This is a genomic window from Rhodococcus sp. ABRD24, from assembly GCF_004328705.1.
In the GTDB taxonomy this organism is placed as follows: domain Bacteria; phylum Actinomycetota; class Actinomycetes; order Mycobacteriales; family Mycobacteriaceae; genus Prescottella.
Genome location: NZ_CP035319.1, coordinates 2,014,864 through 2,070,999, shown reverse-complemented (window position 1 = coordinate 2,070,999; position 56,136 = coordinate 2,014,864). Strand labels below are relative to the sequence as shown.

56 protein-coding genes (2 of these 56 cut by a window edge) are annotated in these 56,136 nt (G+C 67.4%); 30 read left to right on the top strand and 26 right to left on the bottom strand.

The genetic code is table 11. The annotated features are described in order from the left end of the window. The 7 genes from ERC79_RS09205 to hutU all read right to left on the bottom strand — a co-directional run. On the bottom strand, positions 1–797 hold the 5' portion of the coding sequence (locus tag ERC79_RS09205) for a histidinol-phosphate transaminase (protein WP_131577583.1). It extends 292 nt beyond the left edge of the window; only the first 797 of its 1,089 coding nucleotides appear in the window; the start codon lies at positions 795–797; its stop codon lies off the left edge, out of view. Then, on the bottom strand, positions 794–2,359 hold the full coding sequence (gene hutH / locus ERC79_RS09200; protein ID WP_131577581.1) for a histidine ammonia-lyase: 1,566 nt from the start codon (positions 2,357–2,359) through the stop codon (positions 794–796). The genes ERC79_RS09205 and hutH overlap by 4 nt, the downstream gene beginning before the upstream one ends. Before the next feature lie 157 nt (positions 2,360–2,516). Continuing rightward, the gene (locus ERC79_RS09195) at positions 2,517–3,305 is read right to left on the bottom strand and encodes an IclR family transcriptional regulator (RefSeq protein WP_131577579.1); all 789 of its coding nucleotides are present in this window, start codon (positions 3,303–3,305) and stop codon (positions 2,517–2,519) included. A 102-nt stretch (positions 3,306–3,407) separates the two neighbouring features. Continuing rightward, a complete protein-coding gene (locus ERC79_RS09190) occupies positions 3,408–4,073 on the bottom strand; it encodes an IclR family transcriptional regulator (protein WP_131577577.1) in 666 nt (221 codons plus the stop codon). A gap of 52 nt (positions 4,074–4,125) precedes the next feature. Next, a complete protein-coding gene (locus ERC79_RS09185) occupies positions 4,126–5,280 on the bottom strand; it encodes a CoA transferase (protein ID WP_131577575.1) in 1,155 nt (384 codons plus the stop codon). A 14-nt stretch (positions 5,281–5,294) separates the two neighbouring features. Beyond that, complete coding sequence (locus ERC79_RS09180; protein ID WP_131577573.1) at positions 5,295–6,458, bottom strand: acyl-CoA dehydrogenase family protein; 1,164 nt, start codon at positions 6,456–6,458, stop codon at positions 5,295–5,297. Positions 6,459–6,770: 312 nt separating this feature from the next. After that, entirely contained in the window at positions 6,771–8,471 is a 1,701-nt protein-coding gene (gene hutU / locus ERC79_RS09175) for a urocanate hydratase (protein ID WP_131577571.1), read from the bottom strand. A gap of 259 nt (positions 8,472–8,730) precedes the next feature. Here hutU and ERC79_RS09170 point away from each other — a divergent pair, with 259 nt between their 5' ends. The 3 genes from ERC79_RS09170 (at position 8,731) to hutC (ending at position 13,972) form a co-directional block, all read left to right on the top strand. Beyond that, positions 8,731–12,138 carry an NAD-glutamate dehydrogenase domain-containing protein gene (locus ERC79_RS09170; RefSeq protein ID WP_131577569.1) on the top strand — a complete coding sequence of 1,136 codons (3,408 nt, stop codon included), beginning with the start codon at positions 8,731–8,733 and terminating at the stop codon, positions 12,136–12,138. Positions 12,139–12,232: 94 nt separating this feature from the next. Then, positions 12,233–13,117 (top strand): aldolase/citrate lyase family protein, encoded by an 885-nt coding sequence (locus ERC79_RS09165; RefSeq protein WP_242676788.1) that lies wholly within the window; start codon positions 12,233–12,235, stop codon positions 13,115–13,117. Positions 13,118–13,216: 99 nt separating this feature from the next. Beyond that, positions 13,217–13,972 (top strand): histidine utilization repressor, encoded by a 756-nt coding sequence (gene hutC / locus ERC79_RS09160; protein WP_131577565.1) that lies wholly within the window; start codon positions 13,217–13,219, stop codon positions 13,970–13,972. Positions 13,973–14,045: 73 nt separating this feature from the next. Here hutC and ERC79_RS09155 read toward each other — a convergent pair whose 3' ends face one another. Beyond that, a complete protein-coding gene (locus ERC79_RS09155) occupies positions 14,046–14,834 on the bottom strand; it encodes an alpha/beta fold hydrolase (protein ID WP_165497208.1) in 789 nt (262 codons plus the stop codon). Positions 14,835–14,922: 88 nt separating this feature from the next. On the opposite strand from ERC79_RS09155, the gene ERC79_RS09150 reads away from it, so the two are divergent. The 18 genes from ERC79_RS09150 (at position 14,923) to ERC79_RS09065 (ending at position 31,498) form a co-directional block, all read left to right on the top strand. Beyond that, positions 14,923–15,294, top strand: coding sequence for a metalloregulator ArsR/SmtB family transcription factor (locus ERC79_RS09150; RefSeq protein ID WP_131577561.1), 372 nt, complete (start codon positions 14,923–14,925; stop codon positions 15,292–15,294). An 84-nt stretch (positions 15,295–15,378) separates the two neighbouring features. Further along, a complete protein-coding gene (locus ERC79_RS09145; protein WP_131577559.1) occupies positions 15,379–15,708 on the top strand; it encodes a hydrogenase maturation nickel metallochaperone HypA in 330 nt (109 codons plus the stop codon). A gap of 3 nt (positions 15,709–15,711) precedes the next feature. Beyond that, positions 15,712–16,566 (top strand): hydrogenase nickel incorporation protein HypB, encoded by an 855-nt coding sequence (gene hypB, locus ERC79_RS09140; protein WP_131577557.1) that lies wholly within the window; start codon positions 15,712–15,714, stop codon positions 16,564–16,566. A 118-nt stretch (positions 16,567–16,684) separates the two neighbouring features. Then, the gene (locus ERC79_RS09135) at positions 16,685–17,770 is read left to right on the top strand and encodes a hydrogenase expression protein HypE (protein ID WP_242676787.1); all 1,086 of its coding nucleotides are present in this window, start codon (positions 16,685–16,687) and stop codon (positions 17,768–17,770) included. Between the two features lie 40 nt (positions 17,771–17,810). After that, the gene (locus ERC79_RS09130) at positions 17,811–19,604 is read left to right on the top strand and encodes a nickel-dependent hydrogenase large subunit (RefSeq protein ID WP_131577556.1); all 1,794 of its coding nucleotides are present in this window, start codon (positions 17,811–17,813) and stop codon (positions 19,602–19,604) included. Positions 19,605–19,612: 8 nt separating this feature from the next. Next, positions 19,613–20,566, top strand: coding sequence for a NifU family protein (locus ERC79_RS09125; RefSeq protein ID WP_131577554.1), 954 nt, complete (start codon positions 19,613–19,615; stop codon positions 20,564–20,566). Further along, complete coding sequence (locus tag ERC79_RS09120) at positions 20,563–21,249, top strand: DUF5947 family protein (protein WP_131577553.1); 687 nt, start codon at positions 20,563–20,565, stop codon at positions 21,247–21,249. The genes ERC79_RS09125 and ERC79_RS09120 overlap by 4 nt, the downstream gene beginning before the upstream one ends. Beyond that, positions 21,246–21,914 (top strand): DUF6084 family protein, encoded by a 669-nt coding sequence (locus tag ERC79_RS09115; protein WP_131577551.1) that lies wholly within the window; start codon positions 21,246–21,248, stop codon positions 21,912–21,914. Before ERC79_RS09120 ends, ERC79_RS09115 begins: the two co-directional genes overlap by 4 nt. Then, the gene (locus tag ERC79_RS09110) at positions 21,911–23,419 is read left to right on the top strand and encodes a hypothetical protein (protein ID WP_131577550.1); all 1,509 of its coding nucleotides are present in this window, start codon (positions 21,911–21,913) and stop codon (positions 23,417–23,419) included. Before ERC79_RS09115 ends, ERC79_RS09110 begins: the two co-directional genes overlap by 4 nt. 120 nt (positions 23,420–23,539) lie before the next feature. Beyond that, positions 23,540–24,058 carry a hydrogenase maturation protease gene (locus tag ERC79_RS09105; protein ID WP_131577549.1) on the top strand — a complete coding sequence of 173 codons (519 nt, stop codon included), beginning with the start codon at positions 23,540–23,542 and terminating at the stop codon, positions 24,056–24,058. Positions 24,059–24,061: 3 nt separating this feature from the next. Next, a complete protein-coding gene (locus ERC79_RS09100) occupies positions 24,062–24,364 on the top strand; it encodes a HypC/HybG/HupF family hydrogenase formation chaperone (RefSeq protein ID WP_131577547.1) in 303 nt (100 codons plus the stop codon). Between the two features lie 32 nt (positions 24,365–24,396). After that, positions 24,397–26,742, top strand: a complete 2,346-nt coding sequence (gene hypF / locus ERC79_RS09095; protein WP_131580919.1) for a carbamoyltransferase HypF — start codon at positions 24,397–24,399, stop codon at positions 26,740–26,742. Then, positions 26,739–27,479 (top strand): hydrogenase assembly protein HupF, encoded by a 741-nt coding sequence (locus ERC79_RS09090; RefSeq protein WP_131577546.1) that lies wholly within the window; start codon positions 26,739–26,741, stop codon positions 27,477–27,479. The genes hypF and ERC79_RS09090 overlap by 4 nt, the downstream gene beginning before the upstream one ends. After that, a complete protein-coding gene (locus ERC79_RS09085; RefSeq protein WP_131577545.1) occupies positions 27,479–28,180 on the top strand; it encodes an SIS domain-containing protein in 702 nt (233 codons plus the stop codon). Before ERC79_RS09090 ends, ERC79_RS09085 begins: the two co-directional genes overlap by 1 nt. 3 nt (positions 28,181–28,183) lie before the next feature. Continuing rightward, positions 28,184–29,281 carry a hydrogenase expression/formation protein HypE gene (hypE, locus tag ERC79_RS09080; protein WP_131577543.1) on the top strand — a complete coding sequence of 366 codons (1,098 nt, stop codon included), beginning with the start codon at positions 28,184–28,186 and terminating at the stop codon, positions 29,279–29,281. A gap of 32 nt (positions 29,282–29,313) precedes the next feature. Then, a complete protein-coding gene (locus tag ERC79_RS09075) occupies positions 29,314–29,586 on the top strand; it encodes a HypC/HybG/HupF family hydrogenase formation chaperone (RefSeq protein ID WP_131577542.1) in 273 nt (90 codons plus the stop codon). Positions 29,587–29,612: 26 nt separating this feature from the next. Further along, entirely contained in the window at positions 29,613–30,743 is a 1,131-nt protein-coding gene (gene hypD / locus ERC79_RS09070; RefSeq protein WP_131577540.1) for a hydrogenase formation protein HypD, read from the top strand. Further along, entirely contained in the window at positions 30,740–31,498 is a 759-nt protein-coding gene (locus tag ERC79_RS09065; RefSeq protein ID WP_131577539.1) for a DUF6390 family protein, read from the top strand. Before hypD ends, ERC79_RS09065 begins: the two co-directional genes overlap by 4 nt. Before the next feature lie 185 nt (positions 31,499–31,683). Here ERC79_RS09065 and ERC79_RS09060 read toward each other — a convergent pair whose 3' ends face one another. The 7 genes from ERC79_RS09060 to ERC79_RS09030 form a co-directional block, all read right to left on the bottom strand. After that, complete coding sequence (locus ERC79_RS09060; protein ID WP_242676786.1) at positions 31,684–32,064, bottom strand: hypothetical protein; 381 nt, start codon at positions 32,062–32,064, stop codon at positions 31,684–31,686. Positions 32,065–32,166: 102 nt separating this feature from the next. Then, positions 32,167–32,922: an ABC transporter ATP-binding protein gene (locus ERC79_RS09055; RefSeq protein WP_131577538.1), complete on the bottom strand. Its 756-nt coding sequence runs from the start codon at positions 32,920–32,922 to the stop codon at positions 32,167–32,169. Position 32,923: 1 nt separating this feature from the next. After that, positions 32,924–33,682 (bottom strand): cobalt ECF transporter T component CbiQ, encoded by a 759-nt coding sequence (cbiQ, locus tag ERC79_RS09050; protein ID WP_131577536.1) that lies wholly within the window; start codon positions 33,680–33,682, stop codon positions 32,924–32,926. 1 nt (position 33,683) lies between these two features. Further along, positions 33,684–34,034 (bottom strand): PDGLE domain-containing protein, encoded by a 351-nt coding sequence (locus tag ERC79_RS09045; RefSeq protein WP_131577535.1) that lies wholly within the window; start codon positions 34,032–34,034, stop codon positions 33,684–33,686. Next, a complete protein-coding gene (locus ERC79_RS09040) occupies positions 34,031–34,705 on the bottom strand; it encodes an energy-coupling factor ABC transporter permease (RefSeq protein WP_131580912.1) in 675 nt (224 codons plus the stop codon). The genes ERC79_RS09045 and ERC79_RS09040 overlap by 4 nt, the downstream gene beginning before the upstream one ends. A 206-nt stretch (positions 34,706–34,911) precedes the next feature. Continuing rightward, positions 34,912–36,507, bottom strand: a complete 1,596-nt coding sequence (locus ERC79_RS09035) for an ATP-binding cassette domain-containing protein (protein ID WP_131577533.1) — start codon at positions 36,505–36,507, stop codon at positions 34,912–34,914. 286 nt (positions 36,508–36,793) lie between these two features. Continuing rightward, positions 36,794–37,372 (bottom strand): hypothetical protein, encoded by a 579-nt coding sequence (locus ERC79_RS09030; RefSeq protein WP_131577532.1) that lies wholly within the window; start codon positions 37,370–37,372, stop codon positions 36,794–36,796. Positions 37,373–37,495: 123 nt separating this feature from the next. Between ERC79_RS09030 and ERC79_RS09025 the strand changes: the two genes are divergently transcribed. The 7 genes from ERC79_RS09025 (at position 37,496) to ERC79_RS08995 (ending at position 45,665) form a co-directional block, all read left to right on the top strand. Further along, positions 37,496–39,250, top strand: coding sequence for a penicillin-binding transpeptidase domain-containing protein (locus tag ERC79_RS09025; protein ID WP_131577530.1), 1,755 nt, complete (start codon positions 37,496–37,498; stop codon positions 39,248–39,250). 132 nt (positions 39,251–39,382) lie between these two features. Further along, a complete protein-coding gene (locus tag ERC79_RS09020) occupies positions 39,383–41,065 on the top strand; it encodes an NTF2-like N-terminal transpeptidase domain-containing protein (RefSeq protein WP_131577528.1) in 1,683 nt (560 codons plus the stop codon). A 136-nt stretch (positions 41,066–41,201) separates the two neighbouring features. Then, positions 41,202–41,813 carry a TetR/AcrR family transcriptional regulator gene (locus ERC79_RS09015; RefSeq protein WP_131577526.1) on the top strand — a complete coding sequence of 204 codons (612 nt, stop codon included), beginning with the start codon at positions 41,202–41,204 and terminating at the stop codon, positions 41,811–41,813. Between the two features lie 276 nt (positions 41,814–42,089). Further along, complete coding sequence (locus ERC79_RS09010; RefSeq protein WP_131577524.1) at positions 42,090–43,304, top strand: acyl-CoA dehydrogenase family protein; 1,215 nt, start codon at positions 42,090–42,092, stop codon at positions 43,302–43,304. Next, positions 43,301–44,329, top strand: coding sequence for a phosphotransferase family protein (locus tag ERC79_RS09005; protein ID WP_131577522.1), 1,029 nt, complete (start codon positions 43,301–43,303; stop codon positions 44,327–44,329). The genes ERC79_RS09010 and ERC79_RS09005 overlap by 4 nt, the downstream gene beginning before the upstream one ends. After that, positions 44,326–45,063, top strand: coding sequence for an SDR family oxidoreductase (locus tag ERC79_RS09000; RefSeq protein ID WP_131577520.1), 738 nt, complete (start codon positions 44,326–44,328; stop codon positions 45,061–45,063). The genes ERC79_RS09005 and ERC79_RS09000 overlap by 4 nt, the downstream gene beginning before the upstream one ends. Positions 45,064–45,065: 2 nt before the next feature. Continuing rightward, on the top strand, positions 45,066–45,665 hold the full coding sequence (locus ERC79_RS08995; protein WP_131577518.1) for a histidine phosphatase family protein: 600 nt from the start codon (positions 45,066–45,068) through the stop codon (positions 45,663–45,665). Between the two features lie 91 nt (positions 45,666–45,756). On the opposite strand, the gene ERC79_RS08990 is transcribed toward ERC79_RS08995, so the two are convergent. The 3 genes from ERC79_RS08990 to ERC79_RS08980 all read right to left on the bottom strand — a co-directional run bounded on the left by ERC79_RS08990 (position 45,757) and on the right by ERC79_RS08980 (position 48,597). Continuing rightward, entirely contained in the window at positions 45,757–47,223 is a 1,467-nt protein-coding gene (locus ERC79_RS08990) for a peptide MFS transporter (protein ID WP_131577516.1), read from the bottom strand. Between the two features lie 47 nt (positions 47,224–47,270). Beyond that, positions 47,271–47,648, bottom strand: coding sequence for a DUF3054 domain-containing protein (locus ERC79_RS08985; protein WP_131577514.1), 378 nt, complete (start codon positions 47,646–47,648; stop codon positions 47,271–47,273). Positions 47,649–47,730: 82 nt separating this feature from the next. Further along, a complete protein-coding gene (locus tag ERC79_RS08980) occupies positions 47,731–48,597 on the bottom strand; it encodes an NmrA family NAD(P)-binding protein (RefSeq protein ID WP_131577512.1) in 867 nt (288 codons plus the stop codon). Positions 48,598–48,653: 56 nt separating this feature from the next. Here ERC79_RS08980 and ERC79_RS08975 point away from each other — a divergent pair, with 56 nt between their 5' ends. Next, a complete protein-coding gene (locus ERC79_RS08975) occupies positions 48,654–49,004 on the top strand; it encodes a helix-turn-helix domain-containing protein (RefSeq protein WP_131577510.1) in 351 nt (116 codons plus the stop codon). 159 nt (positions 49,005–49,163) lie between these two features. Further along, positions 49,164–49,772, top strand: coding sequence for a TetR/AcrR family transcriptional regulator (locus ERC79_RS08970; protein WP_131577508.1), 609 nt, complete (start codon positions 49,164–49,166; stop codon positions 49,770–49,772). Positions 49,773–49,854: 82 nt separating this feature from the next. On the opposite strand, the gene paaK is transcribed toward ERC79_RS08970, so the two are convergent. From paaK to ERC79_RS08930, 8 genes are all read right to left on the bottom strand, one after another. Further along, on the bottom strand, positions 49,855–51,150 hold the full coding sequence (gene paaK, locus ERC79_RS08965; RefSeq protein ID WP_131577505.1) for a phenylacetate--CoA ligase PaaK: 1,296 nt from the start codon (positions 51,148–51,150) through the stop codon (positions 49,855–49,857). 60 nt (positions 51,151–51,210) lie between these two features. Beyond that, on the bottom strand, positions 51,211–52,317 hold the full coding sequence (gene paaE, locus ERC79_RS08960) for a 1,2-phenylacetyl-CoA epoxidase subunit PaaE (protein ID WP_131577503.1): 1,107 nt from the start codon (positions 52,315–52,317) through the stop codon (positions 51,211–51,213). 2 nt (positions 52,318–52,319) lie between these two features. Further along, complete coding sequence (paaD, locus tag ERC79_RS08955; protein WP_131577501.1) at positions 52,320–52,844, bottom strand: 1,2-phenylacetyl-CoA epoxidase subunit PaaD; 525 nt, start codon at positions 52,842–52,844, stop codon at positions 52,320–52,322. A gap of 1 nt (position 52,845) precedes the next feature. Further along, complete coding sequence (gene paaC, locus ERC79_RS08950) at positions 52,846–53,763, bottom strand: 1,2-phenylacetyl-CoA epoxidase subunit PaaC (protein WP_131577498.1); 918 nt, start codon at positions 53,761–53,763, stop codon at positions 52,846–52,848. Between the two features lie 48 nt (positions 53,764–53,811). Continuing rightward, complete coding sequence (gene paaB, locus ERC79_RS08945) at positions 53,812–54,117, bottom strand: 1,2-phenylacetyl-CoA epoxidase subunit PaaB (RefSeq protein ID WP_131577496.1); 306 nt, start codon at positions 54,115–54,117, stop codon at positions 53,812–53,814. Continuing rightward, positions 54,114–55,067: a 1,2-phenylacetyl-CoA epoxidase subunit PaaA gene (gene paaA, locus ERC79_RS08940; RefSeq protein ID WP_131577494.1), complete on the bottom strand. Its 954-nt coding sequence runs from the start codon at positions 55,065–55,067 to the stop codon at positions 54,114–54,116. The genes paaB and paaA overlap by 4 nt, the downstream gene beginning before the upstream one ends. 83 nt (positions 55,068–55,150) lie before the next feature. After that, positions 55,151–55,942, bottom strand: coding sequence for an enoyl-CoA hydratase-related protein (locus tag ERC79_RS08935; protein WP_131577492.1), 792 nt, complete (start codon positions 55,940–55,942; stop codon positions 55,151–55,153). A 43-nt stretch (positions 55,943–55,985) separates the two neighbouring features. After that, positions 55,986–56,136, bottom strand: partial view of a 3-hydroxyacyl-CoA dehydrogenase family protein gene (locus ERC79_RS08930; protein ID WP_131577490.1) — the end only. Its footprint extends 704 nt past the window's final position; the window shows 151 of its 855 coding nt (coding positions 705–855); the start codon falls outside the window, past its right edge; it ends in the stop codon at positions 55,986–55,988.

The following is a 56,136-nucleotide window of genomic DNA, read 5'->3' as shown; positions in this document are numbered from 1 at the left end:
GTCTCGGTGAGAGCGGCGCATGCGGCCGCCTCGGCAACCGAGCTCAGACCGAAGGGCGGCGCCGCGGCGCGCAGGTGTCCGGCCGTCTCGGAATGGGTGATGGCGTACCCGGCTCGGAGGCCGGCCAACCCGAACGCCTTGGAGAAGGTGCGTAGGACAACCAGGTTGGGATATGCCCGGAGCAGTTCGACGCCGTCGACATCCCCGGCGGCGAACTCGCGATAGGCCTCGTCGAGGACGACCAGGACATGTGCGGGGATGGAGTCGAGGAGATGCCGAAGCTCGGCGGTCGACAGTTCGGTTCCCGTGGGATTGTTCGGACTGCAGACCAGCACAACCCGGGTTCTCGATGTCACGGCGGCGATCATCGCATCGATGTCGTGGCGGTGTTGCGCGTCCAGTGGAACCGGAACCGCTGTGGCGCCGGCGATCCCGATGAGGATGGGGTACGCCTCGTAGCTGCGCCACGCGTGCACCACCTCGGTGCCGGGGCCGGTGAATGCCGTGAGGACCTGCTGTAGCAGTGCCAGCGAACCGGCGCCCGTGAGCACCTCGGCGGCGGGTACGGACAGTCGCTCGGCCAGGGCGGCGACCAGATCGTCCGAGAACGGCGTCGGATACAGATGTCCGTGAGTGCCGGTGCGGGCGATGGCCTCGGCGACGGCCGGGGAGGGCGCGATAGCCGACTCGTTGCTCGATGCCCGCCAGCGCACTGTCGCCACCCCCGAGGCGGTCGAGTACCTGGGCAGTGCCTCGATCTCGGGTCGTGGCCGGGGTAGGACGACGGCGCGGGTCACTGCAGTGCTCCGATCGCGGTCTCGGCGGCCGCGACGAGCGCGCCCGAGGCCGCGAGTGCGGCGGCCTGCTCGATCTCGGGGGCGAGGAACCGGTCGGTGCCCGGGCCGGGCACCATCTCACGCAGTGCGCGGACCACCGCACCTGTTCCGGCGGCGGGGAGCAGCGGCGAACGGAGGTCGATACCCCTTGCTGCGGTCAGGATTTCGATCGACAGTACCCTTGTGAGCCCGTCCACGGCGCGGCGGAGCTTGCGGGCGCCGGACCAGCCCATCGAGACGTGGTCCTCCTGCATCGCGGACGACGGGATCGAGTCGACGCTCGCCGGTGCCGCCAACCGCTTGAGTTCGGAGACGATCGCGGCCTGGGTGTACTGCGCGATCATCAGTCCGCTGTCCACGCCGGGATCGTCGGCCAGGAACGGCGGCAGGCCGTGGTTGCGGGCGACGTCGAGGAACCGGTCGGTGCGGCGTTCGCTGATGCTCGCGACGTCTGCCGCGACGATCGCGAGGAAGTCGAGGACGTAGGCCACGGGAGCGCCGTGGAAGTTGCCGTTGGACTCCACCCGTCCATCGAGCGTGACGACGGGATTGTCGACGGCCGAGGCGAGTTCGCGGTGCGCGACCGTGCGGGCGTGCTCGACGGTGTCCCGCGCGCCGCCGGCCACCTGCGGCGCGCAGCGCAGCGAGTAGGCGTCCTGCACGCGAGTGTCCTCGGGACCGGCGTGGCTCGCGACGATCGGCGAATCGGCCAGTAGGCGAGCCATGTTGGCGGCAGCCGCTGCCTGACCGGGGTGCGGCCGCAGCGCCTGGAGGTCCGCCGCGAACACCCGGTCCGTGCCGAGCAGGCCCTCGACGCTCATCGCGGCCGCGATGTCGGCGAGCTTGAGCAGATGATCGAGATCGGTGACGGCGAGCGCGAGCTGGCCCAGCATCCCGTCGGTGCCGTTGATGAGTGCCAGGCCCTCCTTCTCGGCGAGGACGACGGGGGTCAGGCCGTGCTCGGCGAGCGCGTCGGCGGAGTCGAGCAACCGTCCGTCGGCGGTGCGGACCGTGCCCTCGCCGGTCACCGCGAGGGCGATGTGGGCGAGCGGCGCGAGGTCGCCGGAGCAGCCGAGGCTGCCGTACTCGTGGACCACCGGCGTGATGCCCGCGGTCAGCAGATCGGCGTATGCCTGTGCCACCTCGACCCGCACACCCGTGCGGCCGGTCGCGAGTGTCGACAGCCGCAGCAGCATCAGCGCGCGCACCACCTCACGCTCCACCTCGGGACCCGATCCCGCCGCGTGCGAGCGAATCAGGCTGCGCTGCAGCTGGGTCCGCAGGTGCGGCGGGATGTGCCGGGTGGCGAGGGCGCCGAAGCCGGTCGAGACGCCGTACACCGGGCGGGGGTCGGCGGCGAGGTCCTCGATGCGTCGGCGGGTGCGGGCCATCTCGGCGCGGGCCTCTGCGGTGAGGTTCACGCCGTGCCCGTGGCGCGCGACGTCGACGACGTCCTGGATGGAGACGGGTCCGAGGCCCACGTCGATTACCTGGGTGACGGCGGGCGGGGCGGTGAGGGTCATTGGTGCCTCCGGTGGACGGGAACGGCCCGGTGGTCGCCTTCGGGCGAGTGGCCACACGAGAACTTGTCTCGTATACGAGACCATAGTCTGGAATGTAAGACAATACCGAGGCGGGTTGGATGCGCGACCGAACTCTTCAGCCAGGGGGAGCGGTGGATCAGGATTCGATCGGCTGCTCGACCATTCGGTCACTCAGGCTCGCCGAGAAGCGAGCCGTGGTGCCGACCACCAGAGCGGCTAGCTCGGCCGACGCCTCGTCCGCTCGTGAGCCGGTCAGGAAAGCGATACCCAGCGCGGCGACGGGTCGCCCGTCACGGGTCACCACGGGGCTGGCGATACAGGTGACGCCGTTGGTCGTGGAGTCACGCTCCACCGCGTATCCCTGTTCGCGGTCGGCACGCAGCAACTCGCGTAGTGCGTCGAGTGCGGGCGGGCCCTCGCCCGTGCGCGTCGGCCAGCTGTACCCGGCATACAGCGCGCTGAGCTGTTCGGGATCGAGACGCGCCAGGATCGAGCGTCCGACGGCCGTCAGGTGCGCGGGCAGCCGGGTGCCCACCTCGGTCACCAGCCGCACACCAGGTTTGAGCGGTTCGCGCTTGTCGAGGTAGATCACGTCCGTGCCCTGCAGTACTGCCAGATGCGAGGTCTCGTCGGCGGCCTTGGTCAGCTCCACCATGTACCGCTGCCCCTCGCGGTGCAGCGGTCCGGAACGCATGTACGACGCCCCCACCTCGAAGGCTGAGACGCCGAGCGTCCACGCCCGCTGATCGGGCCAGTAGGAGACGAATCGCCGGTCCCGCATCACGTTGAGCAGGTGATGCGTCGTGCTCTTGGGCAGATCCAGCGCACTGGAGATTTCAATCGCGGCCATGGGGACACCCCGCCGGGCGAGCAGATCGAGCACGTCGAGTACCCGTTCCGCGGACTTGACCCGGCTCGTCGACATCGATTGTCCCCTTCCGATCCCGGCCGATCGGCCGGACTGCCGCGTCATTGTCTCGAATACGAGACCGTGGCACCAAACCGTTCCATCCCGGCGGTCCTCGGACTAGGACGGGACGGTGCGGCCCAGTTCCGCCGACAGTTGCGTGCAACGCTCGACGAGGACCCGCCCGTGCTGGGCGCAGACGTCGTCGTCGAGCCGGAAGGTGGGGCCGACGACGCTCAGCGCTCCGACGATCCGGCCGATCGCGTCGTAGATCGGGGCGGCCACCCCGGTGGAGTGCTCCTCGATGGTGTCGTGGGCGATGGCGTAGCCGTCCGCGCCCACCTCGCCGAGCAGGGCCGCACCCACCGCGGTCCCGATGAGGGGGACGGTCTGGCCGACCCACCCCATGTGCCGGATGGCGTGGGTGCCCTCGATCTGCCCCAGGTACAGCGCCGTACCCCGGGGCCCGGGAGCCGACAGGTACGTCGACTCCCGGGTGATCTCGGCGATCTCGGCCATGGCCGGCTGCGCCCGCAGGAGCAGTTGGTTGTCGGCGATGGCCTTCGCGCCGATCTGTAGCAGACGCGGACCGACGCGGTAGACGTTGTCCTCGCCGCGCAGCACGAACTCGGTCTGCTCGAGGCTGCGGATCAGCCGCAGCGCCGTGCTGGTCGCGAGGTCGGTCGTCTTCGCGGCGTCGGCGAGGGTCAGTCCACCGTGCTCGATGATCGCGCTGAGCAGTTCGAAGGTCCGACTGACGCTGCGCGTCACGTCACCGGGGGCCATGCGTGTCTCCCATGCCGAGAACGTCGACCGTTCGGCCGACTGTTCGACGAATCTATCGTGCGGGTGATCCGCCGAGGACCTCGTCGTGGTGCTCGTCGAGAAGCGGGCTGCGCCGCACCGCTGGACGCGCGCTGTCGCCGAAGACGACCGGCTGCCGGACGTACGACACCGTGCCCGCCTTGGGGTGCTCGAATGTCTCCACGACACCGCGGAATCGGGCCTGCTCGGATCCGAGCGCCTGCTGGACGTCCCACACCTCGGAGCCGGCCAGGCCGGCCGCGTCCAGCAGGTCGAGAACCTCGGCGACCGTCCTGCCCGCGGACCACCCCTCGATCTCCTTGCGCAGCGCGGGCTCGTTCTCGGTGCGCAGGGCGTCGTCGGTGAACCGGGGGTCGGTGCTCAGTTCCTCGCGGCCCATTGTGCGGGCCAGCGTCTGGAAGCCCTTCTCGCTGGCGATCGCGAGAACGAACAGGCCGTCGTCGGCGCGGTAGGTGTCGAACGGCGTCGACACGGGGTGCCGGTTGCCGACCCGCTTGGGGGTCTCGCCGGATGCCTGCAGCTGGCTGTGCGCGGTGGGCAGCATCGCGAGCATGCTGTCGAACATCGCGACGTCGAGGTGCTGGCCCTGGCCGGTGGCACGGGCGGCCAGCAGTGCGGTGCTGATGCCCCATGCGGCGAAGACGCCGGTGATGGTGTCGCCGAACGATTCACCCAGACGGGTGGGACCGGAGTCCTCGGTGCCGGTGATGCTCATGACGCCGGACAGTGCCTGGACCACGAGATCGTAGGCCGCGGCGCCCGCCATCGGACCATTCTGTCCGAAACCGGAGATCGACGCGTAGACGATCTTCGGGTTGCGGGCGCGGGCGGCCTCGTAGTCGATGCCGAGCCGGCCGGTGACGCCGGGGCGGAAGTTCTCGACGACTACGTCGGCGTCGGCGATCAACTGCAGCAACGCTTCCCGGTCCTCGGGGTCCTTGAGGTCGAGCGCGATCGAGCGCTTGCCGCGGTTGAGGACGTTGAAGTAGATGCTCTCGCCGTCGCGGAACGGGCCGAGGTGGCGGGAATCCTCGCCGGCCTTCGACTCGATCTTGACGACGTCGGCGCCGGCGTCGGCGAGTAGCGCGGTGCAGAACGGGCCCGCGAGGACTCGGGAGAGGTCGACGACGCGCACGCCGTCGAGCGGGGGGAGTGCGGGGGTGGTCATGTTCGCCTCGCCTCTCAGTACTCGGTGGACCGGATCGACGGGGCGTTGCCCGCGATGGTGAGCAGCTGGATCTGCGACGTGCCCTCGAAGATGCGCAGGATCCGGCAGTCGCGGTACAGGCGCTCGATCTCGGACTCGCGCATGAATCCGGCGCCGCCGTGGATCTGGACGACCTGGTCGACGATCGAGAAGCAGGCCTCGGTCGCCACGAACTTGGAGATCGACGCGGCGCGACGCAGGTCCTGGCCGGCGTCCTTGACGTCGGACGCCCAGTCGGCGGTCACGCGCGAGGCGACCAGCTTGGCGTCGCACTCGCCGAGCAGCAGCTGGATGGCCTGGAACTCGAAGATGGGGTGCCCGAACTGCTTACGCTCGGACGCGTACTCGCGGCCGAGTTCCCAAGCGCGCAGGGCGATTCCGTTGGCCATCGCGGCGACATCGATGCGGGCGCGGTTGAGGGCCGTGAGTGCGATGTTGCCGCCGCGGCCCTCGGTGCCGATCACGGCGTCGTGCGGGAGGACCACGTCGTCGAGGTAGACGGTGTAGGTGGGCGCCGAGCGGATACCCATCTTGTCCTGCGGCTCCGAGTAGCTGATGCCGGGCGTGCCCTTCGGGACAGCGAAGGCGGTGATGCCGCGGAAGCCTGCGGAGGGGTCGGTCTTGGCGAACAGCACGACGAGGTCGGCCTCGCGGGCGTTGGATATGAAGGTCTTGGAGCCGGACAGGTGCCAGCCGTCGTCCTCACGGCGCGCCACGGTGCGCATGGAGGCGATGTCCGAGCCCGCGTCGGGCTCGGTGAGCGCGAAACCGGCGAGAACCTCACCGGAGGCGAGCCCGGGCAGCCAGCGCTTCTTCTGCTCCTCGGTGCCGCCGACGAGGATCGGCTCGAGGCCCAGGTAGTGGGCGGTGTAGATCGACGCCAACGCGGCGTCGGCGCGGGCGACCTCCTCGACGGCGACGAGCTGGGCGCGGGTCGACAGGCCGAGGCCACCGAACTCCTCCGGAACGGAGATGCCCATGAGGTCCTGCTCGGCCAGGCGGCGCATCAGGCGGGCGGGGAACTCCTTGGACTCGTCGCGCTCGGCCGCGCCGGGCAGGATCTCCGCGTTCGCGAAGGCGCGCACGGTGGCGCGGAATTCGGACAGGTCGAGGGCGTCGTCGAGCGACTGAGCGGTCACGGGTAACTCCTGGATGAACGAGAGGTGGGGATCGTAGATTTCATCTAGTGGCATTCAATTGCCATCAGATGGCATGAAATGACTATGGCTCAGCTCACGGATTTTGTCCAGAGGCAGCGGTCCGCCCTTTGTGCCCGGAAAGTTGTGCCCGGAAAGCGACCTCATGCACCGCAAACGCGACGAGCGGCAACACGCAGGAGGGATCGTCCTGTGCGTTGCCGCTCGTCGCGGAACCGGCGTGAAGTGTCGCCGGCTCGGACTCACGCTGGTCGTCGTGAGCCGTGTTCAGGTGTGAGGATCAGTTGTTCTCGGTCAGCTGTTCTCGGACATCGGAATCCGGACGCCGCGCTCCCGCGCGGTGTCGATGGCGTGCTCGTAGCCGGCGTCGGCGTGGCGGATGACGCCCATGCCCGGGTCGTTGGTGAGCACGGCCTCGATCTTCTTCGCGGCCAGCTCGGTGCCGTCGGCGATGCACACCTGGCCGGCGTGGATCGAGCGGCCCATGCCGACTCCGCCGCCGTGGTGGATCGACACCCAGGAGGCGCCGGACGCGGTGTTGACGAGGGCGTTGAGCAGCGGCCAGTCGGCGATCGCGTCCGAGCCGTCCTTCATGGATTCGGTCTCGCGGTACGGGGAGGCGACGGAGCCGGAGTCGAGGTGGTCGCGGCCGATCGCGATCGGCGCGGACAGCTCGCCGCTGGCCACCATCTCGTTGAACTTCAGGCCGGCCTTGTGGCGCTCGCCGTAGCCGAGCCAGCAGATGCGGGCGGGCAGGCCCTCGAAGGCGACCTTCTCGCCGGCCATCTCGATCCAGCGCTTGAGGTGCTCGTTCTCGGGGAACAGCTCGAGGATCGCCTTGTCGGTCGCGGCGATGTCCTTGGGGTCGCCCGACAGTGCGGCCCAGCGGAACGGGCCGAGGCCCTCCTCGAACAGCGGGCGGATGTAGGCCGGGACGAAGCCGGGGAACTCGAACGCGCGGTCGTAACCGGCCTTGCGGGCCTCGTCGCGGATGGAGTTGCCGTAGTCGAAGACCTCGGCACCCTTGTCCATGAAGCCGACCATCGCCTCGACGTGCGCGGCCATCGACTTGCGGGAGTCCTCGGTGAACTTCTCCGGATCCTTCGCGGCCAGTTCCTTCATGTCGGCGATGTCGACGCCGATCGGCAGGTAGGACAGTGGGTCGTGCGCCGAGGTCTGATCGGTGACGATGTCGATCGGCGCGTCCATGGCGAGCAGTGCCGGGAAGATCTCGGCGGCATTGCCGATCAGGCCGATCGACAGCGGCTTGCGGGCATCCCGGGCCTCGGTGGCCAGCTGCAGCGCGTGCTCGATGCTGTCGGCCTTGGTGTCGAGGTACTTGTGGGCGATGCGGCGGTCGATGCGGGTGACGTCGCAGTCGACGCAGATCGCGACACCCTCGTTCATGGTGACGGCCAGCGGCTGCGCGCCACCCATACCGCCCATTCCTGCGGTGAGGGTGATGGTGCCGGCGAGCGTTCCGCCGCTGTGCTCATACCGGCCGGAGGCCGCGAGCTTGCGGGCGATCGCGCCGAAGGTCTCGTAGGTGCCCTGGAGGATGCCCTGGGTGCCGATGTAGATCCAGGATCCGGCGGTCATCTGGCCGTACATCATCAGGCCCTCGGCCTCGAGCTTGCGGAACTGCTCCCAGTTGGCCCAGTCGCCGACGAGGTTGGAGTTCGCGAGGAGCACGCGCGGCGCCCACTCGTTGGTGCGGAAGACGCCGACCGGCTTGCCGGACTGCACCAGCATGGTCTCGTCGTTCTTCAGGGTCTTGAGCGTCGCGACCATGGCGTCGAACGCGGCCCAGCTGCGGGCGGCGCGGCCGGTGCCGCCGTAGACCACCAGGTTGTCGGGGTGCTCGGCAACCTCGGGATCGAGGTTGTTCATGAGCATGCGCAGCGCGCCCTCCTGCTGCCACCCGAGGGTGTTCAGCTCGGAGCCGCGGGGTGCGCTGACCGGGCGGGCCTCGTGGCCGGGTGAGGTGATGTCCATCGGGTGCTCCTAGTGATCGGGCGGTGAGCGTCGCTGCTGCTTCCCGTGGGGCTGCGGTCGACTCCGTTGTCGTCCGCGCCCGGTCCGTAGCTGTTGTGCGCTGGCTCACGTTCTGCAACTATGACTTGTATATTCCTGTCTATACAAGCTCATGTCAAGGGGCATCCCCGGCGCCGCCCCGAATCTCGAGATGTTCGACCAGCCGAACGGACACGACGACCAGCCGGGTGCAGCGTGGCACCCGGCGGAAGGTTCCCAGATGAACACCGTCCCTACCCAGACCGATCCGATGCACACTCCCCACGAGATCAACGATGCTCTCGCCGAAGCCTTCCGGGGGTGGGATCAGCACTTGCTCGCCGGCATGGACGCGGGCATGCGCTCGCAACTCGCCCAACTCGTGCCCGGTCTGCCGGCCGGGTACAAGCAGGACATCGCCCCCAGCCGCGCGCGGATCGACCTCGGCATCCTCGCCGGAATCGCCGACGGAGCCATTGCCGCGCGCATCGTTCCCGACACGGGTGGTCCGGGAACCCACAGGCTGACCTTGTACGTCGGCGGCCGCCCGGCCTCGTTGGGTGATCTCATGCCGCTCCTGCAGAGCCTCGGCGTCGAGGTGCTCGACGAGCGCCCGTATCCGCTGCGGTCCCCGGCCGGGATGCCCTGCTGGATCTACGAGTTCACCGTCCGGTATCCGATCGCGCCGGTCGACGGCTTCGGGGAGTTCGCGGGCCGGTTCGCTGCCGCGGTCGAGGCGTTGTGGCGGGGTGCCACCGAACCGGACCGGTTGGGGGAGTTGGTCGCCCGCGCTGGCCTGCACTGGCGCGAGATCACGGTTCTGCGTGCGTACTCCGAGTTTCTGCGCCAGGCACGGTTCCCGTACAGCAGTGCGTATGTCGCCGACACGTTGTGCCGTTACCCGGCGATCGCGGCGGCGCTGACGGACTGCTTCGCCGACCGGTTCGATCCGTCCACCGCCGGTTCCGACGGCGGTGAGGCGGCCGCGGAGCGGGTGACCGAGCTGATCGACTCCGTACTCGGACTCGACGAGGACCGCATCTTCCGTGCGCTGTTGGGATCCATCCTCAACACTGTGCGTACCAACCACTTCGTCAGTCCGGACCGGGAGTGCCTGGCGCTCAAGCTCGACTCCCGCAACATCGCGGAGCTTCCCGAGCCTCGGCCTCGGCACGAGATTTTCGTGTACTCCCCGATGGTCGCCGGGGTGCACATGCGGTTCGGCTCGGTGGCCCGCGGTGGGCTGCGCTGGTCGGACCGCAAGGAGGACTTCCGCACCGAGGTGCTCGGACTCGTCAAGGCCCAGGCGGTAAAGAACGCTGTCATCGTGCCCGTCGGAGCCAAGGGCGGCTTCGTGCTGCGCCGGCCACCGGTACCGAGCGGTGATGTCGACCTTGACCGAGAAGCGCTGCGGGCCGCGGGAATTGCCGGGTACCGCGTGTTCATCCGCGGTCTGCTCGACCTGACGGACAACATCGATCGGCGCACCGGTGCCGTCCTGCCGGCGTCCGGCGTGGTCCGCCACGATGCCGACGATACGTACCTCGTGGTGGCGGCTGACAAGGGGACGGCGTCGTTCTCCGACATCGCCAACGAGGTCGCGGCCGAGTACCGCTTCTGGCTCGGTGACGCTTTCGCGTCCGGCGGGTCGGTCGGCTACGACCACAAGGCCATGGGCATCACCGCGCGCGGGGCATGGGAGAGCGTGAAACGGCGCTTCCGCGAGCTTGGCGTCGACTGCCAGAGCGAGGACATCACCGTCGCCGGCATCGGCGACATGAGCGGCGACGTCTTCGGCAACGGGATGCTGTGCAGCCGGCACATCCGGCTGGTCGCGGCCTTCGACCACCGGCACGTCTTCCTCGATCCGGAACCCGATCCCGCGCGCTCGTACGAAGAACGCGCCCGACTCTTCGCGTTGCCGCGATCCTCGTGGGCGGACTACGACCGCACGATCATCAGTGCAGGCGGCGGAGTCTGGGATCGGGCCGCGAAGTCGGTGCCGATCAGTGCTCCCGTACGGCAAGCGCTCGGGCTGGCCCCGGAGGTCGCGGAGATGACTCCGCCGGAGCTGATCCGGGCGATCCTGTGTGCCCCGACCGACCTGTTGTGGAACGGCGGGATCGGCACCTATGTCAAGGCATCGCACGAATCCCACGCCGACGCGGGCGACAAGGCCAACGATGTCGTGCGCGTGGACGGATGCGACCTGCGGGCCCGCGTTGTCGGTGAGGGCGGTAATCTCGGGCTGACTCAGGCGGGACGTATCGAATTCGCTTCTGCTGGTGGACGAGTGGGTACCGATGCCCTGGACAACTCGGCGGGAGTGGACTGCTCCGACCACGAGGTCAACATCAAGATCCTGCTCGACGACCTCGTCGGCGCCGGCCGGTTGGACGCCGCCGAGCGGCCCGCCCTGCTCGCGGCGATGACGGACGACGTCGCGGCACTGGTTCTGGCGGACAACGTGTCCCAGAACGAGCTGATGGGTACGGCCCGCTCGGATGCGCCCGAGATGCTCGGCGTCCACGCTCGCCAGATCGCGGCGCTCGAGGCATCCGGCGCACTGGATCGAGTTCTGGAAGTGCTGCCCGATGCGAAGGAGATCGCTGCGCGGCACCGGGCAGGGGAGGGGCTGTGGTCTCCGGAGCTGTCCACCCTCATGGCGCATGTCAAACTCGAGCTCAAGAGCGCCCTGTTGGCCGGTGAACTGGTTGACCACGATGTGTTCCTGCCGACCCTGCGTGAGTACTTCCCGCGCGAACTCCAGCAGGGCTACGCGGACGCCCTCGACCGCCATCCGCTGCGGCGCGAGATCGTGGCGACGGCGCTCACCAACCGCGTCGTCGACCGCGGCGGAATCACCTACGCTTTCCGGCTCGCCGAAGAGGTGGGTGCGAGCGAGGAGGATGCGGTCCGGGCGTTCAGTGTCGTCACCGAAGTGTTCGGGCTGCCGGAGCTGTGGTCGCGGATCGCGGCGGCGCCGGTCCCGACGAGCGTGGCGGACGAACTCGTTCTGGTCACCCGCCGACTCCTCGATCGGGCCTCCCGCTGGATGCTCAATCGGCGCCCCCAACCGCTCGCCGTGGGTGCGGAGATCGCCCGATTCGGAGACCGGATCGATCAGGCGTCGGGAATGCTCGAGGACTGGCTCGTCGGTACGGATCGGGACAACCTCCGCAACCGCACGCGGGCGATCTCGGAGCGGGGTGCGCCCGAGGACCTGGTACGGGCAGTGGAACTGCTTCTCGATCGGTTCGGCCTGCTCGACGTCGTGGAGATCTCGGAACTGGCCGAGTACGACCTGGCTGCGACGGGCGAGCTGTACTTCCGGCTCTGCGAACGGGTCGGTCTGGTCCCAGTTCTGAACGGGGTCTCCGCTCTGGGCAAGGAGGACCGGTGGGACGCGCTGGCCCGGTTGTCGTTGCGGGACGAGCTGTACGACAGCGTCCGAGCCTTGACACTCGATGTGCTCGCCCATGCGGTGCCGGGCGATACCCCCGAGATGATGCTCGCGGACTGGGAGGAACGCAACGAGCCGAGGCTTCGACGCGCGCGCACGGCACTGACGGAGATCGAGGAATCCGGTCGTCGGGATCTGGCCGCGTTGTCCGTTGCGTCCCGTCAGCTGCGGCGGATGGCGGGTTGAGCCGGCCGTCCACTGCCACCCGGCGCCTGTCTTCGTCCACCGGTGCAAATCACCGCCCGGAGGATCTGACATGCTCCCTGTTCACGATGGAAAGGTGATCACTACCGTGAATTCCCGCAATACCAGTGAGTCCGTGGGAACGGTCTCTCCACGAGACGCCCGTTCGTGGCTGCTGGAGCCTGGAACACGCACGCACGAACTCGAAGGCCGCATCCGACGCTATGACCCCGACGCCGTCATCCTCGATCTCGAAGACGGTGTCGCTCCGGAGGACCGGCCCCGTGCCCGCGACGAAATCCATGACTGGGCAACGGGAGGTGGGCAGGCCTGGATCCGGGTGAACGCGGCCACCACATCGGATTGGGGCGTCGACCTCGAGTTCGCGGCTCGATGCCCGGGTATCCTCGGCGTCGTGCTGGCAAAGGCCGAGTCGGCGGCACAGATCGACGCGACCGCGGCCGAACTGGGCGATTTCGGCGGAGGTCTGATCGCGCTGATCGAGTCGGCGACCGGGGTGCTGGACGCGGTTGCGATCGCACGCTCGAAATCGTTGACCCGCTTGGCATTCGGAAGCGGCGACTTTCGTCACGACACGGCCACGACGGACGATTCGGCAACGGCCATGGGTGCTCGGGCGCATCTCGTCCTGGCCAGTCGATCGGCCGGTCTCCCCGCTCCGATCGACGGACCCTCCCTCGCATCCGATGTCGGCGGACTTCGCAACTACTGCCGCCGGTCCCTTGCTACCGGGATGGGCGGCATGCTCTGTGTGAAGCCGGACCACATTGGCATGATCAACACCGAGTTCGCGCCCAGCCCGGAAGACGTTCGAGGAGCCAGGGAACTACTCGCCGCCCGCACCGACAGTATCGACGGAAGCTATCTTCCCCGTCTGCGCGCGGCCGAGGCGATCCTCGACCGCGCCCGCACGTACCGGATCGACACCATCGAGGAAGCTCAGGTGTCGGCGAGTCGATGACCAGGCGCACCGTTTCGGCAACGCGCTGGTCGGTAGACTTCGTGGGCCGAGTCGGCGAACGGGGCGGTGGGACTTCTTCTCGAGGAGCGGGTGCAGGGTATGGCGATAGTTGATGTCGACGCAGAACTCGCCGTGCTGTTCGAGGAGGCCGGTGGCGAGTCGGTGCCGGCATACGAGCGGGTGAAGAAGCTCGTCGTGGAGCAGATCCGTTCGGGCCGTTGGTCCGAGGGCGATCAGTTGCCGTCCGAGAATCAGTTCGTGAGTGCGCTCGGGCTGTCCCGCATGACGATCAACCGGGCGCTGCGTGAGCTGACGAGCGACGGGCTGATCGTTCGGATGATGGGGATCGGCACGTTCGTCGCCAGCACCAAGACGCCCTCACCGCTGTTCGAGGTGAAGAACATCGCGGACGAGATTCAGGAGCGTGGACATCGGCACCGTACCGAGGTGGTCTTCGTCCGTGAGGAGGAGACCGATCATTCGCAGGCTTTCCTGCGAGATGCGGTCGGTACCAGGGTGTTTCACTCAGTTCTCGTGCACTACGAGGACGACAAGCCGATCCAGGTGGAGGACCGTCTGGTGAACCCGGCCGAGGCGCCCGACTACCTCGACCAGGACTTCACCGCGATCACGCCGAACGACTATCTCAGCCGCGTCGCACCGCTGGTCCGCGGAGAACACGTCGTCGAGGCGGTCCTGGCCAGCCCGGAGGAGTGCCGTCTGCTGCAGATCGATCGCACCGAGCCGTGTCTGCTGATCCGCCGTCGTACGTGGTCCGAACGCGGGCTCGTCAGTGCTGCTCGGTTGATCCATCCCGGATCGCGGAATCGTCTCGAGGGCGCGTTCACTCGCTGAGAGCTCACACGCGTGGAGCTCGAGAATCGATGCGCTTCGTCAGTGTTCGGAGTTCGTCAGTGCTCGGAGTTCGTCAGTGTTCGGCGAGGAACGGTTTCACCACCGCCAGCACCTCGGCCGACGCCGCGACCGTGGTGGCGTGGTCGAAGCCGTCGATCACGGCGAGCCGCGACCCCGGGATCAGCGTTGCCAGCCTCCTCGTGTCGGACAGCCGGGGCCGGTCCTCCGACCCGGCGAACAACAGCGTCGGCAGATCGAGCGCCTCGAGTGCCGCGTCGGGGACGCCCGGCTCGGTCTCGGACCGCCGCAGGTACGCGACCAGCGCGCGGGTGTCGTTGGCGTCGAATGCGGCCCGGGTGGCGGCGTCCAGCGGCCACGTCCGGTGCGCGTTCCACTGATCGAGGAACGCCGTCATGCCTTCGTTATCGAGGACGTCGATGCAGCCGGGGAAGAACAGTTTGTCGAACGAGCCGGCCTGGGGGCGGGAACTGCCGCCGCCGACCGTGAGGGTACGCAGCCGCTCGGGGGCCGAGACCGCGAGTGAGAGGCCGACGCGCCCGCCGAACGAGTAGCCGAGGTAGTGGACGCGGTCGATCTCCAGCGCGTCGAGCACCGCCAGCAGGTCGCCGACGACGAGATCCATCGCGTACGACTCCGGATCGTGCGGGGTATCGCTGCGCCCGTGCCCACGCATGTCGGGCAGGATCAGCCGATACTCGCTGCGCAGTGCCTTCACATAGCCGAACGCGCGCCAGATGGCGCTCGACAACGCTGTGCCGTGCGCGAGCAGCAGCGGAGGCCCCTCGCCGATCACTCGGTACGCGATCCCGACCCCGTCGACCGAGTTGATTGCCTGTTGCATCACCACCCCTACACGGTAGGTGCCGGCCCTACACTGAGCCTGACGGTGCAGCCCGCCAGGGCACCTCCACGTGGAAGGGCGTCTCGCATTGCCTTCGACCCCGGCTCTAGACCCGGATCACGCTCGCCGCGCCGCACAGGCGCTCGAGACGCCCGGCATCGTCGGGTGGGCCAACCGCTTCGAACTGCTCTCGGACCCCAATCGTCTGCGCCTGCTGCTGTGCCTGCATTACGCCCCCGATATCTGCGTCACCGATCTCGCGGCGGCACTCGGCATGACCGGCACGGCGGTCTCGCACGCGCTGCGGCTGCTGCGTCAGCAGGGTTGGGTGGCGGCGGAGCGATCCGGTCGCACCGTCCGCTACCGACTGGTCGATGACACGGTGCACGAACTACTGCACACCATCGGAGCCACCCACTTTCAAGAACACAGCCACCAGCGCGAGCACGACGCCGACTGACGGCGCTTCGCCGAATCCTCTGTTCCTGGTCGCGGGCGCGGCCTATCGTGGCTTCGGAGAGCCTCCGTCCGGAGGGGACCAGTGATGCACGAAATGGCGATCACCCAGAGTGTCGTCGACGCGGTGTGCGAACGCGCCGACGGTCGCACTGTGCACAGCATTCGATTGCAGGTCGGGTGTCTGTGCGCTGTGGTGCCGGATGCAATGCAATTCTGCTTCGAACTGGTCACCGAGGGCACCGTCGCAGAAGGGGCCCGTCTCGATATCGAGGAACCGCCGGGCCTGGCGCACTGTCGAGGCTGCGACACGAACTTTCCCTTGCAGGATCTGGTGCTGCTGTGCCCGTGCGGCAGCGCCGATGTCGAGGTCCTCGAGGGCCGGGAACTGCGAATCATGTCGATGGAGGTGGGTTGAACCATGTGTGCAACGTGTGGATGCGGCAAGGTCGACGAGGCCGATGCGGCGGCCGGAACCCGGATCAGTAAGCCGGGCGCGATGCCGCACGAGCACCTGCACGAGCCCGGTCACGGTCACGGTCATCAGCACGAACACGAACACGAACACGAGGCGCACGGTCACGCTCACGCTCATGACGATGCCCATGCGCACCAACCGGCGGGGACCGAGACGATCACACTCGAGCAGAAGATCCTGGCCAAGAACGACCTGCTGGCGGCGAGCAACCGTGCGTGGCTCGACGAGCGCGGGGTGATGGCGTTCAACCTGATGAGTTCGCCCGGTTCCGGAAAGACGACGCTGCTCGAACGCACGATACGAGATCTGTCGGATACCGGTCCGATCTCGGTGATCGAGGGCGACCAGGAGACGCTGCTCGACGCCGAGCGGATCAAGGCCACGGGATCTGCTGTGGTGCAGGTCAATACGGGATCTGGGTGCCATCTCGACGCGGAGATGATGCGCGGTGCACTCGATGCCCTGAGCCCCGCGAACGAGTCGCTCGTGTTCGTGGAGAATGTCGGTAATCTCGTGTGCCCGGCATTGTTCGACCTCGGCGAGCAAGGCAAGGTTGTGCTTATCTCCGTGACGGAGGGTGACGACAAGCCCCTCAAGTACCCGCACATCTTCGCGGTCGCGGATCTCGTCATCGTCAACAAGATCGATCTGCTCCCGTATGTCGCATTCGATCCAGCGGTGTGCGAGCGCAACGCGAGAGCGGTGAATCCTGGTGTGCACGTGGTGAATCTCTCCGCTACCAGCGGTGAGGGGTTGGACCGCTGGTACCGGTGGATCGCGGAGCGCCGGCTGGGGTGATCATGCGCCGTTGACATATCTTCGGGTGCGCGCCTTAATTGTGGGTGGGCGTCACGCAAGTGGGCCGAGGGTCGACTCCGGTGACGCAGGGGCGGGTGAGCCCCGGGGAGTGGCCGACATGTCGACACCCACGAAAGCTGCGAAGAAGCCGGAAAACGCGAAGTCCGGCGATACCGACGAGGGCGTCATTCACGTCCTGTGGATCAATGCGGGGCTCAGCTGTGACGGCGATTCGGTCTCGCTCACGGCGGCGACGCAGCCCAGCGTCGAGGAGATCGTGTTCGGTGCTTTGCCTGGATTGCCGAAGATCGCGGTCCACTGGCCGCTGATCGACTTCGAGTGCGGTCCCGCGGGTGGCGCCGACGACTTCCTCGAATGGTTCTGGAAGGCGGACCGCGGTGAACTCGAGCCCTTCGTCCTGGTAGTCGAGGGTTCGATCCCGAACGAGAAGCTCCACGACGAGGGCTACTGGTGCGGATTCGGGAACAACCCGGCGACCGGCCAGCCCGTCACGACCAGCGAGTGGCTCGACCGGCTCGCGCCGAAGGCCACCGCGATCGTCGCGGCCGGTACCTGCGCCTGCTACGGAGGTATCCACGCGATGGCGGGCAATCCGACCGGCGCGATGGGCGTACCGGACTATCTGGGCTGGGACTGGAAGTCGAAAGCCGGTCTGCCGATCGTGTGCGTGCCGGGCTGCCCGGTTCAACCGGACAACTTGTCCGAGACTCTGACCTATCTGCTGTACCAGGTGACCGAGCAGGCGCCGATGATTCCGCTGGACGAACAGTTGCGGCCGCAGTGGCTGTTCGGGCAGACGGTGCACGAGGGCTGCGACCGCGCCGGCTACTACGAGCAGGGTGATTTCGCCACCGAGTACGGCTCGCCCAAGTGCATCGTGAAGATCGGCTGCTGGGGACCTGTCGTGAAATGCAATGTGCCCAAACGAGGTTGGATGGCCGGGATCGGCGGCTGTCCCAACGTGGGCGGGATCTGCATCGGATGCACGATGCCCGGCTTCCCGGACAAGTTCATGCCGTTCATGGACGAGCCGCCGGGCGGCAAGCTGTCGAGCACGGCATCGGAGTTGTACGGGTCGGTGATCCGAACGCTCCGCAATGTCACCGGCCGGACGCTCGAGAAGGAACCGCATTGGCGCGCGCCAGGGCGTCTGCTCAGGACGGGGGCCGTCCGTACCTGGTAGCGCGACCACACGCGATCACCGAGGGAAGAGAGGCTTCTCGATGACTTCCACCGTGCCCGAGCCGACCAAAGGGTCGACCGATGACAAGGGTCTGGTCGAGATGGCCTGGGACCCCATCACCCGCATTGTCGGCAGTCTGGGGATCTACACGAAGGTCGACTTCAAGAACAAGACTGTGGCCGAGTGTCACAGCACATCGTCGATCTTCCGTGGCTACTCGCTGTTCATGAAGGGCAAGGACCCGCGCGACGCGCACTTCATCACCAGCCGCATCTGCGGGATCTGCGGCGACAACCACGCCACGTGTTCGTGTTATGCGCAGAACATGGCATACGGTGTCCAGCCGCCGCACCTGGGCGAGTGGATCGCCAACCTCGGTGAGGCCGCCGAGTACATGTTCGACCACAACATCTTCCAGGAGAATCTGGTCGCGGTGGACTACTGCGAGAAGATGGTCAAGGAGACCAATCCGGGGGTGCTGGCACAGGCCGAGAAGACCCGGTCCCCGCATGCGGACCAGCACGGCTACCGGACGATCGCCGACATCATGCGGTCGCTCAATCCGTTCACCGGCGAATTCTATCGGGAGGCACTGCAGATCAGCCGTCTGACCCGAGAGATGTTCTGCCTCATGGAGGGTCGGCACGTGCACCCGTCCACGCTGTACCCCGGCGGTGTCGGCACCGTCGCGACCGTGCAGTTGATGACCGACTACACGACCCGGCTGATGCGGTACATCGAGTTCATGAAGAAGGTCGTGCCGATGCACGACGATCTCTTCGACTTCTTCTACGAGGCGCTGCCCGGCTACGAGCACGTCGGCGAGCGGCGCGTGCTGCTGGGCTGCTGGGGTGCATTCCAGGACCCGGAGGTGTGTAACTTCCAGTACAAGGACATGACGGACTGGGGCCGGAAGATGTTCGTCACCCCGGGAGTCGTCGTCGACAACAAGCTGGTGACGACGGACCTGGTGGACATCAATCTCGGCATCCGGATCATGCTGGGCTCGTCGTACTACGACGACTGGTCCGACCAGGAGATGTTCGTCAGCACCGACCCGCTGGGCAACCCTGTCGACCGCCGGCACCCGTGGAACCAGCACACCAACCCGAAGCCGCAGAAGAGGGACCTCGGGGACAAGTACAGCTGGGTGATGTCGCCGCGCTGGTTCGACGGCAAGGACAACCTCGCTCTCGACACCGGAGGCGGCGCGCTGGCCCGCATGTGGTCCACCGCGCTTGCCGGGCTGGTCGAGACCGATGAGGTGAAGGCCACCGGGCACAGCGTCAAGATCGATTTCCCGAAGACCGCGCTCGAAGGTCCGGTGAGTTTCGAGTGGAACATTCCACGGTGGAGCAACACCATCGAACGCAACCGCGCACGCACGTACTTCCAGGCGTATGCGGCGGCGATGGCGCTGCACTTCGCACGGAAGGCCCTCACCGAGATCCGCGCCGGCCGAACCAAGACGTGGGAGACCTTCGAGGTGCCGGATGAGGGGATCGGCTGCGGTTTCACCGAGGCCGTGCGCGGGGTGCTCTCGCACCACATGGTGATCCGGGACGGGAAGATCGCGAACTACCACCCGTATCCACCGACCCCGTGGAACGCCAGTCCCCGTGACGCGGAGGGAATTCCGGGCCCATACGAGGACGCGGTGACGAATCTGCCGATCTACGAGGAGAACGACCGCGACAACTTCAAGGGCATCGACATCATGCGGACCGTCCGGAGCTTCGATCCGTGCCTGCCGTGCGGGGTGCACATGTACCTAGGTGACGGGAAGACGCTCGAGAAGCTGCACTCGCCGACCCAGTCCATGACCGGGGAGTGAGGTGACGGATGGCGACGACGAATGACGAACTGGTCCGCGGGATCCCGGGCGAATCCGATCGTTGGCGCAGCGCTGGCGATCGGATCGAAGCCCTGCTGGACGCCGCCTCCGCTGGAGGGCCGGTCGCGCGCGAGCGCGCCGAGCAGTTGGTGCGAGAGGTCGTCGACCTGTACGGCGAGGCGCTGGGGCGAGTCCTGACGGTCGCCGCGCCCAGCCTCGTCGAAGAACTGACTCGGGACGAACTGGTCTCGGGCCTGCTACTTGTCCACGGCCTGCACCCGCACGACGTCGCGACCCGGGTGCGGACCGCACTCGACAGTGTCCGGCCGTACCTCGGTTCGCACGGGGGCGATGTGGAACTCGTCGAGGTCTCGGATGGTGTCGTCCGGCTGCGCCTGCTGGGCAGCTGCCACGGCTGCCCGTCATCGGCGGTGACCCTGCAGCTCGCGGTGGAGGGCGCGGTCCAGGCGGCCGCACCGGAGACCACCGCGATCGAGGTCCAGCCCGGTGACCTGGGCGCGTCCACTACCCCCACGCCGGGAGTGATCCCGGTCGAGTCGTTGCTGGCGCATGTGCGGGATGCCGCATCTGCCGGTGGGTCCGCCGCGTCGAACGGGACGTGGCAGGCGGCAACCGAGTTCGCCGACCTCGCGTCGGGGGAGGTCGGCGGATTTGTCGTGGGCGGCATACCGCTGCTGGTCTGCCGGCTCGGTGACGAACTGTTCGCATACCGCGACCGGTGCTCGGTGTGTGGCAACTCGATGGCCGGGGCTTCGATGCAGCGTCGCGCGGGCGGTCCGGTGAACGACGCCGTCCTGCGCTGCCCGACTTGTCGCGCACACTTCGATGTCCGCCGTGCCGGGGCCCGGATCGAGGCGCCCGAGGATCACTTGGATCCGCTGCCCGTCCTGGTGCGGGACGGCGTGCTTTCGGTGGCGGTACCCACCGTGGTGACCGGGTGAGCACCCCGCCCGGACGTGGCACCCCCTCCGGCGCGCCGTTGGGGGTGTTGCGTCGGATCGCCTCCGACCGCCCCGAGGCGCCGGCCGGGGAGCGGTGCGAGATGTGTGCGGCGCCCATCGCCGACGAGCACTCCCACGTGGTGAACATGGAAGGGCGGCAACTGATATGCGTGTGCCGGCCCTGCTACCTGCTGTTCACCGAGCCGGGCGCGCGGCTGCGCTACCGCGCGGTGCCGCAACGGTTCCTCTCGTTCCCCGAGTTCGCGCTCTCACCTGGGCAATGGGACCAGCTCGAGATCCCGGTGGGGCTGGCGTTCTTCTTCCGGAACTCCGACCAGGACCGCACGGTCGCGTTCTATCCCGGTCCGGCCGGTGCGACCGAGTCGGAGCTGCCGATCGAGGCGTGGGAGTCGGTGCTGATCGACAATCCTGCGCTGCGCAATGCCGTCCCGGACGTGGAGGCCTTGCTCATTCGGGTGCCGTCGAACGGAGTCGGCTCCGCCGAGTGCCACCTGCTGCCGATCGACGCGTGCTACGAACTGGTCGGGCGCTTGCGCCGGTGCTGGCGCGGATTCGACGGCGGGCAGGACGCCCGTCGCGAACTCGACGCCTTCTTCGACCGGATCGACCGGCGCAGCATCGCGGTGTCGGCCACGGGCGGCCGAACGGGGGGCGCGCCATGACATCACTACAGTTCTCGGTACTGACCGTCGCGCCCGAATCTTTTTCGGTGGCACCGAATCTGATCGCCCGAGTGCGGATCGGGGAGACCACCGGCGCCACCGTCCACGCTCTCGCGCTGCGCTGTCAGGTCCGGATCGAGCCCCGTCGCCGCCGCTACTCCGACGCCGAGGAGGCCGGCCTGCTGGACATGTTCGGTCCGCGGGAGCGATGGGGGTCCACGCTCGCGACCTTCCCGTGGCTGCACACCACTGCGACGGTACCCGGCTTCACCGGCGAGTGTGTCACCGAACTGCCGATGGCGTGCACGTACGACTTCGAGGTGGCCGCCTCCAAGTACCTGCACGCGCTCGAGACCGACGCCGACGGCACGGTTCCCCTGAGCTTCCTTTTCAGCGGCACCGTCTTCACGAAGGGCAACAACAACTTCGGCGGAGGAAGGGGGTTCGGCGTCGAACAGGTGCCGTGGGATCGGGAGGCGCAGTTCGACATGCCGGTCGCCGTGTGGCGGGATCTGGTGCGTCAGAACTTCCCCTCCAGCGGCTGGGTGCGGCTCGAACACGACACCCTGGCTGCACTCACGCGGTTCAAGGCGGCGCGCGGGCTGACCGGCATCGACCAGGCCGTGACGGAACTGCTCGCGGGAGCTGGGGAGGTGGCGACATGACCGCCGTCGGCGATCTGGCGCGGTTGCGCGTGGTCGCCGACGCAGTGCTGTACGAGGGCTACCTGCTGTACCCGTACCGTTCCACATCGGGAAAGAACCAGTCTCGGTGGCAGTTCGGTGTGCTCGGGCCGTCGGGAGCGGCCCACGCCGGGGTGGGCGAGGATCCGGCAATGAGCGTCGAGTGTGTGCTCGATGCAGCCGATATCGCTGGCGACGACGCTGCCGTCACCCCGATCCTGCGGTTCCTGCAGCTGCAGGCGCGTGCGGTCGAACAGGCCGGGCCGAACGGGTTCGAGCCCGTCTCGGAGCTGACGGTCGACGGCCGCAGCTGGATCAGCTGGGACGAGGCTTCCCCGGTGGAGATCGCGTTCGACGCCTGTACGCTCGCTGAACTGTGCGAAGGCATGACTCGGGAGATACGCGTGCCGGGTGGCGTCGAGACCGAATCGCTGGGGGCGGCGGGGCGTTTGGTTCGTACCCGAGAACCATTGTGCGGCAAGGTCAGCCTTGCCGCGGTGCGAGAGCACGGCGCGGTGCGGCTGAGCATCGAGGTCCGCAACGACGCTCGGATCGCCGAGCCCGGTGAGCGCGTTGTCGCATCCGAGCACGTGGTTGCTGCGAACGCTGGTGTTGCTGTGAAAGACACGGCGATCCGGCACTCGTTCATCGGTGCGCACCTGATCCTCGGGGCTACGGGCACACGGTTCGTCTCGCTGCTCGACCCGCCCGATGCGTTCGCTGACGCGGTCGCCGCCTGCCGGCAGTTCCGGTGCTACCCGGTTCTTGCGGGAGCGAAGGGTGTGCACGGCACCAGCGACGTCGTGCTGGCGGCGCCGATCATCCTCTACGACCATCCCGAGGTGGCCGAGGAGAGCGGTGGAAACCTGTTCGACTCCACCGAGATCGACGAGATCCTCACACTCCGGGTGATGACGCTCACCGACGAGGAGAAGGCCCAGGCGCGTGCCACCGACCCGTTGGCCGCGCAGATCATCGACCGCTGCGACGGCATGACCGCCTCGCAGATGCAGCAGCTGCATGGGGCACTCCGCGATCCGCGTGCCTTCGAGAACAGTGCATTCGAGAACCGTGCCTTGCAACCCGGCGACTTCGCGCCTCCCACCTTCGTCACGCCGAGCGGTCTGGTTCCCGACGTGCCGGACGATGTCCCGTGGTGGGATCCCGCTGCCGACAACAGTGTTCGACCCGATGCGGATGGCGTCCTGGTGTCGGGAGTGCGGATTGCCAAGGGCGGTCTGGTGCGGTTGCGGCCGTCCCGGCGGGCCGACGCGCAGGATCTGTTCTTTGCCGGGCAGGTGGCGCGGGTCGCGACGGTACACGCCGATGTGGACGGCGGCACCCACATCGGTGTCGTGCTGGTGGACGATCCGGCCGCCGAACTGCACGACTGGTACGGCCGATACCTGTACTTCGCGCCTGACGAGGTGGAACCACTGCGGACGCCGGGCAGTGAAGCGCTCGATCGAGAGGAGAGGCAGTCATGAGGGCAATGGGTATGGTCTCCACCGTATTCCTCGCCGCGGTCGCCGCCGCGGGCGTGTGGATCACGGTGCGCTCGATCCCGGACATACAGCGCTACCTGCGTATGCGTCGGATGTGATGGCATGTCGCCCGAGACGACGCACCGGATTCTCCTGGCCGGTATCGGCAACATCTTCCTCGGCGACGACGGCTTCGGGCCGGCGGTGCTGGGGAGAGTGGCGGCCGGTCCGCTGCCGACCGGTGTCCGGGCGGTGGACTACGGCATCGGAGGCATGCACCTGGCGTACGACCTGCTCGGTGACTGGGACGCGCTGATCCTGGTGGATGCCGTCCCCGGTCGGGGCAACCCGGGCGCGGTACGGGTGTTCGAGGTCGATCCCGGGAAGACCGGGATCGCAACTCAACTCGATGCGCACGCGATGGATCCCGGATCGGTGTTCGCAAGTGTCGAAGCTCTCGGCGGCACGCTGCCGCGGACGATCGTCGTCGGTTGCCAGGCGGCCTGCGTCGCCGAGGGTATCGGGCTGTCCGCGCCGGTGGCTGCGGCGGTCGACGGTGCGATCGAGGCGATCGGTCGGCTCCTGAGCGAACTCGGTGCGGATGCGCCCGAGCGCTGTCGCACCGTCGGATCGGAGGGCTGAGTGATGTGCCTTGGTATTCCCGGACGGGTGATCGGCATGCTCGACGGATACAACGGTCAGCTCGCTCTCGTCGACGTCGAGGGCAGCGAGCGCAAGGTCAACATCGGCATGCTCGAGGACACCGCTCTGGCGCCCGGCGACTGGGTGGTGATCCACATGGGGTTCGCCGTCGAACGCGTGGACCGGGCCGGTGCGGAACGGGCGATGTCGGGTCTAGAACTGATGGGTCGTCCGCGCTCGTCTTCGTCTGACGACGGCGACGCTGTCACAGGCGGAGACCCAGTCGTAGGCGGTGGGAGGTCGTGAGGACGGCCGAAGCTCGCGTCGCGGCGGCCCCGGTGCCGGTGGAGCGGCACCGGCTGACGGTCCGCGGCGTCGTGCAGGGCGTCGGCTTCCGTCCCTTCGTCGCACGGCTGGCCGGAGAACTGGGGCTGGCCGGATATTGCGGAAACGACGAGGTGAGTGTGCTCATCGAAGTGGAGGGCACTGCCGCGGCGCTAGCCGAGTTCGCAGTGGCGCTCCGCCGAGATGCGCCGCCGCTCGCGATGGTTGTCGACGTTTCGGTGGAGCCGACCGTGACACGCGGCGAGCGCGGGTTCCGGATCGTCCCGAGCCGGCACACCCGGGGTGCACGGACGCTGCTTCCCCCGGACGTCGGGATCTGCGCGGACTGCATCCGTGAGATGGCAGATCCGTCCGACCGCCGGTATCGGCACCCCTTCGTCAACTGCACCAACTGCGGACCGCGGTTCACGGTCGTCACAGATCTGCCCTACGATCGTCCGGCCACGACGATGGCGGCGTTCCCGATGTGCCCGCGGTGTGCCCGCGAGTACGCCGATCCCACCGACCGCCGGTATCACGCGCAGCCCATCTGTTGCCCGGACTGCGGCCCGCGGATCTTCGCAGAATGCGACGGCGGGCGCCTCGACGGCGTCGACGCGGTGCTGGGGCGCGTGCAGCGCGAAATCGCCTCGGGCGGTGTCGTCGCGGTGAAGGGGATAGGTGGCTTCCACCTGGTGTGCGATGCCACCGATCCCGTTGCGGTGCAGCGACTACGTGAGCGCAAGCACCGTCCGGCCAAGCCGTTCGCCGTGATGGCGGCGGATCTCGACGCCGCCCACGAGGTGTGCACGATCTCCGATGCCGAGGCCGAGGTTCTGGCGAGCGCCGCGCGGCCGATCGTATTGCTGCGGCGTCGATCCAGCGATATCCCAGCCCCGAACCTCGCGCCCGATCTCGACGAGATCGGAATCATGTTGCCCTACGCGCCACTGCACCACCTGCTGTTCGCGCCGGTGCCCGGCTCCGCGGTGGGCCCACCGCGCCTGCTGGTGATGACGTCGGGCAATCTCGGTGGCGAGCCGCTGTGCTTCACCAACGAAGCTGCGCGGCAACGCCTGAGCGCGATCGCCGACGTGTTCCTGATGCATGACCGGGACATCGTCACGCCATGCGAGGACTCGGTGGTCACAGTGGTCGACGATGCGGTTCTTCCCGTTCGCCGCTCGCGCGGATACGTGCCGCTGCCGATCGTCCTGGACCATCCCGGCCCGACAGTGCTGGCCGTCGGCGCTGAGCTGAAGAACACCTTCTGTCTCACGCGGCAGGACTTTGCCTTCTGCTCCGGCCATCTCGGCGACATGGGCAGCCTCGAGAGCCGCCGCGCATTCGAGTCGTCCGTCGAGCGGATGATGTCACTGCACGACGTCCGCCCGGAGCTGGTGGTGGCGGACGAGCATCCTGGTTACTCGACGCGGAACTGGGCCGAGGATCTCAGCGATCGTACGGGCGTCGGGATCGCGACCGTGCAGCACCATCACGCCCACATCGCCGCACTCGCCGCCGAGCACGGCCTACTCGGCGGGCACCTGGCCGGAGCGCCGTTGCTGGGCATAGCATTCGACGGGACCGGGTACGGCTGCGACCGCACTGTCTGGGGTGGGGAGCTGTTGCTCGTCGGACCGAGCATTCTCGACGCCCGCCGCGCCGGGCACCTGCAGTCGTTCAGCCTGCCGGGCGGGGACGTCGCGGTGCGCAACCCGGCGCGGGTGGCGCTCGCGCTGCTGCACGAGGCACGCATCGACGACATCGATGATCTGCCGTGTGTGCGAGCCCTCACCTCAGCCGAACGAGCCTTGGTGGCAGCGCAGCTCGAATCCGGAATCGGCTGTGTGCGGACCACGAGCATCGGCCGCCTGTTCGACGGTGTCGCTGCACTCCTCGGCGTCCGGCAGCGGGTGAGCTACGAGGCGCAGGCCGCGATCGAGCTGGAGGCCCTGGCCCGCACCGCTGACCGCCCGGCGCCGGTGGAGCTGCAGGTGGAAGGCGATGTGCTGCGGCTCGAGACGCTGTGCGAGCAACTCGTCGCGGGGGTCTGCTCCGGAACCCCCGTTGCCGCGTTGGCGCTCGGATTCCATTGCGCCCTGGCATCGGCCACCGCAGAACTCGCAGTCGGCGTCGCTCGTGAGGCCGGGGCCGCAATGGTGGGGCTCAGCGGGGGAGTATTCCAGAACAGGACGTTGACGGCCTTGCTGCAGCATCACCTGCGGACCGCGGGGCTCGAGGTCCTCACCCATCACCGGGTACCGCCCAATGACGGCGGGCTCTCGCTGGGCCAGGCCGTGCTCGGCCAGGCGATTCTCGAGGCGAAGCCGGGTTCCAGGAACGAGGTGCGATCATGACCACCAGCGAGACGAACGTCGAATTGATCGGGACCGATCTGTCGGCCGATCTGGCCGCCACGGCGCTGTCGCTCGCACGTCGATTCAACGCCGGTGCCACGCTGTGGGTGGTGTCCCCGCAATGGGAGCCCCATGCGCACCACGTCGCGGTCGAGTTCGTGCATCCGGTGATCATGGGCAAGCGGGCACTGCCGTCGGTATCGCTGGTCGAGCCGGATCCGGTGGCGCAATGCCGGGTTGCGAGCCGACCCGGTGACGTCATCCTTGCGGTGGCCTCGGCCGATCAGGCCCAGGTGCGTGAGATCATGCGCCGGGCGCCGGCATGGGGTACCGACACGATCTGGATCGGCTCCGGCCCGCGGCCCGAACCCGGTTCCGCGAACCACATCCTGTGGGTGGACTCCGACGATCCGATGGTGCCGGCGACGGGCCGGTTCGTGCTGATGTACCACCTGCTGTGGGAACTGACGCACGTGTGCTTCGAGCATCCGGGGCTGTTGCGGATATCCGATGACGAGTGCGCCGACGGTGGTTGCGTCACCTGCAGCGACGAGGGCCGGCTCGCGGAAGTGGTGGTGGCGCCGGGGAATCCGTTGGATAGTGCCCTCGTCCGCACCGCCGTCGGTGAAGAAGAAGTGGATGCGACCCTGATCCAGGACATCGCCCCCGACGATCTGCTGCTGATTCACGGCGGTGCCGCGATCGCCCGAATCGACCCGGACGAGGAGGTGCGGTGATGGGCACGACCCCGGAAAACAGCGTCACGGGTACGGACTTCCTGTATCCGTTCATCGACGCGCACGAGGAAGGGGCCGGTGCGCTGCTCGACGACCTTGCCGCATCCGCCCGTGGCAAGGCTGCGGAGAGCGCACGACTGCAGCAGGATTCGCTGACCGAGTGGGGTGAGCAGATTGCCGAGGCTGGCCGGCAGATGGCCGAGCGCTTCTGCAGAGGCGGTCGGCTCTACACCTTCGGCAACGGCGGCAGCTCCACCGACGCCGCCACACTCGCATCTCTGTTCAGCCGTCCGGCGCTCGGGCGCCCGGTCGCGGCATGGTCGCTCGCGGCAGATCAGGCTGTGGTGACCGCGCTCGGCAACGACGTCGGCTTCGACCTGGTCTTCTCGCGTCAGATCATCGCGCACGCCCGGGCACAGGACATCGCGATCGCGTTGTCGACGTCGGGTAACTCCGACGACCTCATGATCGCGCTCGCCGAGTCGCGGGCACGCGGGCTGCTCACCATCGGGTTCGCCGGACATGACGGCGGACGCATGGCGGCGAGCGAGGACCTGGACTACTGCATCACGATCCGGTCGCAGAGCATCCACCGGATCCAGGAGAGTCACGCGCTGGTCGGGTACCGGCTCTGGTCGGCGGCCCAGGCGCACATGGCCGAGGAGCGCAGGACGCCCCCGGCACGACGACAGGAGAGCTAGCTCATGGCAATGGAACCGGCCACCACCGCCGAACGCGAGGACCGCGTACTGGATCGCATCGCGGCGTACCGCAAGCGACGTCCCCGGCTGCTCGAGGATGTCGTGACACTCGCACACGGCGCGGGTGGAAAGTCGTCTGCTGCGCTGGTGGACTCGGTGTTCGTCGAGGCGCTGCGCAATCCCCAGCTCGAGCAGCTCGGGGATGCCGCTGCCCTCACCCTGCCTGTGGGTGAGCGACTGGCGTTCTCCACCGATTCGTTCGTGGTGCGGCCGCTGCAGTTCCCCGGTGGTTCCATCGGGAACCTCGCGGTGCACGGCACCGTGAACGACCTTGCGGTGGCGGGGGCGACACCGCTGTGGCTGTCGGCGGCGTTCGTGATCGAGGAGGGCTTCGAGATCGCGCTGCTACGCGAGATCGTGCAGGACATAGCGGATTCCGCGGTGCAGGCGGGCGTGCAGGTGGTGACCGGGGACACCAAGGTGGTCGGCAAGGGAGCCGCCGACGGGCTGTACATCTGCACGGCCGGCATCGGGAAGCTGCCGATGGACCTGCGCCTGGGCCCGGAGCAGGTGCGCCCCGGCGACCGAGTCTTGATCTCCGGGACGATGGGCGAGCACGGCATGGCAGTGATGCTCGCCCGCGGTGAACTCGCGATCGAGGCCGACATCTGCTCCGACACCGCCCCGGTCAACGGGCTGGTCCACGCGCTGCTCGACGCGGCGCCCGGCACGCGATGGATGCGCGACGCGACCCGCGGCGGAGTTGGCACGGTGTGCAACGAGCTTGCACAGTCGTGCGGGCTCGCGGTGATCCTCGACGAAGCGGATCTTCCGGTGCAGCCCCAGGTAGTTGGGGCGTGCGACATGCTCGGCATCGACCCGCTGTACGTCGCGAACGAGGGCAAGTTCGTGGCCGTCGTTCCCGAAGTGGAGACCGATGCAGCGCTCGAGGCCTTGCGCCGGACACGCGGTGGCGAGCACGCCGCGGTGATCGGCGAGATCCTTGCGGAGCCGGAGGGCATCGTCGCCCTGCGGACGTCGTTCGGTGGTAGCCGCATTGTCGACATGCTCGTCGGAGATCCGCTGCCGCGCATCTGTTGAGCGGGCAATCCAGCCGAGAGGAGGAAACGATCATGTGTCTGGGTATCCCGGGCCAAGTGGTCCAGATGGTGGACTCCGAGCAGTATCTGGCGAAGGTGGACGTGGGTGGCGTCAAGCGGACCATCAGCGTTCGACTGCTCGCCGACGAGGGACTGCTCGTGGGGGACTGGGTCCTGGTCCACGTCGGCTTCGCGATGGCGAAGATCGACGAGGCCGAGGCCGCGCTCACGCTCGACCAGGTCCAGAAAATGGGCGCCGACTACGTCAACGAGATCGACGCCTTCAATTCGTCGAGCATCAACTGAAGGCGGGTAACCGAGGAGGTTGCAGCATGAAGTTCGTGGACGAATTCCGGGACCCCGCCGCCGCGCGGGCGCTGGTCCGGTCCATCACCGAGCTCGCAGGCGAGGACGAGTTCAAATTCATGGAGGTGTGCGGCGGCCATACCCACACCATCTACCGCCACGGCATCGAGCATCTGCTACCGCAGTCGGTGGAACTCGTGCACGGACCGGGCTGCCCGGTGTGTGTCATCCCGATGGGCCGCGTCGACGACGCGATGTACCTCGCGGAACAGCCGGACGTCGTCTTCACGACGTTCGGGGACATGATGCGGGTGCCGGGATCACGAGGAAACCTCATCGAGGCCAAGGCTCGTGGCGCGGACGTCCGATTCGTCTATTCCCCGTTGGACGCGCTCAAGATCGCCGTCGACAACCCGGGCAAGCAGGTGGTGTTCTTCGCGGTCGGGTTCGAGACCACGGCGCCGTCGACCGCGGTGACCCTGGTCCGCGCCCGGCAGATGGGGGTGACCAACTTCAGCATCTTCTGCAACCACGTCACGATCGTGCCGCCGATCAAGGCGATTCTCGAGTCGCCGGATCTACGGCTGTCCGGGTTCCTCGGGCCGGGCCACGTGTCGACGGTGGTGGGCCTGCGGCCGTACCGGTTCGTCCCCGAGGTGTACGGGAAACCGATGGTGGTCGCCGGATTCGAGCCGCTGGACATCCTCGCGTCGGTGCACATGCTGCTGCAGCAGATCCGCGACCGCCGCTGCGAGGTGGAGAACCAGTACATCCGGGTGGTGCGGCCCGAGGGCAACACCCAGGCACTGAAGTTGATGAGCGAAACCTTCGCGCTAAGGCCGCATTTCGAATGGCGAGGTCTGGGCTTCATCTCGCAGAGCGCGCTCAAGGTTCACCCCGATTTCGCCGAGTTCGACGCGGAGGAACGCTTCTCGATGCCCGGAGTGCGGGTGGCGGACCCGAAGGCCTGCCAGTGCGGCGAGGTGCTCAAGGGGGTGATCAAGCCGTGGGAGTGCAAGGTGTTCGGTACGGCCTGCACGCCCGAGACGCCGATCGGGACGTGCATGGTCTCGCCGGAGGGTGCGTGCGCGGCGTACTACAACTTCGGGCGGCTGCACCGCGAGACGGCGCTGGTGGTGGGGCGGAGACCGGGGTGAGCTGTCGGGCTGGGCGGGCCTTGTTCGCGCGGTACGCGTATGCGCCGAATGCACTGGGCTACTGCGGCCCCGCGGGATCCGGGGGTCTCGAGCGGGTGGCGTGCGGTGGTGGGCTGGACGTCGACGTCGACGGGTTGGCGCGGCGGTTCAGCGGGGCCTGGCCGTATCAGCAGCTGCTTGCGGAGATGTCGGGTGTGGACGATCCGCTGGACGATCGGGTGGTACGCGGGTACTGGACTGGCAACGCGCTCACCGCTGCGACAGACCGGGAACGGTTCGGGGCCGCGCTGTTGGTCAGGCTCGGTGAGCGCGCCGGACACTACTGGAAGTACCTCACCGAGGATCTGCTGCCGGAGGCAGCCCCTACCCACGCGTTTCACGTGTTCGGCATCTACCCGTGGACGCGTCTACTCGGCACCGGGATGCCGCAGCCGCTGCATGTGCTCGACTCGTGCCGGATCCGCAACGGCGTCGTCCTCGAGCTACTTTCGGACGCTGCCGTAGTGCGTTCGCGTCCAATGCAGTTCGACGGTGCCCGACTCACCCTGGGCCCGCTCGAGGACCGCGCGGTCCGTAGTCGCGTGGCCGCAGGGTCGTTCGTTCCCGGTCTGCGGGTGGGGGACCACGTGGCCGTGCACTGGGACCTGGTGTGCGACCGGCTCGACGCCGAAGAGGCATCCTCCCTTGAACATTGGACGGACTGGCAGCTGGGGAGGACCAATATCCGGCTTGCCGGCGAAGCTGTCGCAACCTAGGACGATGACTGAGCTGCACGAAGTTGCTACCTCGGGGTCCTCGGGTGGAGCCGAAAGTGACATCCGGCATCTGCGCGCGGCAGCGTGGCGCCCGCGTGACGCTCGTATCCGTGCTTGTCCCGTACCTCGCGATGGCCGTGGCCAACGTGTACGTGCTCCTCCGCCTCTGGAAGCGGTCTCGGAAACTAGAGGCGGTTTACCGGCTCCGGGCCTCGCGCGGACGCCGACGGCGGACGTGGCACACACAGCAACGTTGCCACACCCACGTCGTAGCCGGCGCATAGCGCGGGATACCACCGCGGCAACCGTGATGATGTCCCTCGCTCGTGTGCGTGGTCGAAGGCCGCATGCGCAATCCATCCAATGGCGGTCAGTCCGGTAGCCCACTGCTTCGGCAAGGTGATCGCACCGATGAACACAGCGGTCGTCGCCAGCACTGCAGTCCACTCGCGGGTGAGTACGTCCGAACCGGAGGGACGTCCTATGTGCGCGACCGGATAGACGATTGCTGCGGCCACCAGCCCCGCGGCGTAGGACGTCACTCGGCGGGACGGATTCTTCTTCACGAGAGGACGATCAGCGGCGATGCTCAGAAGGCCGCCTGCCGCGAACGCTACGATACGATTTCGCGATCCTCGGTTCGGTCCCTCGCTCATCCGGTGAGACTATCAGCGATCGGGTGTTGGAGCCGGAAGCGCGAAACCCCATGGCAGTTCGAGCCGATGCGCCGCGAGCAGCCTGGTATCAGCAAGGATTCGCTCGACGCGGTCGTCGGCGGCCAGGCGCCCTTTGTCCATGATCACTGCCCGCTCGCACAGCTGAGCCGCGTACGGAAGATCGTGCGTGACGAGCAGCAGCGTGGTGTCGAGTCCGCCCAGGATGTCGGCGAGTTCGCGCCGGGCCACGGGATCGAGGTTGCTCGACGGCTCGTCGAGCACCAGAACCTCCGGGCGGCACGCCAACACCGTGGCGAGGGCGACTCGGCGGCGCTGGCCGGCCGAGAGATGACCGGCGCTGCGGTGCGCGTGATCGGCCATCCCCACCTGCTCGAGTGCCTCGGTCACCCGGCGTTCGAGTTCGCCGCCGCGGACTCCGAAGTTGGCGGGGCCGAACGCCACGTCTTCCGCGACGGTGGGCATGAACAGCTGGTCATCTGGGTCCTGGAATACGACGCCCACTCGACGCCGGATCTCCCGCACCGTCTCTCGCCCCAGTTCGAGCGTGCCGATTCGCACGGTGCCCTCGCTCGGGGTGAGGACGCCGTTGAGCTGGAGTATCAGGGTGGTCTTGCCAGCGCCGTTCGGTCCCAGCACCGCGACGCGTTCACCGACCGGGATCTCGAGATCTATGCCGTCCAGCGCCTGGCGACCGTCCGGGTACTCGAAGCTGAGCCGTTCGACGTCTATCGCTGTCGGCGATGCCATCTCACACCATCCAGGCAATCGTCGCGATCGCGACTGCATACGCGGCGGGGGCGAGTCCGGCGCACCAGTCGGCGCGAGTGGCCGGCGGCGCGGACAGCGGCACCGTGCCGGTGAAACCTCGGGAGAGCATCGCCAGGTGTACCCGCTCGCCGCGTTCGTAGGCGCGGAGGAACACACCGCCGACGCCGCGCGCAGTGGCGCCTGCCTGATGCAGGGTGCGGGGATCGTCGCCACGGGCGATTCGCGCGGTACGCATCCGATCGATCTCCCCGGCAAGGAGATTGACGTACCGCAGCATCAGCGTGACGATGACGGTGACCATCGCCGGCACGTGCAACCGGGCCAGGCCGGCAGGCAGAGAGCGTGCAGGGGTGGTGGCCGCGAGGGTGAGGGAGGTGAGGACCCCGAGTGTGCCCTTGACCAGGATTCCCCACGCCGCCAGCAGGCCTGGCACCGACAGCGAGATTCCGAGAAGCTCTGTCCGCTCGCCGGATTCGGCGAACGGCAGCAGAACCGCGAGCACCACGAACGGCACCTCGATGAGCATGCGCGGGGCCAGCCAGCGCGGCCGGATGCCCGCGATCTGCCACACCAGGGCGAGCCCGGCGAGGTAGGCCGCGAACGCCCACACGGCCTCACGGGGAGTGGCGACGATCGCGAACATTGCGACCACCGCCGCGACGATCTTGACCTCGGTCGGGAGTCGATGGACCGCGGAGCTGCCTTCCAGATAGAGCGGGTGGGTGTGCGAACCCGACATGTCATGGGCCTCGCTTACGGCGTGCGAGCGTGCAGAACAACAGTCCAGCAACGATGAACACCGCGACGACCCCGAGTATCCCCGCCAGCCCGCTGAGCCGGGAATCGCCGCGCACCGCGTAGTCCGCCAGCGGAGACGCGGACAGGTGGTGATCGGTCGCGTGCCGAGCTATGCAGTCGCCCGACAACTGTTCGGTGCCGCCGGTTTCGACCACCTCGCAGCCGCGCAGGGTCGTCGAATCCAGGCCGTCCGGGCTGGCGCTGGCGAAGTAGGAGAGGATGCCGGCGATCAGCAGGGCCGCGACCGCGAAGCCGACCAGGAACCACGAGCGTGTGCGGGCGGGTCTGCTCATGTCGTCACCGCCGTGCACTCGCGTTGCGATCGCAGCAGATACACCAGGTCCGGGCGGGCGCGGGCGACCGCGACCACCGTGAAGGCCGTGATGATGCCCTCGCCGACACCGATCAGCGCGTGGGTGCCGAGCATGTAGGCAGCCACGGTATGCAGGGCAGTCACTGCGGAACCGCCGATTGCATACTCCACCACGAACATCGACGCCGCGACTACGGTCGCGCACCATGCCGAGACGAATGCGAGAATGCCGATTCCGGCGTCGCCGCGCCGAATGAGCAAGGGGCGCAAAGTGGCCGCAACGATGTAGCCGACCGCGGTGCCCACCAGGGCGATATTGGTGACGTTCGCACCGAGCGCGGTGAGGCCCCCGTCGGCGAACAGGAGCGCCTGGACCGTGAGCACGATCGCGATACACAGTGCCCCGGTATACGGTCCGACGAGGATCGCGGCGAGTGCGCCGCCGAGCAGGTGTCCGCTGACGCCGGGCAGGATCGGGAAGTTGATCATCTGCACCGCGAAGATGAACGCGGCGACAAGGCCGGCCATCGGGGCGGTGCGGTCGTCGAGTTCGGTACGGGACTTCCAGACCGCGAGTGCCAGACCGGTGATCGCGACCGCCCAGAACAGCGCCGAAGTGGGAGCGTTGATGATGCCGTCGCTCATATGCATCGCGGCGTATTCGACAGCCGAGTGTTCGATAGCCACTGCGTTTTCGATAGCCACTGCGCCCTCCCGGGAGCCGGGGATCGGTAGCAGCAGTCTATCGAGTCATGTGAACAACTGAACAGGCTTTCCGATTGGTCCGCTACCGCCGGACTCCCTCGAAACGCTCGGAAGTCGACGACGCGGACCGGCGACGTCACCGGCGCTCGTCATCAGTCGATTTCGGTCATTCCGAACTCGTCCAGCTCGAGACGGCGGGTGATGCCGATGTCCCGAAGGAACTGGCGATCGTGACTAGCGACGATGAGCGCGCCACGATACCGCTCGAGCGCCTGGACGAGGTGCCCGAGGCTCGGCAGATCGAGATTGTTGGTCGGCTCGTCCAACATCAGCAGCCGAGGCGGCGGATCGGCGGTCATGATCATCGCGAGCGCGGCACGAAGGCGTTCGCCGCCGGAGAGTGTTCGCACCGCCGCGTCGGCATCCGCACCCCGGAACAGGAACCGGGCCAGGCCGCCGCGGATCTGCTCCGCCGACGCGTGCGGTGCGGCGGCCGCGACGTTCCACGCAACCGACCGCTCCTCGTCGAAGATATCGAGCCGTTGGGGGAGCAGCGCGAACGGAACCTTTGCGCCCTCCTCCGCGATTGCCTGCAGAGCGGTTGTCTTGCCGATCCCGTTACGGCCGATCAGGGCGATCCGATCGGGGCCGGTGACTGCGAGGTCCAGCGTCTGGCCGCTGCGCAGCCGGGTACCGGCCAGGCACACCACCTGCTGACCGGTGAACACGTCGGTGTCGGGCACGTCGATGCGGATCTCGCGGTCCTCGCGAATTCCGTCCTCGGCCGCTGCCAGGGTCCGCTTCGCCTCATCGAGTTTGTCCTGGTGGTTGCCGCGCAGCTTGCCGGCGGCTTCCTGCGCTGAGCGCTTCTTCATTCCCATGACGATCTTCGGCTCACTCCGGCTGTCGAAGATCTTCTGGCCGTATCGCTTTCGGCGATCGATCTTGATCTGCGCCTCGACCAGCTCGCGGCCCTGCCGTCGGACGTCGTTGCGGGCGTCACGGAGCGCGGCGCGGGCGGCCTCCTGCTCGGCTTCCACCATCTCCTGGTATGCCGTGAAGTTCCCACCGAACAACCGCAGCGCACCCTCACGGAGCTCCGCCGTCGACTCCATGGTCTCGAGCAGCTCCCGGTCGTGGCTGACCACCACAACGGTGCCCGGGAACCGTTGCACTGCAGAGGCGAGAAGCCCCCGGCTGTCGACGTCGAGGTTGTTGGTGGGTTCGTCCAGCAACAGTACGTTCGGCTCCCGCAGCAATCGTGCGGTGAACCCGAGCAGGGTCGTCTCGCCGCCCGACAGCTCGCCCACCGTTCGGTCGAGGTCGCCGATGTCGGCGACGATACGGTTCAGGCCCAGCCGGTGCAGGGTCGATACGGCTCGCTCCTCGATATCCCACGAGCTTGCCACCGCGGCGAAATCGGCATCGGTTCCGTTACCGGATTCGATCCGGGAGAGCGACTGTCGAATTGTCGCGATGCCGAGGATCGCGTCCACACGCAGCCGCGGATCGAGGGTGAGGTCCTGCGGAAGGTACTCGACGGCGCCCGCTGCGATGACCGAGCCGCGGTCGGGCCGCAGTGCCCCCGCGATCAATCGCAGGAGGGTGGACTTGCCGGAACCGTTGCGGCCGACGAGACCGGTTCTGCCGGAGCCGATCATGGCGGTGAGTCCGTCGAACACAGAGGTCCCGTCGGGCCACGAGAACGTGAGGTCCGACAGGGAAATGGACGTGGAGGATTGGGCCATGGTTGCTCCCTGAGGTCGTTGCGGCGTACCGGCGTATGCGATCGGCGCATACGCCGCGCTCTGGCGCGGATCACCTCTACAGGAGCAAGGACCTTCTCCGATCAGTCGGGAACACGGACGAACCACAGGTTATGGGTGGTTCGACGGTCGTGCAAGCGATTTGTCTTCCGAACTCTTGCCGCATCGACACCCAACCCATTCGTGAAGCTCACAGAGTCGTTGCGCGGCTGTGTCTTCGACGTCGCGACCCAACGACTCGGCGAAGCCACTCAATTGTCGGGCCGGCTCAGATCTGCGGTCCCTCCGATCTGAGGTCGTCGACCTTGCGCATCGCCTCGCGTAGTTCCGCGAGCCACTCCTGGCTGTGTTGTCCAGCCAGACGCACCGTCCAGGTGAGTGCGTCGGACCGGGAACGAGCCACCCCGGCGTCGACGAGGGTATCGAGTACCTTTCGCTCGGGCTGGCGCAGCCGCGTCATCACCGGAACGGCGAGGTTGGTGAACAGGACCTGCTGGTCGCCGATCGTTACTCCCCACGCGACCTTGCGCCCGTAGCGGGCCTCGGCCTCGTCGGCGATCTGTATGCGAGCGGGCCGGGTGGACTCCCGGAATCGGGCGATGAGGCCCTCCTCGGTGGCGGCCGAGTTCTCGATTCCCTCGGCGGGTGCGAGTACTCCGGTCACCACGATCTCCTCGCGGTCCACTTCCACCGTGGGGCTCCCGGTGAACCAGTTGTCCGGCAGGCGGCCGGCGAACCAATCGGCGGCATCCGAGGCATCCGGGGCATCGGCTTGCTGCCAGCCGCCAGGTCTTCCGAATCTGCGGCCACCGGGTCCGAATCCGCCGTGGCCATGTGCCCTTCTCATGATCGTCCTCCTCGGGTCGACCCTGGTGTCTGCGCCTCTCGCGCGGCACTGATTACATGATTACTCCGTTTCTCGGCGGGTGCCACCGTCCGTCAGGTCGGTTTCTGCGGCATCATCGAGACCATGTCTGTCACGCGTTCGCGCTCCGGCCCTTGCACCACTCTGACCGCTCTGCTCGCCACTTCAGCGCTGGTGCTGGCCGGATGCGGCGGCGATTCGCCATCGCCCGAACAGCAGTTCGCCGATGCGATGGCGAGCGGGAATGTTCAGGCCGCCGCGGATCTGACGAGCGATCCTGCGGCCGCGTCCGCCGCCATCACGGCACTGTTCGACGGGCTGGACGAGCGGGAACGCAGCTTCACCGTCGCACAGGAAGGCGATTCGTTCACCCTCGATGCCGACTGGGATTTCGGCGAAGACCGGGGCTGGCAGTACTCCACAACCGGCAAGATCGTGAGTGTGTCTGGAGAACAGCGACTGTCGTGGGATCCGGCGTTGCTGGTGCCTGGGCTCGGTGCCGACGAGACGGTCCGCTTCACCCCGACCGCAGGGCCTCCCCCGGTGGTGCGGGCGAGCACGGGCGAGCCGATCATGATGCAGCAGGTGGTAACCCTCGTGAACCTGCAGCCGTCAGCGGATCCGGCGGCCGTCGCACCGCTGCTCACCCCGATCGTGCCGACCATCACCGTGGACTCGTTGCGCGGCGACCTCGCGAAGGCGGGTGGTCAGCCGATCACCGCAATCACCCTGCGGGAAAACGACATTACTCCTGTTCGCAAGCGGCTCGAGGCCCTGACCGGGGTGGAGTTGGTGCAGCAGACGCGTCTGCTGACGGTGGACCGCGCGCTGGCGTCGCCGGTACTCGGTGGGCTCGCCGATCTGTGGCAGCAGGGACAGGACGCGTCGGCAGGGTGGGCCGTGCAAATGGTCGGCGCGGACGGCTCGGTGCGCCGTCTTGCCGGGCAGGACGGCACGCCAGCGCCGGATCTCGACACCACGCTGGATCTGCGCCTACAGATGAAGGCAGAGAATGCGCTGGCCGGAGTGCCGCAACCAGCCGTGATCGTCGCGCTGCAACCGTCGACCGGGGCCGTGCTTGCGGTCGCGCAGAACGCGCCAGCCGACGCGCAGGGCTCGATCGCGCTGACCGGTCTCTATCCGCCGGGTTCGACGTTCAAGACGGTTACGACATCGGCGGCGTTGCAGGCCGGCAAGGTCACCCCGGATACCGTCCTGCCGTGCCCGGGCACCGAGAACGTCGAAGGACGCCAGATTCCCAACGACGACAACTTCGACCTCGGTTCGGTCCCGTTGCACTCGGCCTTCGCTCAGTCGTGCAACACCACGATGGCCCGCCTGGCCGTCTCCCTGCCGCCGGACGCGCTGTCGCAGGCCGCACTGCAGTTCGGCCTGGGGATCGACTACGTGACACCGGGACTGACGACCGTCACCGGGAGCGTGCCGGCGGCGTCGACACCGGCCGAGCGGGTGGAGTCGGCGATCGGGCAGGGGCAGGTGACCGCGTCGCCGTTCGGTATGGCGCTGGTGGCCGCATCGATCGCGAATGGCACGACACCGTCACCGATGATGATCGCCGGCCGGCCCGGGGTGGGGGACAAGAGCGTTGCCGCAGTCCCCGCCGCGGTCGATGCGGCCCTGCGGTCGATGATGCGCGAGACGGTCACGGACGGTACGGCGAAGATCCTCGCCGATCTTCCGAACATCGAGGGTAAGACCGGCACCGCGGAGTACGGCGACGGTACCGATTCGCACGGATGGTTCGTAGGTATCGACAGGGACCTGGCTTTTGCGGTTTTCGTTGCAGGAGCGGATAGTTCGGGTCCCGCGCTGGATGCAGCCGGACGTTTTCTGCGGTAGGTCACGCCTGATACCTGTCGGGCCCGCGGGGTAACGGGTAGGTATCGGCAGCGAGCGCCGGTGGCGCAATCGTGACTTCTTCGTTTGCGATCCGTGCTTGTTACTCATGTGGCAAACGGGATGATTGTGACCATGGGTTTCCGAGCATCGCCGCGACTGCGGCGTAGCTGTGCGATTGCCCTGCCGCTGGGCCTGGTGGCCGTGCTGGCCGTTGCCCTCGCATCATGTGTCGGATCGAAACCCGACGCCGACGCGCAGTCGGTCGTCACGGGATTCGTGCAGGCTCTCAACGACCGGGATGCGTCCGCCGCCGCCGAGTTGACGTCGTATCCGAATGCGGCCCAGGAATCGATTCAGCAGATGTTCGACGGACTCGATCCCGAGGAGTCGCGGTTCGATATTGCTCAGTTCGTGGAACTGAATAGCGATTCCGGCTTCTTCACCATGGACGCCGCGTGGAATTTCGGCGAGGGCAAGGACTGGAGCTACTACGTCGACGGGGGTGTGCGGAAGCTCTCGGTGGGGTGGCGGATCTCGTGGGATCCCACACTGCTCGCGCCGGACATGGGGCATGGCCGGACGGTCCGGTACGACCGGACCGACGCCGCTGCGCCGCGCGTCTTCGACGCCGCGGGTAATCCGTTGATGGCTGAGCAGACCATCAACGCCATCACGCTCGACCCCGCGACCATGCCGGACCCGGTGGCCACCACCGACCGCTTGGCGAAGGCTCTCGAGCCGGTTGCCCCTCTTGTGACCGCGGATTCCATGCGGAAGAGCATGGCGGCCAAACCTGGACAGCAGGTGGTCGCAGTGCTGTTGCGCGACCAGGATTTCCAGTACCTCGAACGGGATCTCACCGGCATCCCGGGCGTGATCGTCGACAAGCAGCCCAAGCTGATCACCACCGACCGTCGTATCGTGACACCATTACTCGACCCGCTACGAACCGTGTGGCAGATGAATCGGGATGCGACAGCCGGGTGGGCGGTCAACCTCGTCGAGCCGGACGGGACGCTGGTTCCGCAGGTGGGCTATCAGGGCCCGCCCGGACCGGACATCAAGGCGACGCTCGATTCTCGGATGCAGTTGGCGGCTGAGAACGCGGTCGTCAGTGCCGGCACCCCGGCAGCGATCGTTGCGATCCGGCCCTCCACCGGAGCGGTGGTGGTCGCCGCGCAGAACAACCAGGCAATCGAGCAGGGATCGATCGCCTTCACCGGGCTCTACCCGGCAGGCGACTCCGTCGATCTGGTCCGCAATGCCGCCGCGCTGCAGGCGGGGGTGGATCCGGGGATGGTGAGTGAGGACGACCTCGAACGCGCGGGACGGCAGCTCGGTATCGGGCTGAACTACGAGATGCCGGGTCTGGACCCGGAGACCGCCGTGCTCACCGCATCGCAGTCCGATGTCGACCAGGTGATGCACTCCAAGAGCGGTTCCGAACCGAAGATCAGTCCGTTCGGGCTCGCGATGGTGGCCGCGTCCGTCGCCCGCGGGAGCGCCCCGATGCCGATGATCGTCGAGGGTCAGCAGGCTGCCGCGAAGAACGCCGAGGGCGCGCTACCCGCAAACGTCACCGATCAGCTGCGAAACGCGATGCGCGACAACGTCCAGCGCGGGCCGGCGAAGATGCTCGAGCAGTACCCGGGCCTGATCGGCATGGCGTCCGGCAACGACAGTGACCGCTGGTTCTTCGGATCTCGCGGGGACCTGGCATTCGCGGTCTTCGTCGCCGATGCCGACGGCGGTGATCGCGCGGTGAAGATGACCGACTTGCTGATGAAGGAAATGGCCAAGCCGGTAGAGAAGTAGCTGCCCGCCCCTGTCCCGCCCTGACCTGTCCGTCTGGCCGCTGCGCTGTGCGCACTTATCGTGCTTTCCGGCGACCGGAATCCGCGATAGGTGCGCCAAACGCGGTGATCGATTGAGGCGCGCATACGGTAGAGCCATGACTTCGGACACGATGCCCGGCTCGTGGCGGCAGTACGGGGACTCGACGCTACCGGGTCCGCTGGCCGCGGCATTGGCGCTGTTTGCCGAGCGCGGATACGAGGGTGCGTCGATCCGCGAGATTGCCGGGCGGGCCGGGCTCTCGGTGCCTGGGCTGTATCACCACTACCCGTCCAAACAGGCTCTGCTGGTGGCGCTCACGCGGGTGATCATGGCGGATTTGCTGGACCGCAGCAGACGGGCTCTGGCCGAGTCGGGCCCGTCACCGCGCGAGCAGTTCGACGCCGTCGTCGAGTCGCTCCTGCGCTTCCACATGTTCCGGCGCGAGCAGGCGTTTGTCGCGTCCACCGAGATGCGCAGCATGGAACCGGCAGCGCGCGCCGAGTATGTCGCGCTGCGCGACCAGCAGCAGCGAATGCTCGACGCCATCGTGCGTGCGGGGGTGCGGTCGGGAGACTTCGCCTCGCCCTATCCGGAGGACGCGAGCCGGGCAGTCGCAACCATGTGCATAGCCGTGGCGAGTTGGTACCGGCCTGACGGGGAACTCGGACCGAACGAGCTGGTCGAGCGCTATTCGGCGATTGCGCGGGGCGCGGTCGGCGCGCGCTGACGGCGATGGTTGCCGGTCGATGCGTCGATCGGCGCGTCGATCGTGTGGTAGCCCCGCGAATTCATCCCTATCTGCATCTACAGGCATGCAGTATCCGGTCGGTCGCATATCTGCAAACAAGGTAGTTCACGGTTTCGGTCTCCGGCTACCGGATGGCGTCCGGAGCGTAGGCCGGGGCGATCTGAGGCGCCGGATTCTTGACCTGGCGACACGATCGTGTCACCGTAGGCGGAGACCGACCGATCGATCGCTCGGTAACTGGATGGAGGAACGGGCATGGCTGTGGACCTGTCGTATTCACCGGAGGTCGACGACCTCGTCGCGCGCACCAGCGAGTTCGTGCGGGAAGTGGTGCTGCCGATCGAGGACGCGCACGGCGGCGATATTGCCGCGGCCGGAGGCGACGCCGTCCGGGTCGAGATGCAGGCTGAGGCAAAGAGGCGGGGATTGCTCGCGCCGCACGCGCCCGTCGAGTGTGGCGGCCTGGGCCTCGACATGAGCGACCGCGCGCCGGTTTTCGAGGCGGCCGGTTACTCGCTGTTCGGGCCGAGCGCCCTCAACATCGCAGCCCCCGACGAGGGCAATGTGCACCTGCTCGCACATGTCGCAGACGCTGCGCAGAAGGAGCAGTTCCTGGGGCCGCTCGCGCGCGGTGAGGTCCGGTCGGCGTTCGCGATGACCGAGCCCGCGCCCGGTGCCGGCTCCGATCCGTCCGCGCTCACCACCCGCGGCGAGAAGGTGCCTGGCGGCTGGAAGGTCAACGGCCACAAGTGGTTCATTACCGGAGCCGAAGGGGCGGGCTTCTTCATCATCATGGCCCGCACGTCCGGTGCGCCGGGTGACCGCGGCGGTGCGACCATGTTCCTCGCGCCCGGATCCGCGCCGGGAATCCGGGTCGGCCGGCACATCGACACTCTCGACCGTGCGATGATCGGCGGCCATTGCGAGGTGTTCTTCGAGGATCTGTTCGTCCCGGACGAGGCCGTCCTGGGCGCCGTCGATGAGGGCTTCGCCTACGCGCAGGTCCGGCTCGGACCCGCGCGTATGACGCACGTGATGCGCTGGCTGGGCGCGGCTCGCCGCGGCCACGACGTCGCGGTCGACTACGTCGCACGGCGGGACGGCTTCGGATCCCGGCTCGGCGACCTCGGCATGATCCAGAAGATGATCGCGGACAACGAGATCGACATTGCCGCGACCAGGGCGTTGCTCGTGCGGGCCTGCTGGGAACTCGATCAGGGAGAGACAGCGTCGGATTCGACCTCGATCGCGAAGGCTTTCGGGTCCGAGGCGGTCTTCCGGATCGTGGACCGGTCGATCCAGATGTGCGGTGGCATGGGTGTCTCCGGCGACCTGCCGCTCGCCCGCCTGTCCCGTGAGGTGCGGCCGTTCCGCGTCTACGACGGACCGTCCGAGGTGCACCGGTGGGCGCTCGCGAAACGGGTGGTCGGGAAGGCGAAGCGCGCCGCACGCGAGGAGGGGAACAAGTGACTGCGGCCCAGATCGACGGCCTCGACCTGGTTGCATTGCAACGGTTCTTCGAGGGATCCGGAGTGGCCGTCGACGGAGAACTACGCGCCGAGCTGATCTCGGGAGGCAAGTCCAACCTCACGTTCAAGGTGTCCGACGACGTCTCCCGATGGGTGTTGCGCAGGCCGCCGACTGCTGGCCTGACACCCTCGGCGCATGATGTCGCGCGAGAGTTCCGTGTCTGTGCCGCACTGCAGGACTCGCCGGTGCCCGTCGCTCCGACGGTGGTGTTGTGCGAGGACCCGTCGGTGATGGGTGCGCCGTTCGCGGTCACCGGCTTCGTCGACGGCCGGGTGATCCGCACGGTCGACGACATCGACCTGCTTTCGGACGCCGAGATCGGCTCGTGTACAGGCGAACTGGTGCGCGTTCTCGCTGCGCTGCACGATGTCGACTACCGGGCCGTCGGCCTCGAGTCCTTCGGTCGCCCCGACGGCTACCTGTCCCGGCAGGTGGCGCTGTGGGCACGGCAGTGGGAGCGGGTCAAGACGCGGGACCTGCCGGATCTGGAACGCCTGCACGGCATGCTCGAGGCCTCGATCCCCGGGGAGTCGCAGGCGGCGATCGTGCATGGCGACTACCGGATCGACAACACCCTTGTCGCCGCCGATGATCCCGGACGGGTTGTCGCGGTGGTGGACTGGGAGCTCTCGACGCTGGGCGACCCGCTCGCCGACCTGGCGCAGATGTGCGTCTACCGCCATCCCGCGCTGGACGACATCCTCGGTGAACCGGCAGCGTGGACGAGTACCCGTTTGCCGTCGGCCGATGCGATCGCGCACATGTACTCGGCGGCGACGGGAACACCCCTCGACCACTGGGGTTTCTATCTGGGTCTGGCCAATTTCAAGCTTGCGGTGATCGCCGAGGGCATCACGCACCGGCATCTTGCCGGGGCCACGACGGGCGACGGGTTCGCGCATGCGTGCGAGGCAGTGCCCCCGCTCGTCGCGGCCGGACTCGCCGCGATGGAGGAACACCGATGACGAACAGCGCACTGATCACCGGCGCGTCGCGCGGCATCGGGCTCGGCATCGCGGAACGGCTCGCGGCACAGGGATACGGGCTCACCATCACCGCGCGCGACGCATCCCGGCTCGCCGCGGTCGCCGATGACCTGCGGGCCGCCGGCGCGTCCGACGTCGTCGCGGTCGCGGCCGACATGGCCGATCCCGAAGCGGCGCACGCGCTCGTCGGCGCGCACGAGGAGCGGTTCGGGTCGATGCGCGCGCTGGTCCTCAACGCCGGGGTGGGAACCGCGGGCGCTATCGCGGACTTCCCGATGCGCCGGTTCGACAAGACGGTCGCGGTCAATCTCGCGGCCCCGTTCGCACTGCTGCAGCGTTCGCTCCCGCTGCTGCGCAAGGGTGCCGCGAACCACCCCGGTCACGGCGCGAAAGTGGTTGCGGTGTCCTCGATCACCGGCGTCTACGCCGAGGCGAACCTCGCCGTGTACGGTGCGACGAAGGCGGCACTGCTCTCCCTGGTCGAGACGCTCAACGCCGAGGAATCCGGCAACGGCATCGCCGGAACAGCCATCGCTCCGGCCTACGTCGACACCGACATGTCCGAGTGGACCAAGGACCGTATCCCCGCCGACACGATGCTCACCGTGAACGACGTCGTCGAACTCGTCGACGCGGTGCTGCGCCTGTCGCATCGGGCGGTGCTGTCGAGGATGGTGCTCACTCGGGCGGGTGCATCCGGCTACGGGGCCTGACCGTGCAGTTGATCCTGGTCCGGCATGCACTGCCGGAGCACGTCGCCGTCGCCGAGGGCCGCGCCGACCCGGGCCTGACCGAGTTGGGGTGCCGTCAGGCCCGGCGGCTGCCGTCCGCGTTGGCCGACGTCACGGTCGCGCGGGTGGTGACCAGCCCGCAGCGGCGGGCGATCCAGACGGCCGGACCGCTCGTCGAATCGCTGGGAGTGAGCCCGGTGATCGACGACCGGTTCGCCGAATACGACGCCGATCAGGGGTACTACATCCCGATCCACGAGGCGCGCGAGAGGATGCCGGAGGCCTTCGAACGCATCCGGGCCGGGCTGTTGCCGGACTTCGTCGACGAGGGCGCATTCCGCCACCGGGTGCGGGAGGCGATGGATGTGGTTGTCGCGCAGTCGAATCACGAGGACACCGTCGTGGTCGTCGCACACGGCGGGGTGATCAACATCGTGCTGCAGGACCTTCTGGAGCTCCCGCGTCCGCTGACCTTCCCGATCGATTACGTGTCGATCAGCCGGGTGCTGTTCTCGCGCAACGGTGCTCGACGGGTGGCGTCGGTGAACGAGACCGCCCACGTCCGGGATCTCCTGGTGCGCTGACCCCCGCGTTTTGCGCACCTATCGCGGTTCCTGGGGTGCGATTCGGCGCGATAAGTGCGCAAAACGCGAGGGGGAGTGGGGTGGAGGCGTCTCACTGCACCCCGCGCATCAACCGCCGAATCCACGGCGACAACGCCGCGAGGATCGCGCCGATCGTGATGGACGCCAGGCCGACCGCCGCGAAGTAGGGGACCTCGTTGTTCTCGTCATAGAAGCGGGACAGCGTCCCGGCCAGGCTCGAGCCGAGTGCGACCGACAGGAAGAACAACGCCACCATCTGGGTGTGGAACGCGGCCGGGGCCAGCTTCGTCGACAGCGACAGCCCGACTGGGGAAAGCAGCAGTTCGGCGAACGTGAACAGCAGCAGGATGCCGGCGAGCCCGAGCAGCGGTGCGCTGTTGGGGCCGCCGCCGGACATCGGGATGAAGCACAGGAATGCGATACCCATGACGGCTGTGCCGAGCGCGAACTTGATCGGCGACGAGGGCTGGCGGGAGCCGAGCCTGGTCCACATTGTCGCGAACACGCCGGCGAAGATGATGATGAATACGGGGTTGATCGACTGCACCCACGACGGGGGGAAGTCCCAGCCGAACAGGTTGCGATCGAGGCGGCTGTCCGCGAAGAGCGCGACCATCGTGAACTGTTGTTGGAAAAGCGACCAGAATGCCGCGCTCGCAACGAACATCGGGATGAATGCGAATACGCGACTGCGCTCGACTCGGGTGATGCGCCGACTGGTCAGGATCACCGCGAAGTACGCCACCGCTGCCACAATCGTCAGCGTGACGACGATGTCGGAGAGGTTGTCCGCCGTGATGACACCCGACAGCGTGGACGCGAGTACGGCTACTACGGCAGCGATCGCGATCGCGACGACCTTGGGGCGCGCCGCCTGCGGCAGCGGGTTCGGGGCGGCCGCGCCGATGCCGCGCAGGTGCTTGCGCCCGAGCGTGTACTGGATCAGGCCGAGCGCCATTCCGAATGCAGCGAGCGCGAATCCGACGTGGAAGCCCCAGTTCTTCTGCGCCCATCCGGTGAGCAGCGGACCGATCAGGCCGCCGACGTTGATGCCCATGTAGAAGATCGAGAAGCCGGCGTCACGACGCTCGTCGTCCGCGGAATACAGGTCGCCCACGAGCGATGTGGCGTTCGCTTTGAGGCCGCCGCTGCCGACTGCGATGAGGACCAGCCCGACGCCGACACCCGCGAGTCCGGGAAGCAAGGCGAGACTGATGTGGCCCAACATGATCAGGCAGGCGGAGTAGAAGAGCGTCCGTTCCGAGCCGAGGATGCGATCGGCGACCCAGGCACCGAGGACCGTGGACAGGTAGACGGTGCCGCCGTAGGCACCGACGATACTGACCGCTGCACCCTTGTCGAGACCGAGTCCACCCTCGCTCGTCTGGTAGTACAAGTAGTACAGCAGGATGCCCTGCATGCCGTAGAAGGAGAAGCGTTCCCACATCTCCACGCCGAACAGGTTCGCCAACGCGAACGGTTGCCCGAAGAATCCGGCGCCGGATTCGGTTTTGTCCTGTTCGACCGTCGAACTCATCTAGCCTCCGTGTCAGTTGTCTACGCCGGGCGCGGTCCCCTGCGGAATCAGCCGAGACTACGACGCCGGAGCAACGCCTGGTACAGCGCCCGCCATCCGATGAGGAACAGTGCGAGGAACGATGCGGCGACGAGAATGAAACTGAAGGCGGTGCCCTGGCCGTCGATCGCGCGCAGGATCATTCCGAAAACCAGCGCCGATGCCCACACGATGGGCCCGGTCGGGACGGTCAGCCGCGGGTCGAACTTGTCACGGTAGAGTGCCAGCGTGATGAGCCAGCCGGCTGCGAGCCCGGACAGGAACGGCCATGCGGTGGTGAGCAACCCGGCGAGGCTGATCGCTTCCTCGTGGCTGCTGCGGCCCGACGCGGCGAAGGCGAGGACCAAGAGGATGTCGGCGACGGCGGCGGGGGCGTACTTCTTCACCTGATCAGCGTAGGCCGTACGCCCCCGAACAGAACGGTCGCTCGGGGAATCCGCCGCGGATGTGGGCGCCGTGCGGCGAATCCTAGATGCCGAGCGCGGCGAGCCAGTCCCGGGTGCTGCGCGCGCGGACACCCAGGCGGGAGCCCGATCCGCTCGCTTGCTCGAAGGAGACCTCGTCTGCCACTCCGAGTGCGGTGTACAGCTGCGCGACGCCGGCAGCAGCGCCCGCGCCCAGCATCGGTTCGAGCGATGCACCGAAGTCGGCCGGGGTGATCGAATCGAAGACGACCGGGCGTCCGAGGTGTTCGGCGAAGGCCGCAGCCAGCTGGGGCCCGGTGACCGGCGGGATCTGGCCGATGTTCACCAGGTCGGGAGCCTCCGGCGCGGTGAGCGCGACGACCGCCGCGTCGGCTACGTCGAGGTGGGAACACCAGGAGACGGCCAGATCCGAGCGCAGCGGATACCGCAGCACGCCCTCCTCCATCACCCCGCCGAGAACGGGAGGCAGCAGAAGATTCTCGAGAAACAGGCGCGGGCTCAACACCGTCACGGTGATACCGGCGGATGCCAGTCCGTCGACCAGTTCGGTGAGGATCGGCGTATTGGGGCCGGCAAGCGGGGAGGCTGAGTCGCCGATGGCCGTGCCGCTGGTGGAGACGACCATCCTGGCCGGGCGGGCCGAAGCCGCTGCGGCGACGATGTTGCGGACGTGGCGGGACGGAGTCTGCGGATCACCGGCGAGAGGGAGGTGGACGAACACCCCGTCCACGCCGGTGTACGCGGCAGCGAGCGTCTCGGCGGAATTGTTCTCGACGACCGTGGTGACTGCTCCGGCGAAGGTCTTGGATCGATCGCGCGTGAGGGCGCGGACCTCGGCGCCGGAAGCCACGAGGGCGGACAGGACGGGGCTTCCCTGGGCGCCCGCGGCGCCATGCACTGCGTATGTCATGCGCTCTATGCTTCATATCCGGAACTGGTTACTTCAAGTGAACTATTGGGGATTGAATGAGTGAATCAGGTCACATCCTTCCGGAGTGTGGTGTCGCCCGGTTCTTGCTGGTCCTGGACGGACCGTGGGCGACACTGATCGTCCGCGAGCTGACGCACGGGCGGATGCGGTTCACTGAGCTGCGGCGGGCGTTGCCGGGCATCAGCCCGCGGACGCTGTCCGCACGCCTCAAGCGATTCGAAGAGTTCGGCCTCGTCACCCGCACCGCATACGCGGAGGTGCCGCCGCGGGTCGAGTACGCGCTCACGTCCACCGGGATGAAGCTGCAGTCGGTCCTCGAAGCGATGGTTGTGTGGGCGGACGACGCCCTGCCGTTCTCGGCGCCGGAGGGCGACCAAGCAGTGTGATCCGCCGAGTGCCGGCCCGGCACGTCTTGTGCGGAGGGGCGTTGCCTGGGAACCCTCCGATTCCGTGGCGGGGACAAGGGGATTACCGAACCTTCGGTAGGCTGATGCCGAGCCGCAGGTTCTGCGGCGGGTATCCACCTTCAGGAAGGAACGCGCGAGATGGCAGCGGCAGGTCCAGTCCGAAGAGCGGGATCGCCTGGGCGACCGGGATACGACCTCGATTCCTTGCTTGCCGTTGCGGTGAAGGTCTTCAACGACAAGGGCTACGACGGCACCAGCATGGAGGCACTCGCCCAGCGGCTCGGCATCACCAAGTCGTCGATCTATCACCATGTGTCCGGCAAGTCGGAACTGCTGGAGCTTGCGCTGTCCCGGGCCCTGAACGCGCTGTTCGCGGTCACGACTGAAGATCGGGCTACCAGCGGTCGGTCCATCGATCGACTCGAGTACCTCGTGCGGCGAAGCGTCGAGGTACTCGTGACCGAGCTTCCCTACGTGACATTGCTTCTCAGGGTTCGCGGGAACACGGCAGTCGAGCGGCATGCGCTCGCACGCCGCCGCGAATTCGATGCCTTCGTCAGTGATCTGGTGGTCGCCGCCGCCGAGGAGGGCGACCTCAGGCCGGGTATCGACCCGGCGCTCACGAGCCGACTGGTCTTCGGAATGGTGAACTCGCTGATCGAGTGGTATCGACCGCGCGGGGGTGAATCGGTCTCCGAGCTGGCCGATGCGGTGGTGGCGCTCACCTTCGACGGAATGAGAGCTTGACTGACCCCCGATCTCCCGGTGGCAGGGCGACCGAAAAGAACTGGGGCGCCTCGGATCTGATCCGAGGCGCCCCAGGTCGTTTTCAGGATGGCCGATTGTCTATCAGGCGACGAGCTTTGCCGATCGATCGATCCAGGCTCCCCGGAGCCAGGACCTCTACGGCGACGGTGACACCGATACGGTCCTTCACCAGCTGCCGGAGATGGGCGGCTTGACCGTCGGTCTCGCTGGTCGAGGCGTTCGGCCGGGATTCGACGCGGACGGTCAGCACATCCATTCGGCCGGGCCGGTCGAGAACGCATTGGAACTGGGGTGCCAGACCGCTCACCGCCAGAATGAGCTCTTCGATCTGGGTCGGAAAGAGATTGACCCCGCGCAGGATGATCATGTCGTCGGTTCGTCCGGTCACCTTCTGCATGCGGCGCATTGTCCGCGCAGTGCCCGGCAGCAGCCGGGTGAGATCCCGGGTGCGATAACGAATGATCGGCATCGCCTCCTTGGTGAGCGAGGTGAAGACGAGTTCACCCTCTTCGCCGTCGGGCAGCACCTCACCGGTGACGGGGTCGATCACCTCCGGGTAGAAGTGGTCCTCCCAGATATGAAGGCCATCCTTGGTTTCCACACATTCCATGGCGACACCGGGACCCATGACCTCGGACAGGCCGTAGATGTCGACGGCGTCCATGGCCAACTGCTGCTCGAGTTCGCCGCGCATCTCCTCTGTCCACGGTTCCGCTCCGAACACGCCCGTGCGCAGTGATGTTCGGGCCGGATCGATGCCCTTGGCGAGCATCGCATCGACGATCGTGAGCATGTACGACGGGGTGACCATGATCGCGTCCGGGCGGAAGTCCTCGATCAGCTGGATCTGACGCTCGGTCATCCCTCCCGACATCGGAATAACCGTGCAGCCCAGCCTTTCCGCGCCGTAGTGTGCGCCGAGTCCGCCGGTGAACAATCCGTACCCGTAGGCGACGTGGACCTTGTCGGACGGCTTCACACCACCGGCGCGAAGGCTCCGCGCGATCAGGTCGGCCCAGTTGTCGAGGTCCTTCGCGGTGTATCCGACCACGGTGGGACGCCCCGTCGTGCCCGACGAGGCGTGAATTCGCGACACTCGATCCTGTGGAACCGCGAACATCCCGAACGGGTAGTTGTCCCGCAGGTCCGCCTTCGCGGTGAACGGGAACTTCGCGAGATCGCCGAGATCCTTCAGATCGTCGGGGTGAACCCCGGCGTCGTCGAAGGCCTTCCGGTAGTGCGGGACATTCTCGTAGGCGTGGCGCAGCGACCACTGCAGGCGCTCGAGCTGCAGGGACGAGATGCGGTCGCGGGTGGCGAACTCGATGTCCTGTGAAGGGGTGACGATGCTGGTCATAGTAGTCTCCGGGTGCCGCGGTCGGGATGCGACCGGGTCGATGTGGTGAGGGGCTGGTAGTCAGGCGTCGAAGTCGACGGTCACGTCGGCGCTGTCCGGATAGCTCTGGCACGTGAGGATGAAGCCGGCATCGACCTCGTCGTCCTCGAGCGCATAGTTGCGTCGCATATCGACGTCCCCGTGGGTGACCTTGGCGCGGCACGTTCCACACACTCCGCCCTTGCAGGCGAACGGCAGATCCGATCGGTACTTCTCTGCTGCGTCGAGGATCGTCTCGTCCCGCGGCAACGTCGCGGTGGTCGAGCGTCCGTCGAGGATGAGGGTGACCTCGCTGCTGGGGCCGGTGACCCCCTCGTCGCGGTGGCGTGCCGGGGGAGGGGGCACGTCGTCGACATAGAACAATTCGTGGTGGACCCGCTTCGGGTCGACGCCAAGTTCGCCGAGCACCGCCTCGGCGTCGGTGACCATGCCGTACGGCCCGCACAGCCAGAAGTGATCGGCGTCGGAGACCGGCACCACAGCGTCGAAGATCGCGCGGAGCCGGTCGGTATCGAGCCGTCCGGTGAAGAGTTCCACCTCGCGGGGTTCCCGGGACAAGACGTGGACGACGTGGAACCGTGCGCCGTACCGATCCTTGAGGTCGGCGATCTCCTCGGCGAACATCACCGAACGCGTGCGCCGATTCCCGTAGAGGAGAACCACTTCGGCGTCGGGGTTGGTGAGCATCGTCGCGGCGATCGAGAGCATCGGGGTGATTCCGGATCCCGCCGCGATCAGGACGTGCCGGCCACCGACAGCGGGATCGGCCACGAAGGATCCGGAAGGGGGCGCGACATCGATCCTGTCGCCCGGACGAACCTGGTGGACCAGCCAGTTCGAGAAGAGCCCGTCGGCGACCTCGCGGACCCCGACGCGGGGGCTGGAACCGACCGGGGCACAGATCGAGTACGACCGGCGGTGCTCGACACCGTCCACGTTTCGACGGAGCGTCAGGGATTGGCCCGCACCGAATGCGAACTCCTCCGAAAGGTCGGCAGGGATCTCGAACGTGACGGCTGCGGCGTCGTCGCACAGCGCCTCCACCTCTGCGACCGTGAGGGTGTGGAAGGTCCTGTTGCGTGCCGGGACAGCAGATTTCGCGGTGTCCACAGTATCCACAGTGTCCATGTTCAGATCTCTTTCACATGATCGAAGGGCTCGAGGCAATCGAGACACCGGTAGAGGGCCTTGCACAATGTTGCCCCGAACTCGGAGTCGAGGCGGGTATCGGCGCTGCCGCACCGAGGGCATTCGATCGTCCGGGGCACGGCGGTGAGTGTCAACGGCACCGGACCCGAACCGCGGCGCGCCGCCGGGCCGGGCGTGGAATAGCCGTTCTCGTGCAGCTTTCGCCGTCCCTCGTCGCTGATCCAGTCGGTACTCCAGGGAGGTGAGAGGACCGTTCTCACCTCGACCGATGGGAAGCCTGCGCGCTGCAAACGGTGCTGGATGTCGTCGCGCATCGTCGCCATGGCAGGACACCCGGAATAGGTGGGGGTGATCGTCACGATCACGGCGCCGTCGGCCCCTGCCTCGACATCGCGCAGGACCCCGAGATCCGCGAGGGTCAGCATCGGCATCTCGGGGTCGAGAACCGACTCCGCGATGCGCCGCGCCTCGTGCATGGGCAGATCGGCCTGCGTGGAAGCGGACATGTCACCACACGCCTTCCGGGTGTGCCCGGGCGACCACCTGCATCTCGGCCAGGATCAATCCGAGGGCCTCGGTGTGCAGGCCCTGACGGCCCGCACGCCCACCTACCGTGCCGGCCACGCGACCGGTGGGCGCGGACAGACCGGCCTCGCGCAACACCTGATCGATAATCGCGTCGAACTCGGCCCGCAGTTCGCCGGGATCGACCGCTACACCCACTGCGGCGAGGGCGCGTTCCTCGGCGGTGGGAACGAAGAGCTCGTCGACGTACGGCCAGACCCGGCTCAGGGCAGACTCCATCCGCGTCTTCGATTCGGCTGTGCCGCAGCCGAGTGTGACGGCCCATCTGGCGGCATAGTCGCGGTGGTAGGTCATTTCCTTGACGCCCTTGATCGCGACGGCGGCAAGGACCGGATCACGTGACTCCCGTAGCCGGTCGAGGAGTGCGAGTCGCCATGTCGAGAACACCAGCAGTCGCGTAACAGTCTGTGCGAAGTCGCCGTTGTCGATCTCGGCGAGCCGAACGTTGCGAAACTGGTTCTCGTCGCGGAAGAAGGCCAGCGCATCCTCGCCCGGAATCGGTGCCGTATCGGATATGTGCGGTACGACTGCCGCATCGGCCGCGGCCGCCCGAGCCAGGAGCAGGCGCGCCTGGCCGAGCAGGTCGAGCCCGATGTTCGCGAGAGCTACCTCCTCCTCGAGTTCCGGTGCGCGCGTGATCCATTCGGTCAGTCGCTGTGAACTGATCAGTGCATCGTCGCCGAGCATCAGACAATAGGTGGCCAGCGCCGAGAGATCGACGTCGTCGGGAACCGTGGTGTCGACGCCGGCCAGCGGGTCGTCGAAGCTGGTGCCGAAGGCCCATTGGCCGTGGCTGTCCTCGTCGACGAGGCCGTCGTAGGCATGGTCGTGGTCGGTCATCGTGCATCCTCGAAAATTCTGGTCGGCCGCGCGAGCGTGCCGGCCGGATCACATGTGGGGAACGTTGTCGGGGATTTCGTAGAAGGTGGGGTGGCGGTAAACCTTGTCGCCACTCGGGGCGAAGTACGGATCCTTCTCGGACGGACTTGACGCTGTGATCGAGTTGGACTGCACCACCCAGATGCTCACGCCTTCGTTGCGCCTGGTGTAGACGTCGCGGGCGTGTCTGAGCGCCATCTCGTCGTCGGCGGCGTGCAGCGAACCGACATGGACGTGATTGAGTCCGCGCTTGCCGCGGAGGAATACCTCGTACAACGGCCAGTCGGCGCTGGTGACCCGGTCGGCTGCATTCATCGTGTGTTCTCCTTCGTGCTCGCCCCTCGGGCGAAGGCGGTCGCGGCCTCGCGTACCCAGGCGCCGTTCTCGTGTGCGGCCCGGCGATTGGCGACGCGCTCCACACTGGACGCGCCGTTGCCGCCGATCACCTGCATGAACTCACTCCAGTCGGGTTCGCCGAAGTCGTATGCTCCGCGCTCGGCATTCCATTTCAGATCGGGGTCCGGGAACGTCACGCCCAGTGCTTCGGCCTGCGGTATCGACATGTCGACGAACCGCTGACGTAGTTCATCGTTCGTGTGTCGCTTGATGCGCCACTTCATCGACTGCTCCGAGTTCGGCGATTGGTCGTCGGGCGGGCCGAACATCATCAGGGCCGGCCACCACCAGCGGTCGACAGATTCCTGCACCATCTTCCGCTGGGCGTCGGTACCGCGCATCATCGTCATGAGTAGCTCGTAGCCCTGCCGCTGATGAAACGATTCCTCCTTGCAGACGCGAATCATCGCCCGCGCGTACGGGCCGAAGGAACTGCGGCACAACGGAACCTGATTGCAGATCGCGGCACCGTCGACGAGCCAGCCGATCACGCCGACATCGGCGAAGGTCAGCGTCGGATAGTTGAAGATCGACGAATACTTCTGCCTCCCGTCGAGCAGCTTCTCGGTGAGGTCGCTGCGGTCGGCGCCGAGTGTTTCCGCCGCGGAGTACAGATACAGGCCGTGCCCGGCCTCGTCCTGTACTTTCGCCATCAGGATCGCCTTGCGGCGCAGCGATGGCGCCCGTGTGATCCATGCGCCCTCGGGCTGCATACCGATGATCTCGGAGTGCGCGTGCTGCGCGATCTGCCGGACGAGAGTCTTGCGGTATCCCTCGGGCATCCAGTCCCGCGGCTCGACTCGCTGGTCGGCCGAGATGGTCTCCTCGAATTGGATCTGGAGCTCATTTTCTGCGATAGACGAGGTCATATGTCCTGCTTCTATTACCGAATGATCGGTTGGTGTGAGTATGCATGGAAGTTTCAGGCGGCACAAGCGTGTGCCGGACTCGGTCAGCGGCCTTCGAAGACCGGTGCGCGTTTGGCGAGGAAGGCTTCGACGGCGGCGCCGTGATCTGCCGAGCTGCCCACGACCTCCTGCGCCTCACGTTCACGCTCGAGCGCCTCGGCGAGACCCGTCGACGATGCCGAGACGAGACGCTTGACGTGTACGTAGGCCGCGGTCGGTCCTGCTGCGAGTTCGCGCGCCAGCGCCCGGGCTGCGTCGGCGAGTTCGTCATCGGGTACGACCCGGTGGACCAGACCCCACTCGAGGGCCTGGGCCGCCGAGAACCGGTCGCCGAGCATCAGCAATCCCGTTGCCCGGCTCGGGCCGAGCATCTCGACCAGCGTGTGACTCAGTCCGGAGTCGCTCGCCAGTCCGATCCCCGCGAAAGCGGTGGCGAACCTGGCGCCTTCCCCCGCGATGCGGATGTCTCCGGCCAGCGCGATGCCCAGGCCGGCACCCACGCATGCGCCGTTGATCGAAACGACCACCGGCACGCGCACCGCGGCAAGTGATGTGAGCAACGGGTTGTAGTGTGCGCCTACGGTGTCCATCGCGCGAGCGGGATCTGCCGCGAGGCCGGCAGCATGTTCGGCGAGATCCTGACCGACGCAGAAGTTCCTGCCCTCGGCCTCGAGGAGGACGGCGCGCACCGTTCGGTCTGCGGCCACGGTCTCCACTGCAGCCGACAGCTGTTCTTTCATTGCGCGATCCAGCGCGTTGGACGCGCCCGCGCGGCGCAGGGTGATCGTCGCCAGGCCCGCAGTCGTGGACAGCCCCACCGTGTCGATACTGCTCATGGAATGCTTCTCCTGTCAGTGGAATACGGGCCCGAGTGTCGACTCAGGACCAATTGAAGAAACCCTGGCCGGATTTGCGGCCGAGTTCGCCCCGTGCCACCTTTTCGCGGAGCAGGGCGGGGGGCTTGAAGCGTTCGCCGAGTGTCGCCGTCAGGTGCTCGGCGATGGCGAGGCGAACGTCGAGGCCCACGAGA

Excerpts from the sequence above, each read along its gene's own strand:
- hutH (WP_131577581.1), bottom strand. The coding sequence starts at position 2,359 with ATGACCCTCACCGCCCCGCCCGCCGTCACCCAGGTAATCGACGTGGGC.
- ERC79_RS09195 (WP_131577579.1), bottom strand. The coding sequence starts at position 3,305 with ATGTCGACGAGCCGGGTCAAGTCCGCGGAACGGGTACTCGACGTGCTC.
- ERC79_RS09190 (WP_131577577.1), bottom strand. The coding sequence starts at position 4,073 with ATGGCCCCCGGTGACGTGACGCGCAGCGTCAGTCGGACCTTCGAACTG.
- ERC79_RS09185 (WP_131577575.1), bottom strand. The coding sequence starts at position 5,280 with ATGACCACCCCCGCACTCCCCCCGCTCGACGGCGTGCGCGTCGTCGAC.
- hutU (WP_131577571.1), bottom strand. The coding sequence starts at position 8,471 with ATGGACATCACCTCACCCGGCCACGAGGCCCGCCCGGTCAGCGCACCC.
- ERC79_RS09170 (WP_131577569.1), top strand. The coding sequence starts at position 8,731 with ATGAACACCGTCCCTACCCAGACCGATCCGATGCACACTCCCCACGAG.
- hutC (WP_131577565.1), top strand. The coding sequence starts at position 13,217 with ATGGCGATAGTTGATGTCGACGCAGAACTCGCCGTGCTGTTCGAGGAG.
- ERC79_RS09155 (WP_165497208.1), bottom strand. The coding sequence starts at position 14,834 with ATGCAACAGGCAATCAACTCGGTCGACGGGGTCGGGATCGCGTACCGA.
- ERC79_RS09145 (WP_131577559.1), top strand. The coding sequence starts at position 15,379 with ATGCACGAAATGGCGATCACCCAGAGTGTCGTCGACGCGGTGTGCGAA.
- hypB (WP_131577557.1), top strand. The coding sequence starts at position 15,712 with ATGTGTGCAACGTGTGGATGCGGCAAGGTCGACGAGGCCGATGCGGCG.
- ERC79_RS09135 (WP_242676787.1), top strand. The coding sequence starts at position 16,685 with ATGTCGACACCCACGAAAGCTGCGAAGAAGCCGGAAAACGCGAAGTCC.
- ERC79_RS09130 (WP_131577556.1), top strand. The coding sequence starts at position 17,811 with ATGACTTCCACCGTGCCCGAGCCGACCAAAGGGTCGACCGATGACAAG.
- ERC79_RS09125 (WP_131577554.1), top strand. The coding sequence starts at position 19,613 with ATGGCGACGACGAATGACGAACTGGTCCGCGGGATCCCGGGCGAATCC.
- ERC79_RS09115 (WP_131577551.1), top strand. The coding sequence starts at position 21,246 with ATGACATCACTACAGTTCTCGGTACTGACCGTCGCGCCCGAATCTTTT.
- ERC79_RS09110 (WP_131577550.1), top strand. The coding sequence starts at position 21,911 with ATGACCGCCGTCGGCGATCTGGCGCGGTTGCGCGTGGTCGCCGACGCA.
- ERC79_RS09105 (WP_131577549.1), top strand. The coding sequence starts at position 23,540 with ATGTCGCCCGAGACGACGCACCGGATTCTCCTGGCCGGTATCGGCAAC.
- ERC79_RS09100 (WP_131577547.1), top strand. The coding sequence starts at position 24,062 with ATGTGCCTTGGTATTCCCGGACGGGTGATCGGCATGCTCGACGGATAC.
- ERC79_RS09090 (WP_131577546.1), top strand. The coding sequence starts at position 26,739 with ATGACCACCAGCGAGACGAACGTCGAATTGATCGGGACCGATCTGTCG.
- ERC79_RS09085 (WP_131577545.1), top strand. The coding sequence starts at position 27,479 with ATGGGCACGACCCCGGAAAACAGCGTCACGGGTACGGACTTCCTGTAT.
- hypE (WP_131577543.1), top strand. The coding sequence starts at position 28,184 with ATGGCAATGGAACCGGCCACCACCGCCGAACGCGAGGACCGCGTACTG.
- ERC79_RS09075 (WP_131577542.1), top strand. The coding sequence starts at position 29,314 with ATGTGTCTGGGTATCCCGGGCCAAGTGGTCCAGATGGTGGACTCCGAG.
- hypD (WP_131577540.1), top strand. The coding sequence starts at position 29,613 with ATGAAGTTCGTGGACGAATTCCGGGACCCCGCCGCCGCGCGGGCGCTG.
- ERC79_RS09055 (WP_131577538.1), bottom strand. The coding sequence starts at position 32,922 with ATGGCATCGCCGACAGCGATAGACGTCGAACGGCTCAGCTTCGAGTAC.
- cbiQ (WP_131577536.1), bottom strand. The coding sequence starts at position 33,682 with ATGTCGGGTTCGCACACCCACCCGCTCTATCTGGAAGGCAGCTCCGCG.
- ERC79_RS09045 (WP_131577535.1), bottom strand. The coding sequence starts at position 34,034 with ATGAGCAGACCCGCCCGCACACGCTCGTGGTTCCTGGTCGGCTTCGCG.
- ERC79_RS09040 (WP_131580912.1), bottom strand. The coding sequence starts at position 34,705 with ATGCATATGAGCGACGGCATCATCAACGCTCCCACTTCGGCGCTGTTC.
- ERC79_RS09035 (WP_131577533.1), bottom strand. The coding sequence starts at position 36,507 with ATGGCCCAATCCTCCACGTCCATTTCCCTGTCGGACCTCACGTTCTCG.
- ERC79_RS09030 (WP_131577532.1), bottom strand. The coding sequence starts at position 37,372 with ATGAGAAGGGCACATGGCCACGGCGGATTCGGACCCGGTGGCCGCAGA.
- ERC79_RS09025 (WP_131577530.1), top strand. The coding sequence starts at position 37,496 with ATGTCTGTCACGCGTTCGCGCTCCGGCCCTTGCACCACTCTGACCGCT.
- ERC79_RS09020 (WP_131577528.1), top strand. The coding sequence starts at position 39,383 with ATGGGTTTCCGAGCATCGCCGCGACTGCGGCGTAGCTGTGCGATTGCC.
- ERC79_RS09015 (WP_131577526.1), top strand. The coding sequence starts at position 41,202 with ATGACTTCGGACACGATGCCCGGCTCGTGGCGGCAGTACGGGGACTCG.
- ERC79_RS09010 (WP_131577524.1), top strand. The coding sequence starts at position 42,090 with ATGGCTGTGGACCTGTCGTATTCACCGGAGGTCGACGACCTCGTCGCG.
- ERC79_RS09000 (WP_131577520.1), top strand. The coding sequence starts at position 44,326 with ATGACGAACAGCGCACTGATCACCGGCGCGTCGCGCGGCATCGGGCTC.
- ERC79_RS08990 (WP_131577516.1), bottom strand. The coding sequence starts at position 47,223 with ATGAGTTCGACGGTCGAACAGGACAAAACCGAATCCGGCGCCGGATTC.
- ERC79_RS08980 (WP_131577512.1), bottom strand. The coding sequence starts at position 48,597 with ATGACATACGCAGTGCATGGCGCCGCGGGCGCCCAGGGAAGCCCCGTC.
- ERC79_RS08975 (WP_131577510.1), top strand. The coding sequence starts at position 48,654 with ATGAGTGAATCAGGTCACATCCTTCCGGAGTGTGGTGTCGCCCGGTTC.
- ERC79_RS08970 (WP_131577508.1), top strand. The coding sequence starts at position 49,164 with ATGGCAGCGGCAGGTCCAGTCCGAAGAGCGGGATCGCCTGGGCGACCG.
- paaK (WP_131577505.1), bottom strand. The coding sequence starts at position 51,150 with ATGACCAGCATCGTCACCCCTTCACAGGACATCGAGTTCGCCACCCGC.
- paaE (WP_131577503.1), bottom strand. The coding sequence starts at position 52,317 with ATGGACACTGTGGATACTGTGGACACCGCGAAATCTGCTGTCCCGGCA.
- paaD (WP_131577501.1), bottom strand. The coding sequence starts at position 52,844 with ATGTCCGCTTCCACGCAGGCCGATCTGCCCATGCACGAGGCGCGGCGC.
- paaC (WP_131577498.1), bottom strand. The coding sequence starts at position 53,763 with ATGACCGACCACGACCATGCCTACGACGGCCTCGTCGACGAGGACAGC.
- paaB (WP_131577496.1), bottom strand. The coding sequence starts at position 54,117 with ATGAATGCAGCCGACCGGGTCACCAGCGCCGACTGGCCGTTGTACGAG.
- paaA (WP_131577494.1), bottom strand. The coding sequence starts at position 55,067 with ATGACCTCGTCTATCGCAGAAAATGAGCTCCAGATCCAATTCGAGGAG.
- ERC79_RS08935 (WP_131577492.1), bottom strand. The coding sequence starts at position 55,942 with ATGAGCAGTATCGACACGGTGGGGCTGTCCACGACTGCGGGCCTGGCG.